General features: G+C 42.7%; 64 protein-coding genes (1 of these 64 running past the window's edge). 8 read left to right on the forward strand and 56 right to left on the reverse strand.

Annotated features, from left to right (window positions below; genetic code table 11):
- Positions 1–230 precede the first annotated feature (230 nt).
- From GGQ84_RS00005 to GGQ84_RS00235, 47 genes are all read right to left on the reverse strand, one after another.
- Positions 231–638, reverse strand: a complete 408-nt coding sequence (locus GGQ84_RS00005; protein WP_429157604.1) for a F0F1 ATP synthase subunit epsilon — start codon at positions 636–638, stop codon at positions 231–233.
- Positions 639–640: 2 nt separating this feature from the next.
- On the reverse strand, positions 641–2,074 hold the full coding sequence (gene atpD / locus GGQ84_RS00010) for a F0F1 ATP synthase subunit beta (RefSeq protein WP_429157606.1): 1,434 nt from the start codon (positions 2,072–2,074) through the stop codon (positions 641–643).
- Positions 2,075–2,091: 17 nt separating this feature from the next.
- A complete protein-coding gene (gene atpG, locus GGQ84_RS00015; RefSeq protein WP_429157608.1) occupies positions 2,092–2,946 on the reverse strand; it encodes an ATP synthase F1 subunit gamma in 855 nt (284 codons plus the stop codon).
- Positions 2,947–2,982: 36 nt separating this feature from the next.
- A complete protein-coding gene (atpA, locus tag GGQ84_RS00020; RefSeq protein ID WP_429157610.1) occupies positions 2,983–4,488 on the reverse strand; it encodes a F0F1 ATP synthase subunit alpha in 1,506 nt (501 codons plus the stop codon).
- Between the two features lies 1 nt (position 4,489).
- A complete protein-coding gene (locus GGQ84_RS00025) occupies positions 4,490–5,053 on the reverse strand; it encodes a F0F1 ATP synthase subunit delta (protein WP_429157612.1) in 564 nt (187 codons plus the stop codon).
- Positions 5,050–5,535, reverse strand: a complete 486-nt coding sequence (gene atpF, locus GGQ84_RS00030; protein WP_429157614.1) for a F0F1 ATP synthase subunit B — start codon at positions 5,533–5,535, stop codon at positions 5,050–5,052. Before atpF ends, GGQ84_RS00025 begins: the two co-directional genes overlap by 4 nt.
- Before the next feature lie 115 nt (positions 5,536–5,650).
- Positions 5,651–5,881, reverse strand: a complete 231-nt coding sequence (gene atpE, locus GGQ84_RS00035; protein WP_429157616.1) for an ATP synthase F0 subunit C — start codon at positions 5,879–5,881, stop codon at positions 5,651–5,653.
- Between the two features lie 39 nt (positions 5,882–5,920).
- Positions 5,921–6,604 carry a F0F1 ATP synthase subunit A gene (gene atpB, locus GGQ84_RS00040; protein WP_429157618.1) on the reverse strand — a complete coding sequence of 228 codons (684 nt, stop codon included), beginning with the start codon at positions 6,602–6,604 and terminating at the stop codon, positions 5,921–5,923.
- A 4-nt stretch (positions 6,605–6,608) separates the two neighbouring features.
- A complete protein-coding gene (locus GGQ84_RS00045; protein ID WP_429157619.1) occupies positions 6,609–6,974 on the reverse strand; it encodes an ATP synthase subunit I in 366 nt (121 codons plus the stop codon).
- Entirely contained in the window at positions 6,971–7,210 is a 240-nt protein-coding gene (locus GGQ84_RS00050) for an AtpZ/AtpI family protein (RefSeq protein WP_429157620.1), read from the reverse strand. The genes GGQ84_RS00045 and GGQ84_RS00050 overlap by 4 nt, the downstream gene beginning before the upstream one ends.
- A gap of 198 nt (positions 7,211–7,408) precedes the next feature.
- Positions 7,409–8,584, reverse strand: a complete 1,176-nt coding sequence (gene wecB, locus GGQ84_RS00055) for a non-hydrolyzing UDP-N-acetylglucosamine 2-epimerase (RefSeq protein WP_429157621.1) — start codon at positions 8,582–8,584, stop codon at positions 7,409–7,411.
- Positions 8,581–9,030, reverse strand: a complete 450-nt coding sequence (locus tag GGQ84_RS00060) for a deoxycytidylate deaminase (protein WP_429157623.1) — start codon at positions 9,028–9,030, stop codon at positions 8,581–8,583. The genes wecB and GGQ84_RS00060 overlap by 4 nt, the downstream gene beginning before the upstream one ends.
- A 13-nt stretch (positions 9,031–9,043) precedes the next feature.
- The gene (gene upp / locus GGQ84_RS00065) at positions 9,044–9,673 is read right to left on the reverse strand and encodes a uracil phosphoribosyltransferase (RefSeq protein ID WP_429157624.1); all 630 of its coding nucleotides are present in this window, start codon (positions 9,671–9,673) and stop codon (positions 9,044–9,046) included.
- Between the two features lie 28 nt (positions 9,674–9,701).
- Positions 9,702–10,946: a serine hydroxymethyltransferase gene (locus GGQ84_RS00070; protein WP_429157625.1), complete on the reverse strand. Its 1,245-nt coding sequence runs from the start codon at positions 10,944–10,946 to the stop codon at positions 9,702–9,704.
- 9 nt (positions 10,947–10,955) lie between these two features.
- Positions 10,956–11,510, reverse strand: coding sequence for a TIGR01440 family protein (locus GGQ84_RS00075; protein ID WP_429157627.1), 555 nt, complete (start codon positions 11,508–11,510; stop codon positions 10,956–10,958).
- Positions 11,511–11,529: 19 nt separating this feature from the next.
- Entirely contained in the window at positions 11,530–11,973 is a 444-nt protein-coding gene (rpiB, locus tag GGQ84_RS00080; protein WP_429157629.1) for a ribose 5-phosphate isomerase B, read from the reverse strand.
- Between the two features lie 56 nt (positions 11,974–12,029).
- The gene (locus GGQ84_RS00085; protein WP_429157631.1) at positions 12,030–12,455 is read right to left on the reverse strand and encodes a low molecular weight protein arginine phosphatase; all 426 of its coding nucleotides are present in this window, start codon (positions 12,453–12,455) and stop codon (positions 12,030–12,032) included.
- Between the two features lie 36 nt (positions 12,456–12,491).
- Positions 12,492–13,085 carry a manganese efflux pump MntP gene (locus GGQ84_RS00090; RefSeq protein WP_429157632.1) on the reverse strand — a complete coding sequence of 198 codons (594 nt, stop codon included), beginning with the start codon at positions 13,083–13,085 and terminating at the stop codon, positions 12,492–12,494.
- 5 nt (positions 13,086–13,090) lie between these two features.
- Positions 13,091–13,474 (reverse strand): sulfite exporter TauE/SafE family protein, encoded by a 384-nt coding sequence (locus tag GGQ84_RS00095; protein ID WP_429157634.1) that lies wholly within the window; start codon positions 13,472–13,474, stop codon positions 13,091–13,093.
- Positions 13,471–13,914, reverse strand: coding sequence for a sulfite exporter TauE/SafE family protein (locus GGQ84_RS00100; protein WP_429157636.1), 444 nt, complete (start codon positions 13,912–13,914; stop codon positions 13,471–13,473). Before GGQ84_RS00100 ends, GGQ84_RS00095 begins: the two co-directional genes overlap by 4 nt.
- A complete protein-coding gene (locus tag GGQ84_RS00105; RefSeq protein WP_429157637.1) occupies positions 13,899–14,630 on the reverse strand; it encodes a ZIP family metal transporter in 732 nt (243 codons plus the stop codon). The genes GGQ84_RS00100 and GGQ84_RS00105 overlap by 16 nt, the downstream gene beginning before the upstream one ends.
- Positions 14,631–14,713: 83 nt before the next feature.
- Positions 14,714–15,787, reverse strand: coding sequence for an L-threonylcarbamoyladenylate synthase (locus GGQ84_RS00110; RefSeq protein WP_429157639.1), 1,074 nt, complete (start codon positions 15,785–15,787; stop codon positions 14,714–14,716).
- A 10-nt stretch (positions 15,788–15,797) separates the two neighbouring features.
- The gene (locus GGQ84_RS00115; protein WP_429157641.1) at positions 15,798–16,937 is read right to left on the reverse strand and encodes a cation:proton antiporter; all 1,140 of its coding nucleotides are present in this window, start codon (positions 16,935–16,937) and stop codon (positions 15,798–15,800) included.
- Between the two features lie 68 nt (positions 16,938–17,005).
- Positions 17,006–17,875, reverse strand: a complete 870-nt coding sequence (gene prmC / locus GGQ84_RS00120; protein ID WP_429157643.1) for a peptide chain release factor N(5)-glutamine methyltransferase — start codon at positions 17,873–17,875, stop codon at positions 17,006–17,008.
- Positions 17,876–17,948: 73 nt separating this feature from the next.
- A complete protein-coding gene (gene prfA, locus GGQ84_RS00125) occupies positions 17,949–19,019 on the reverse strand; it encodes a peptide chain release factor 1 (RefSeq protein ID WP_429157645.1) in 1,071 nt (356 codons plus the stop codon).
- 72 nt (positions 19,020–19,091) lie between these two features.
- Entirely contained in the window at positions 19,092–19,289 is a 198-nt protein-coding gene (rpmE, locus tag GGQ84_RS00130) for a 50S ribosomal protein L31 (RefSeq protein ID WP_429157646.1), read from the reverse strand.
- Positions 19,290–19,373: 84 nt separating this feature from the next.
- A complete protein-coding gene (mnhG, locus tag GGQ84_RS00135; RefSeq protein ID WP_429157648.1) occupies positions 19,374–19,739 on the reverse strand; it encodes a monovalent cation/H(+) antiporter subunit G in 366 nt (121 codons plus the stop codon).
- On the reverse strand, positions 19,711–19,992 hold the full coding sequence (locus tag GGQ84_RS00140; RefSeq protein WP_429157650.1) for a Na(+)/H(+) antiporter subunit F1: 282 nt from the start codon (positions 19,990–19,992) through the stop codon (positions 19,711–19,713). Before GGQ84_RS00140 ends, mnhG begins: the two co-directional genes overlap by 29 nt.
- Positions 19,986–20,465, reverse strand: coding sequence for a Na+/H+ antiporter subunit E (locus tag GGQ84_RS00145; protein WP_429157652.1), 480 nt, complete (start codon positions 20,463–20,465; stop codon positions 19,986–19,988). Before GGQ84_RS00145 ends, GGQ84_RS00140 begins: the two co-directional genes overlap by 7 nt.
- Position 20,466: 1 nt before the next feature.
- Complete coding sequence (locus GGQ84_RS00150; protein WP_429157653.1) at positions 20,467–21,957, reverse strand: Na+/H+ antiporter subunit D; 1,491 nt, start codon at positions 21,955–21,957, stop codon at positions 20,467–20,469.
- A complete protein-coding gene (locus GGQ84_RS00155) occupies positions 21,950–22,285 on the reverse strand; it encodes a Na(+)/H(+) antiporter subunit C (protein ID WP_429157654.1) in 336 nt (111 codons plus the stop codon). The genes GGQ84_RS00150 and GGQ84_RS00155 overlap by 8 nt, the downstream gene beginning before the upstream one ends.
- Entirely contained in the window at positions 22,285–22,707 is a 423-nt protein-coding gene (locus GGQ84_RS00160; RefSeq protein WP_429157655.1) for a Na(+)/H(+) antiporter subunit B, read from the reverse strand. Before GGQ84_RS00160 ends, GGQ84_RS00155 begins: the two co-directional genes overlap by 1 nt.
- Complete coding sequence (locus GGQ84_RS00165) at positions 22,704–25,064, reverse strand: Na+/H+ antiporter subunit A (protein WP_429157657.1); 2,361 nt, start codon at positions 25,062–25,064, stop codon at positions 22,704–22,706. The genes GGQ84_RS00160 and GGQ84_RS00165 overlap by 4 nt, the downstream gene beginning before the upstream one ends.
- A 200-nt stretch (positions 25,065–25,264) precedes the next feature.
- A complete protein-coding gene (locus GGQ84_RS00170; protein ID WP_429157659.1) occupies positions 25,265–26,446 on the reverse strand; it encodes a methyl-accepting chemotaxis protein in 1,182 nt (393 codons plus the stop codon).
- A gap of 107 nt (positions 26,447–26,553) precedes the next feature.
- Positions 26,554–27,471, reverse strand: coding sequence for a peptidoglycan DD-metalloendopeptidase family protein (locus GGQ84_RS00175; protein ID WP_429157661.1), 918 nt, complete (start codon positions 27,469–27,471; stop codon positions 26,554–26,556).
- Positions 27,472–27,554: 83 nt separating this feature from the next.
- Complete coding sequence (gene rho / locus GGQ84_RS00180; protein ID WP_429157663.1) at positions 27,555–28,826, reverse strand: transcription termination factor Rho; 1,272 nt, start codon at positions 28,824–28,826, stop codon at positions 27,555–27,557.
- 237 nt (positions 28,827–29,063) lie between these two features.
- Entirely contained in the window at positions 29,064–30,044 is a 981-nt protein-coding gene (gene glpX, locus GGQ84_RS00185; RefSeq protein ID WP_429157665.1) for a class II fructose-bisphosphatase, read from the reverse strand.
- 73 nt (positions 30,045–30,117) lie between these two features.
- A complete protein-coding gene (fsa, locus tag GGQ84_RS00190) occupies positions 30,118–30,765 on the reverse strand; it encodes a fructose-6-phosphate aldolase (RefSeq protein WP_429157667.1) in 648 nt (215 codons plus the stop codon).
- Between the two features lie 195 nt (positions 30,766–30,960).
- On the reverse strand, positions 30,961–31,815 hold the full coding sequence (locus tag GGQ84_RS00195) for a class II fructose-1,6-bisphosphate aldolase (RefSeq protein ID WP_429157669.1): 855 nt from the start codon (positions 31,813–31,815) through the stop codon (positions 30,961–30,963).
- Positions 31,816–31,833: 18 nt separating this feature from the next.
- A complete protein-coding gene (locus tag GGQ84_RS00200; protein ID WP_429157671.1) occupies positions 31,834–32,493 on the reverse strand; it encodes a hypothetical protein in 660 nt (219 codons plus the stop codon).
- A 79-nt stretch (positions 32,494–32,572) separates the two neighbouring features.
- Positions 32,573–32,932, reverse strand: a complete 360-nt coding sequence (locus tag GGQ84_RS00205) for a response regulator (RefSeq protein WP_429157672.1) — start codon at positions 32,930–32,932, stop codon at positions 32,573–32,575.
- 28 nt (positions 32,933–32,960) lie between these two features.
- On the reverse strand, positions 32,961–35,024 hold the full coding sequence (locus GGQ84_RS00210; protein WP_429157673.1) for an ATP-binding protein: 2,064 nt from the start codon (positions 35,022–35,024) through the stop codon (positions 32,961–32,963).
- A 169-nt stretch (positions 35,025–35,193) separates the two neighbouring features.
- A complete protein-coding gene (gene pyrG, locus GGQ84_RS00215; RefSeq protein ID WP_429157674.1) occupies positions 35,194–36,786 on the reverse strand; it encodes a CTP synthase in 1,593 nt (530 codons plus the stop codon).
- Between the two features lie 131 nt (positions 36,787–36,917).
- Entirely contained in the window at positions 36,918–38,600 is a 1,683-nt protein-coding gene (gene argS, locus GGQ84_RS00220; RefSeq protein ID WP_429157676.1) for an arginine--tRNA ligase, read from the reverse strand.
- 23 nt (positions 38,601–38,623) lie between these two features.
- On the reverse strand, positions 38,624–39,052 hold the full coding sequence (locus GGQ84_RS00225; RefSeq protein WP_429157678.1) for a YwiB family protein: 429 nt from the start codon (positions 39,050–39,052) through the stop codon (positions 38,624–38,626).
- A 110-nt stretch (positions 39,053–39,162) separates the two neighbouring features.
- Entirely contained in the window at positions 39,163–39,315 is a 153-nt protein-coding gene (locus GGQ84_RS00230; RefSeq protein WP_429157679.1) for a DUF1540 domain-containing protein, read from the reverse strand.
- A 51-nt stretch (positions 39,316–39,366) separates the two neighbouring features.
- The gene (locus GGQ84_RS00235) at positions 39,367–40,203 is read right to left on the reverse strand and encodes a flavodoxin family protein (protein ID WP_429157681.1); all 837 of its coding nucleotides are present in this window, start codon (positions 40,201–40,203) and stop codon (positions 39,367–39,369) included.
- A 210-nt stretch (positions 40,204–40,413) separates the two neighbouring features.
- On the opposite strand from GGQ84_RS00235, the gene GGQ84_RS00240 reads away from it, so the two are divergent.
- Positions 40,414–41,184, forward strand: coding sequence for an ATP-binding protein (locus GGQ84_RS00240; protein WP_429157683.1), 771 nt, complete (start codon positions 40,414–40,416; stop codon positions 41,182–41,184).
- Between the two features lie 136 nt (positions 41,185–41,320).
- Positions 41,321–42,832, forward strand: a complete 1,512-nt coding sequence (locus tag GGQ84_RS00245) for an AbgT family transporter (protein ID WP_429157684.1) — start codon at positions 41,321–41,323, stop codon at positions 42,830–42,832.
- 58 nt (positions 42,833–42,890) lie between these two features.
- On the opposite strand, the gene GGQ84_RS00250 is transcribed toward GGQ84_RS00245, so the two are convergent.
- Positions 42,891–43,760 carry a radical SAM protein gene (locus GGQ84_RS00250; RefSeq protein ID WP_429157686.1) on the reverse strand — a complete coding sequence of 290 codons (870 nt, stop codon included), beginning with the start codon at positions 43,758–43,760 and terminating at the stop codon, positions 42,891–42,893.
- Between the two features lie 145 nt (positions 43,761–43,905).
- Between GGQ84_RS00250 and GGQ84_RS00255 the strand changes: the two genes are divergently transcribed.
- The 3 genes from GGQ84_RS00255 to GGQ84_RS00265 are packed head-to-tail and all read left to right on the forward strand — an operon-like array spanning position 43,906 to position 46,529.
- A complete protein-coding gene (locus GGQ84_RS00255) occupies positions 43,906–44,910 on the forward strand; it encodes an ABC transporter substrate-binding protein (protein ID WP_429157688.1) in 1,005 nt (334 codons plus the stop codon).
- A 25-nt stretch (positions 44,911–44,935) separates the two neighbouring features.
- A complete protein-coding gene (locus GGQ84_RS00260; RefSeq protein WP_429157690.1) occupies positions 44,936–45,712 on the forward strand; it encodes an ABC transporter ATP-binding protein in 777 nt (258 codons plus the stop codon).
- Positions 45,696–46,529: an ABC transporter permease gene (locus GGQ84_RS00265; RefSeq protein WP_429157692.1), complete on the forward strand. Its 834-nt coding sequence runs from the start codon at positions 45,696–45,698 to the stop codon at positions 46,527–46,529. Before GGQ84_RS00260 ends, GGQ84_RS00265 begins: the two co-directional genes overlap by 17 nt.
- Before the next feature lie 51 nt (positions 46,530–46,580).
- On the opposite strand, the gene GGQ84_RS00270 is transcribed toward GGQ84_RS00265, so the two are convergent.
- The 3 genes from GGQ84_RS00270 to GGQ84_RS00280 are packed head-to-tail and all read right to left on the reverse strand — an operon-like array spanning position 46,581 to position 50,153.
- Positions 46,581–47,675 carry a leucine-rich repeat domain-containing protein gene (locus GGQ84_RS00270; protein WP_429157693.1) on the reverse strand — a complete coding sequence of 365 codons (1,095 nt, stop codon included), beginning with the start codon at positions 47,673–47,675 and terminating at the stop codon, positions 46,581–46,583.
- A 26-nt stretch (positions 47,676–47,701) separates the two neighbouring features.
- Positions 47,702–49,012, reverse strand: coding sequence for a vWA domain-containing protein (locus GGQ84_RS00275; protein WP_429157695.1), 1,311 nt, complete (start codon positions 49,010–49,012; stop codon positions 47,702–47,704).
- A gap of 13 nt (positions 49,013–49,025) precedes the next feature.
- The gene (locus tag GGQ84_RS00280) at positions 49,026–50,153 is read right to left on the reverse strand and encodes an AAA family ATPase (RefSeq protein ID WP_429157697.1); all 1,128 of its coding nucleotides are present in this window, start codon (positions 50,151–50,153) and stop codon (positions 49,026–49,028) included.
- Between the two features lie 182 nt (positions 50,154–50,335).
- On the opposite strand from GGQ84_RS00280, the gene GGQ84_RS00285 reads away from it, so the two are divergent.
- Positions 50,336–50,986: a rhomboid family intramembrane serine protease gene (locus tag GGQ84_RS00285; protein ID WP_429157898.1), complete on the forward strand. Its 651-nt coding sequence runs from the start codon at positions 50,336–50,338 to the stop codon at positions 50,984–50,986.
- Positions 50,987–51,030: 44 nt separating this feature from the next.
- Here GGQ84_RS00285 and GGQ84_RS00290 read toward each other — a convergent pair whose 3' ends face one another.
- A complete protein-coding gene (locus tag GGQ84_RS00290; protein ID WP_429157699.1) occupies positions 51,031–51,759 on the reverse strand; it encodes a helix-turn-helix domain-containing protein in 729 nt (242 codons plus the stop codon).
- A gap of 154 nt (positions 51,760–51,913) precedes the next feature.
- Here GGQ84_RS00290 and GGQ84_RS00295 point away from each other — a divergent pair, with 154 nt between their 5' ends.
- Positions 51,914–52,291 (forward strand): helix-turn-helix domain-containing protein, encoded by a 378-nt coding sequence (locus tag GGQ84_RS00295; RefSeq protein WP_429157701.1) that lies wholly within the window; start codon positions 51,914–51,916, stop codon positions 52,289–52,291.
- Between the two features lie 46 nt (positions 52,292–52,337).
- Here GGQ84_RS00295 and GGQ84_RS00300 read toward each other — a convergent pair whose 3' ends face one another.
- Genes GGQ84_RS00300 through GGQ84_RS00315 form a run of 4 tightly spaced genes read right to left on the reverse strand, consistent with a single transcriptional unit; the run spans position 52,338 to position 57,250 of the window.
- Positions 52,338–53,000, reverse strand: coding sequence for a uracil-DNA glycosylase (locus GGQ84_RS00300; RefSeq protein ID WP_429157703.1), 663 nt, complete (start codon positions 52,998–53,000; stop codon positions 52,338–52,340).
- 15 nt (positions 53,001–53,015) lie between these two features.
- A complete protein-coding gene (locus tag GGQ84_RS00305) occupies positions 53,016–54,929 on the reverse strand; it encodes a methyl-accepting chemotaxis protein (RefSeq protein WP_429157705.1) in 1,914 nt (637 codons plus the stop codon).
- Complete coding sequence (locus GGQ84_RS00310) at positions 54,926–55,615, reverse strand: TetR/AcrR family transcriptional regulator (RefSeq protein ID WP_429157707.1); 690 nt, start codon at positions 55,613–55,615, stop codon at positions 54,926–54,928. The genes GGQ84_RS00305 and GGQ84_RS00310 overlap by 4 nt, the downstream gene beginning before the upstream one ends.
- Positions 55,616–57,250 carry a glutamine--tRNA ligase/YqeY domain fusion protein gene (locus GGQ84_RS00315; RefSeq protein ID WP_429157709.1) on the reverse strand — a complete coding sequence of 545 codons (1,635 nt, stop codon included), beginning with the start codon at positions 57,248–57,250 and terminating at the stop codon, positions 55,616–55,618. It lies immediately after the preceding gene.
- A 206-nt stretch (positions 57,251–57,456) separates the two neighbouring features.
- Here GGQ84_RS00315 and GGQ84_RS00320 point away from each other — a divergent pair, with 206 nt between their 5' ends.
- Positions 57,457–57,671, forward strand: the 5' end (the start) of a protein-coding gene (locus GGQ84_RS00320) for a tRNA 2-thiocytidine biosynthesis TtcA family protein (RefSeq protein ID WP_429157711.1). Its footprint extends 538 nt past the window's final position; the window shows 215 of its 753 coding nt (coding positions 1–215); its start codon is at positions 57,457–57,459; the stop codon falls past the right edge of the window.

Below are 57,671 nucleotides of genomic sequence, written 5' to 3' on the forward strand. Positions count from 1 at the left end.
CCTCGCGATGGACACCCTTGTCATTGGCTAGTGGTTCCCACTACCAAGCCCACAGCGGACTTTCACCGCCAAGTTACCGCCCGTGCCGGGCACACATACAGAAATACCCTGCCCATTTGCATGGACAGGGTATTTCCGTCTTTAGGTTAATTGCTTTGATTTAAAGCAATATAATATTTATTCTATTCTTTTCTTAAATATCCTGCATGGACATCCTGGTAATTTTTATGCTAGTCCTTTTCTGCTGCCTCAATCCGGTTAAGGGCGCGATATAGTGCCAGCTTAGCTCGCTCAAAGTCAATCTCTTCCTTCTTTGTCTCTATGCGTTGCTCCGCTCTTTTCTTGGCCTCTTGAGCCCTGATTACATCTATTTCGCTAGATAGTTCTGCAGCATCAGCTAGGACAACTAACTTGTTATCCATAACTTCCATAAATCCACCAGTCACTGCCATCAGGTTCTCTTTGTTGTCTTTTGTGTACTTGATAACACCAATTTCTAGCCCAGTGATCATAGGTGCGTGGTTATATAGGACTCCCAAATATCCTTGCGTTGCAGGAACTACCACTGATTCCACATCATCGCTGAACACGGTCCTTTCAGGAGTTACCACTTCCATTTTTAGAGCTTTTTGAGCCATAATTACCCATTCCCTTCTAGCTCTTTGCCCTTCTCTACCGCCTCTTCAATGGTCCCTACCATGTAGAAGGCCTGCTCTGGCAAGTTGTCGTGTTTCCCTTCAACAATCTCCTTAAAGCCTTTAATCGTATCCGCAATGGCCACGTATTTACCAGAGATTCCTGTAAACTGCTCTGCCACGAAGAACGGCTGGGACAAGAAACGCTGTATCTTTCTAGCTCTTGATACTACAAGCTTATCTTCATCAGATAATTCGTCCATACCTAGGATGGCGATAATGTCCTGTAGCTCTTTGTAGCGCTGTAGTACTGACTGTACATCTCGAGCTACTCGATAGTGCTCTTCACCTAAGATTTCAGGCTCTAAAATTCTAGAGGTTGAATCCAAGGGGTCCACCGCTGGGTAGATACCCAACTCTGAAATGGCTCTTGAAAGTACTGTAGTAGCATCCAAGTGGGCAAATGTTGTTGCCGGAGCCGGGTCAGTCAAGTCATCGGCAGGTACGTAAATAGCCTGCACTGATGTAATAGAACCCTCTTTAGTTGATGTAATTCGCTCCTGCAAGTTACCCATCTCAGTGGCCAAAGTAGGCTGGTAACCTACCGCTGAAGGCATACGTCCCAATAGGGCCGATACCTCAGAGCCTGCCTGAGTAAATCGGAAGATGTTATCCACGAAGAACAGTACGTCCTGTCCTTGCTTATCACGGAAGTACTCTGCCATAGTAAGTCCTGTTAGACCAACCCGCTGTCTTGCACCAGGGGGCTCGTTCATCTGACCGAAAACTAGGGCTGTTTTGTCGATAACGCCAGAGTCCTTCATCTCATGCCATAAGTCATTACCCTCACGAGTACGCTCACCTACACCGGCAAAAACCGAGTAGCCACCGTGCTCGTAAGCGATGTTTCTAATTAACTCCATAATAAGTACCGTCTTACCTACACCGGCACCTCCAAATAGACCTACCTTACCACCTTTGGCGTAAGGAGCCAACAGGTCAACTACCTTAATTCCTGTTTCCAGCATCTCAGTAGATGGTTCCTGCTGTTCAAAGGTGGGAGCCTGACGGTGAATAGGCCATTCTTCCTTAGCATTAACTTCACCCTGCTCATCAATTGGGTCTCCCAGTACGTTAAACATTCGGCCTAGGGTATCATCACCTACAGGTACAGCAATTGCCTTGCCTGTATCCTTAGCTACCATGCCCCGCTGCAATCCATCAGTTGAGCTCATGGCAACAGTACGAACCATGTTGTTCCCCAAGTGCTGGGCCACTTCTAGGGTAATGTTAAATTCTAGTTCTTTAGCCGCCTCATCTAGGTCGTCTTGAAATTCACTCTTTATTTCAACGCCGTTGTATACTTCAGGCAGCTGCCCCGGTTCAAACTCGATGTCAACTACGGGGCCGATAACCTGAACAACTTTTCCTGTATTCATGGTCTAATTTCCCTCCTTTACTGCTTCAGTGCCTCAGCGCCGCCGACGATTTCGGAAATCTCCCGGGTAATTGCCGCCTGTCTAGCTCTGTTATAGGAAAGCGTAAGCTTTTCAATCATCTCTGCTGCGTTGTCTGTTGCAGAGCCCATGGCTGTCATTCTTGCTCCGTGTTCGCTGGCCTTGGCCTCTAACAGGGCCTGATAGACAACATTTTCCACGTAACGCGGCAATAAGGTATTGAGAACCTCCTCCGCACTGGGCTCAAAGATGTAGTCTCCTGCATCTTCGCCTTCGTCCTCAGGTGGATCGATGGGCAGAAGCTTTTTGACTACTGGTTGCTGTTGTATTGCTGTCATAAATTCTGTGTAGACCAAGTAAATCTGGTCGTATTCACCAGACTCGTACATATTAGTGACTGCTCGCGTCACTTGACGAGCCAACTCTATATTTATCTCTTCGCCAATGTTGATAAATTCATGGCCTATTCTTTTTTCCTTGCGACGGAAGAAATCTCTTCCCTTGCGACCAACTGCCACTACTTCAGCAGGTATTTCGCTCTGCTCCACCTGTTTGTGAGCCAACTTAATCAGGTTACTGTTATAGCCTCCGCAAAGCCCTTTGTCTGCGGTAACTACCACATAGGCAGCCTTTTGGGGCTCTCTTACCTGAATTAAGGGATGGTCTATCTCACCAGACACAGCCACCAATCGCTTCAATACCTCTTCCAGCTTACTCTTGAAAGGCCGAGCTGCTACAACCCGCTCTTGCGCCTTTCTCAACTTGGCAGCTGAAACCATTTTCATGGCCTTAGTTATCTGCTGGGTATTTTTAACCGAGCGTATCCGCCGCTTGATATCCCGCATTCCTGCCATCTAGTTTCACCACCTCACTCTGTATAGTGGTCACGTTTACTTAAAGCTCTGTTTAAAGTCATCTAAGGCTTTTTTCAACTGCTCCTCTAGGTCTTTTTCTAGCTTACCTTTTTCCACAATATTCTTCATTAAGTCAGACTTAGAGTTGCGCATGTACTCCAAGTATTCTCTCTCAAACTTCTTAACTTGATCTACTGGTAGATCATCTAAGAAACCGTTAACTGCAGCATATATAACAACTACTTGTTCTTCTACTGCCATTGGGTCATATTGCCCCTGTTTCAAGATCTCTTGCATTCTCTCACCACGAGCCAATCTAGCCTGAGTAGCCTTGTCCAAATCTGAACCGAACTGGGCAAAGGCTGCTAGCTCTCTAAACTGAGCCAAGTCAAGTCTCAAACGACCTGCTACCTGCTTCATGGCCTTAATCTGAGCTGAACCACCAACCCGAGATACTGACAGACCCACGTTAATAGCTGGTCGTTGACCGGCGTAGAACAGGTCTGACTCCAAGAAAATCTGACCGTCAGTAATTGAAATAACGTTTGTAGGAATATATGCTGATACGTCCCCAGCCTGGGTTTCAATAATAGGTAGGGCTGTAATGGAACCTCCACCTAGGCTATCGTCTAACTTTGCTGCTCGCTCTAATAGGCGAGAGTGTAAGTAGAATACGTCCCCTGGGAATGCCTCTCGACCTGGAGGTCTTTTAAGTAGCAATGATAACTCACGGTATGCTACCGCTTGCTTTGATAAGTCATCATAGATAATAAGTACGTGCTTACCTTGATACATAAATTCTTCTGCCATAGCACAGCCCGCATAGGGTGCTAAGAACAACAAAGGTGCTGGCTCACTTGCTGACGCCGCCACTACGATAGAATAATCCATTGCCCCTGTTTCCTCAAGCTTGGACACTACCCCAGCTACTGTAGAAGCCTTCTGTCCAATGGCAACATAAATACATATGACATCTTGAGCCTTTTGGTTGATAATTGTGTCAACGGCTACTGCCGTCTTACCAGTCTGACGGTCACCGATAATCAATTCCCGCTGTCCTCTACCGATGGGAACCATTGCGTCGATAGCTTTAATCCCAGTCTGCATTGGTTCGTGTACTGATTTTCTAGCTACAACACCAGGAGCTTCCGCTTCAACTGGTCGGAATTTATCAGTCTTGATTTCTCCTTTGCCGTCAACAGGCTGGCCCAGTGCGTTAACTACACGGCCAATCATAGCGTCCCCTACGGGAACCTCCGCAATTCTGCCCGTTCTCTTAACCTGGTCCCCTTCCTTGATATCAGTATAGGGGCCTAGGATAACACAACCGATATTGTCTTCTTCTAAGTTCTGCACCATGCCGTAAACGCCGCCGGGAAATTCCAACAACTCACCGGCCATGGCCTTTTCCAAGCCATATATACGGGCGATACCGTCCCCAACCTGAATAACTGTTCCCACGTTTGTTACTTCAACGTCTGCTTCATAATTTTCTATCTGTTGTTTCAGGATTGAGCTTATTTCTTCTGGCCTGATACTCACGTTAGTTCACCCCACTTACTGTAAAGTTGATACTCTTCAAATTGCGCTGCAACATCTCTAATCGCTTAGTTACACTGCCATCAATCACTTTGTCACCTAGCTTAACTATTAGTCCACCTATAAGCTCTGGGTTAACATTCACCGTCACTTTGACTTCTTTCCCCGTGAGCTTGGAAAGTTTGCTCTCCAAGTCACTTACATGGGCTGGAGTCAACTGACTGGCAGCAGTAACTTCTGCTCGATAGAGGTTTCTGGCCTCATCAGCGTATAGTTTATACTGTCCTAAAATCTCTTTGAGATAGGTTTCGCGTTTCTTATCTATAGTTAACATGATAAAATTCAAGGTTTCCGGTAACAAAAATTGACCAAAACTCTTTTTAATGAGCTCTCGTTTTTCGCCTTCTGGTATTAACCTGTGCTCTAAAATACTCTTTAACTTGTCATTTTCTTCAATGGTAGCTACAACTTGAGTCAATTCATCTTGAACTTGATCTAGGATTTTTTTCTCCTGAGCAAGCTGAAACAGGGCATGGGCATATCTTCGGGCTACCGCCTTGTTAATCATTGGACATCCCCTACCTGATCAACGAATTGACGCACCATCTTCTCGTGGTCTTCAACCGAGATAGACTTATCTACGACTTTCCCAGCAGCCAATACTGCTAAGGTGGCAATCTCATCTCGCACTTCCCCTAAGGCCTTTTCCTTCTCTAAGCGGATTTCTCGTCTAGCCTTTTCTAGAGTTCGCTCCGCTTCCTCAGTAGCCTTGGCGGTAATTTGCTCCTTATTCTTTTCAGCAGCCTCACTAGCTTCTTTGATAATCTTCTGAGCTTCGCTTTTAGCGTTTGCTATTTGAGATTTGTAGTCTGCCAAGAGGGCTTCTGCTTCTTTTCTGTCTGTTGCCGCCTTGTTGATGGATTCTTCGATTTCATTCTCTCGCTTTTCCATCATTTCAGTCATTGGCTTATAGAGTAATTTATTTAAAACAACAATCACCACGAAGAGATTGAGTATAGTCCATAATAATGTCCAAAAATCAAAGTGCACCGAGACAACCTCCTCTCTCGCCTAAATAGTAGGTGGGCGAATGATCGGCTGTTCACCCCCATTCGCCCTAGCTTGTACTTATAATTCCAAGAATTTATGTGGATGTAACCGCAATTTACAGCTTAGTCCACATCAAAATTGAGATTACAAACGTAAACAGCGTCAATGCCTCAATAAATGCTAACGCAAGAAGTAAGGTTGTTCTGATGTCACCGGCTGCCTCTGGCTGGCGAGCAATTCCCTCCATTGCCGCAGCTGCCGCTCTACCTTGCCCTAGTGCTGATCCTATTACAGCCAGACCCATAGCTAAGCCTACAGCTAAGAATGCAATACTTGTTAGTTCCATAATTGTTTCCCTCCTTTCCAAGGTATATTGCTTTTTCTTTTAGTGTCCATGAACTGCTTGACTTAAATAAGTAACAGTTAATAAGGTAAATACAAATGCTTGAATACATCCCATTAATACTCCCAGCATCATTACTGGGGTGGGAATTAAAATTGGTATTAAGATAAACAGAATAGTTACTGCTACCTTCTCACCAAACATGTTACCGAAAAGACGTAAAGAAAGCGAGACCGGCTTGACTAGTTCCTCTATCACATTTAGTGGTGTTAATGCCGGCGGCTGCGCAAAATGCTTCAAGTGGCCTCCTAAGCCATTGGTTTTAATTCCAATAATATTTAATGTAACAATAGTACCTAATGCCAGACCAAGAGTAGTACTAAGGTCAGTGGTCGGTGGCATGGCATTTGGAATAAACCACAACAGGTTCATAGTTAATATGAACATAAAAAGTGATCCCAAAAGGGGCAAGAACTTTCTTCCTTCTTTCCCAAGAGCTGGATCAGAAAGGCTGTAAATAAAACCTATCAATAACTCCACAACAGTCTGAGCTCCCTTAGGCTTTTTCTGAATATTTCTGGTAGCAACAAATACCAGCGTGAACAACACTAACATAGCGAGCCATTGATAGAATACTGTGGTACTAATTGGGATAGGCCCTATGGTAAGTAGTTCTGGTGTCATTTTCTCCATAATTTTGGAGAGTTCATATACTTTTTCGTCCACAATTTCACCCCTTTCGGCCAATTATTATGCGTCCTATATCTGGTAAATAGCTTAGTATATACGTAAATAGTCCCGTTATCACTCCCAGAACTGTAGCCACACCCCAAATTGCTGATATGGCTAGAGCAGCAAGGGATAACACGAGCCTAAATATATATCTGCTCACAAAGATTTTTTGTGCCCTCTGTGGGTTTGCTTGTCCGACTGCTAGGGCCTGATACATTATATACATATTAATGATGCTAATTGCTGTTCCCCCAAGCACTCCACTGGAAAAATCCTTGTACCCTAATAGAGCTGCTATCACGGCTATGGTCATCCCAGTAACTGCAATTAGCTTTCCCTGGGTTAGCATTTCTCGTCTATTCATTTCACATCATCTCGATTTATCTTATCATAGAGTAGGATTTCTTTTATCAAGCTGTAAAAAGCCAGTCCTCCTCCTGCCATGATCCCCAAGATCAAAAAAACAGGAGCTGTTCCCAGGCGCTGGTCCAGGTAGTTTCCTCCTAGGTAGCCCATGAAGCTTAAGACAGCAAAGGTGATACCGAAGGAAAACCCCATGTGAATAAAACGCAATACCATCCATTGGCTTTTACCGCTCATATTATACCCACCAGACTAAAGTTAATTATTAACTATAAGTTATAATTCTTCCTTTGCTTTCAATGTCCTGCCAATCTAAAAAATCCTTCTATTCTGATTTTTTCCTCATTTACAGAATAATATAACATTTCCAGTGATATTGTCAAACAATTTTTAATATTGATTTTATTGTTTAGCTGTATTTTCTTTATTTTACATTTAATCTGCTCTAAATTCCTCTGGTTTATCCTTCCTGAACCCTAATTTTTTCTCAATGGCCTGAACTATTCTCCTGCTGGCCAAACCGTCACCGTAAGGGTTGACCGCATTGGACATTTCCCGGTATGCACTGGGGTCTTTTAGGAGCTTTAGAGCTTCCTGCTCCACCTTTTCTGCATCAGTACCCACTAGTCTCACTGTACCAGCATTAACTGCTTCAGGCCGCTCAGTAGTGTCCCTTAAGACTAGTACTGGCTTTCCTAAAGAGGGAGCTTCCTCTTGAATTCCTCCCGAGTCAGTCATAATCAGATAACTCTTCTGTAATAGGTTTACAAAGGGCTCATAGTCCAAGGGCTCTATTTGGTGCACCCGCTGAATATCCCCTAACTCCTGCTCTACTACTTCTCGAACCTTTGGGTTTTTGTGAACGGGAAATATTACTTCTGCCTCAGGTACCTGCTCTAACACTCGTCTGATACCACGGAAAATTCTGGCCATGGGCTCCCCCAGGTTCTCACGGCGGTGAGCTGTAACTAAAATAACCTTCTTATTGTCAAAGTCCACCTGCTTTAGCACTGGATCATCAAAGGTGTATTCCTTGTCCACAGTGGTCTTGAGAGCATCAATTACCGTATTTCCAGTAGTGTAGATACTCTCTGGAGAAATCCCCTCATCTAGCAGGTTTTGCCCAGAGTTAACTGTAGGAGCAAAGTGCAAGTCAGCCACTACTCCTGTGAGACGCCTGTTCATCTCCTCGGGAAAGGGAGACAACTTGTTGCCTGTTCGCAATCCCGCCTCCACATGCCCCACGGGTATCTGCAGGTAAAATGAAGCTAGGCCCGCCACAAAGGTAGTGGTAGTGTCTCCGTGAACTAGTACTAAATCCGGTTTTTCATTTTTCAGCACTCCCTCTAAGCCAGTAAGCGCTCCCGCTGTAATGGTAAACAGGGTTTGTCCCGGGCGCATAAGGTTCAAGTCGTAATCGGGCACAATCTTAAACAAATCCATAACCTGATCCAGCATTTCCCGGTGCTGAGCAGTTACAGTTACTACCGACTCAAGCACTTCCGATTGCTCTAATTCCTTTACCAGGGGTGCCATTTTAATGGCCTCAGGCCTGGTCCCAAAAATAGTCATCACTTTCGCTTTTGCTGCCACTATTCCACCTACTCTCATTCTGTTTCATTAGCTACTACTAGCTCTACCTGTGCCTCTTGAAAGATACTCATGGCTAGTTCATCGGGATAGCTACCCTTAAATACTACCTTCTGAATGCCTGCGTTTACAATCATCTTGGCACAAAGCGAACATGGCTGATGGGTGATGTAAAAGGTCCCACCCTTAATGCTTACCCCGTGTAAAGCCGCTTGAATGATAGCATTTTGCTCCGCGTGGAGTCCACGGCATAACTCATGCCGCTCTCCCGAGGGCACTTGCATTTCATCCCGCAGGCAATTCCTATCTAGACAATGCTCTAAACCGGATGGGGCACCGTTGTAGCCAGTGCTCAAAATCCGCTTATCTTTAACAATAGCGGCGCCAACTCGACGCCGCTTGCAGGTAGAGCGCTTGGCTACTACCTCAATAATATCAAAAAAGTATTTGTCCCAACTGGGTCGCATAACTTACTCCCCCTTACTTTGTTCCGTAAAGCCTGTCCCCTGCATCTCCAAGGCCTGGGACTATGTAACCCTTCTCGTTCAGCTTTTCATCTATAGCTGCCACGAAAATGTTCACATCAGGATGATCCTTCTGCACTAGCTCAATTCCCTCTGGAGCAGCTAATAAGCACATGAGCTTAATGCTTTTAGCACCCTTGTCCTTGAGGAATTGAATTGCTGCAGTGGCCGATCCCCCTGTAGCTAACATGGGGTCAACTACTATTAAGTCTCGCTCAGGAACATCGGTAGGGAGCTTGCAGTAGTACTCCACAGGCTGAAGAGTGTCCGGGTCTCGATAGAGCCCCACGTGCCCTACCTTTGCTGCTGGAATCAACTCTAAAATTCCGTTTACCATGCCCAATCCAGCTCTGAGGATAGGGATAATTCCAACTTTTTTTCCTGAAAGAACCTTTGCCTTGCATTTTTTTACAGGTGTTGTAATTTCGATTTCCTGCAAGGGAAAGTCTCGGCTCACTTCATATGCCATTAAGTTAGATACTTCTTCTACCAACTCTCTAAACTCTTTGGCTCCTGTTTTCTCGTCTCTAATATAGGTCAATTTGTGCTGTATCAACGGGTGATCTAAAACGTGTACTTTTGACATTAAATACTTCCTCCTAACAGGTCTAGCTCTAATATAAGGGGAATGCTTGGGTTAGTTTCTTCACAATTGCTCTGGCCTTCTCTAACTCTGCTTCATCTTCTGGATTTGATAGGGCCAGGTTGATGGCAACTGCAATCTCCTTCATAGCTGCCTCATCCATGCCTCTAGAGGTTGCTGCAGGAGTACCCACTCTGATACCACTAGTCACAAAGGGACTCTCCGTTTCAAAAGGAATGGTGTTTTTGTTTACAGTGATGCCGATTCGGTCTAATACTTCTTCAGCTACTTTTCCAGTAATTCCTTTAGTGCTCTTCACATCTACTAACATCAGGTGGTTGTCAGTCCCTCCTGATACTAGCTTGAAGCCTGCTTCCACTAGCCCCTCTGCCAGAGCATGAGCGTTCTTTATTATTTGTTTTTGATAATCTACAAAGCTGGGCTCTAGTGCTTCCTTAAATGCAACAGCCTTAGCCGCAATCACGTGCATAAGTGGTCCCCCCTGAATTCCAGGAAAGATAGCTTTGTCCACTTTCTTAGCCCACTCTTCAGTACACAAAATCATTCCACCTCGAGGACCGCGCAAGGTCTTGTGAGTAGTGGTTGTAACAAAGTCTGCGTGGGGAACTGGGTTTTGATGTATTCCCGCTGCCACTAATCCGGCAATGTGAGCCATATCCACCATGAATAGAGCCCCTACCTCTTTAGCTATTTCTCCAATTTTAGCAAAGTCTATAGCTCTTGGATAAGCACTGGCTCCAGCCACTATCATCTTAGGCTTGTGCTTTAGAGCCTGCTCTCTCAGTTCCTCATAGTTTATTTGTTCATTTTCTTCTTCTACTCCATAGGCCACAAAGTTAAAGTAAACCCCTGAAATGTTTACCGGGCTACCGTGGGTCAAGTGACCACCGTGGCTTAGATCCATACCTAGTACTGTGTCTCCTGGTTCTAGAGCGGCAAAATAAACTGCCGTATTAGCCTGGGCTCCTGAATGGGGCTGTACATTGGCGTGATCAGCTCCAAAGAGCTTCTTAGCTCTCTCACGAGCTAAATCTTCTGCCACGTCCACGTGCTCACACCCACCGTAATAGCGCTTGCCAGGATACCCTTCCGCGTATTTATTAGTAAGCACTGAGCCTTGTGCGGCCATTACCGCTTGAGATACAAAGTTCTCTGAGGCAATCAATTCGATGTTATTCTCCTGCCTATTCTTTTCTGCTTCTATAGCCTGAGCCAGCTCTTGGTCTACTGCTGCTACTGTTTTAATGCTTTCCATTGTTAAAACTCATCTCCCCTCAATTATGTATACAGCCCGCTGACCGCCAATTAGCTTTGGTCTAGTTCGGGCCAAAGTCAGATGGGCATTCCCTATCTGCTTAATATCTAATCTCACAGGTACTGCCACCGCTTTTAAGTGCATGCCTATGAATGTGTCTCCAATATCCATCCCCCCATGGGCGCTAATGCTTTCCACAGCCACGGGATTTGTAAATATGTCAAAGGCCTTTGAAGCTAGAGCTCCCCCCGCCTGGGGCACGGGAACCACTGTGACCGGCTCCAAGTTGTACTTGTCCACCGCCTGTTGCTCCACTACTAGGGCTCGATTCAAGTGCTCACAGCACTGAATAGCCAGGAATAGGCCTTCCCTTTTGGTTACCTCCAATACGGGCTCTAAAATCGCTTCCGCTATTTGGCTACTGCCTTTTGTGCCAATTCTCTCTCCAGCAACTTCACTGGTACTACCGCCAACCACTAGGATTTGGCCCTGCTGTAGTTTAGCTTCCTGCACTAGCCCTTCTACAGCTTGCCTCACCTGAGACGTTATGCTATTTAGATCCACAGAGAATCACCCCTTTACTTTAAAAGCTTCTCTCCATCAAACCAATCTTGTCTATGCGGCGAGTGTGTCTGCCCCCTTCAAACTCTGTATCCAACCAAAACTTCACTATTTCCTTGGCCACGCCGGGTCCTATTACCCGCTCTCCCATGGTCAATATATTGGCATTGTTGTGCTGACGAGACGCCTGGGCACTAAATGTGTCGTGACAAAGGGCTGCCCTAATTCCAGCCATCTTGTTAGCCGCAATGCCAATCCCGATGCCCGTACCGCAGATAAGAATCCCGCGGTCAAATTCACCGGACTGAACACTCTCAGCCACTTTCAAGCTGATATCTGGATAGTCCACTGAATCTTCACTATATGTACCAAAATCTTTATAGTCACGGCCTTGCTCTTCTAAAAGCTTGATAATTTCCTTTTTTAGATGGAAACCGCCGTGATCGCTGCCTATGGCAATCTTCACTTTCATCATCTCCTACCTTTATTCATGTCTTAACCAAATAGTTTTCTACAAATTTCTTAAAAGTCCTTCAATATTTTTGCGATTTCCCTTTCCAAGTAATCCCTGCACCGGCGGTACTCTTGTATACTTCCACCGATAGGGTCAGGGACACCTAATACAACCACTTCCCCGTTAAACTCAGGGTTTAGAGCTAACAGTTGCTGCTTGTGGCCCTCTGTCATAGCAACTACTAAGCTAGCTTCTTTCAAATTAGCTTCATCTAAAAGCTTGGCTCTGTGATAATCCAAATCTAGCCCCAGCTCGTCCATCACAGTAACCGCATGGGGATTGGCCTCCTGCCCAGGAAAGGCAGCAGTTCCAGCAGAGTCCACCTCTACCCGCCCCTCAAGCCCCTTTTTTTTCAACTGATTATGGGCAAGGAGTTGAGCCATACTGCTACGACAGGTGTTGCCAGTGCAAAGAAATAGTATTTTCTTTTTCATCTTTATTCACCTCTTTTTTACCTCTTGCCCTATATTTTAAAAGAAAATCATATGAATGCCAATGCCCACTAAGATAATTCCACCAACAATTATAGCCTTTTCTCCCAGCAAGTTGCCCAATTTGCGTCCAAATATTAATCCTATGGCAGTCATAATACCAGCTACAGCTCCCATAACCAACACTGTAGTCAGAACATTAGCCTGCATGGTCCCCAAACCAAAACCTACGGTCAAAGCATCAATACTCACACTAGCTGCCAGTACCATCAGGCCCCAGAAGCTGGTTATAACCATGGGTTGACCTGCCTTAGCCGTAGCTGCCAGCTGCTTACCCTGGGCGGGAATGACTTCCCCATCATCTCCTTTAAAGCCCTCTCTAATCATGTGGGCCCCAATCAGGATCAGCACTGCGGCACCGATAAAAATGGCTATATCTCCAACTGTTTGACCTAGAATGGAGCCAATAGTCAATCCAACTAAAGGCATTATAACGTGAAATATGGCAATTACCCCAGACACTAATAGAATTTTTTTGCCCGCAAGCTTGGCTCCAGCACCAATGCCCACTGCCATTGAAAAAGCATCTGTCCCCAAGGCTATAGCTACAACTAACAATGTTAATGTTGTCATCACACCTACTCCTTTTCTTTTTCCTTTGCCTTTTGTTTCACTCGAGCCCTACCAAAAAATTCGTAGATCCCCATGACGATTAAAAACCCTCCGAAAATTCGCTTTAGGTGCTCAGCTTCTATACCTGCTGCCAAATTGGCACCCACTACTGCGCCCAAGGCACTTCCCACCATTAAAAATAAAGCTAGCTTCAGCTTTACGTTGTTTTGGCGGTAATGGGTTATAACAGCAACTATGGCAGTAGGGATAAAGGCAGCCAACGATACACCCTGGGCCACATGCTGTTCCACACCCACAAAAAAAACTAATGCGGGCACCAGCAATGTTCCTCCTCCCAGAGCCATACCGCTGAGCACACCCATGGCTAGGCCAATTAAAATAATTGTCATGGCAGCATCATCCTCAATCCAGCCAATCCCATAAAGATGCCAAATATTTTTTGGAGCGCCACTGGGGGAATCCGATTCATCAGCTTTGCACCCAGATAACCCCCTACCATACCGCTGGTAGCCACCTTTGCTGCCAGTAACAAGTCTAAATTGCCATGGGATTGATAAACCAGCGAACTGACCAGTGCTGTGGGTAGTATAATAGCCAGTGATGTGCCATGGGCCTGATGCTGGGTTTCAGACAGTAAAAAGACCATGGCCGGTATCAAAATGGTGCCACCTCCAATGCCCAGAAGGCCATTAACTAACCCGGTAACAACCCCAATAACAAAGATAAGTGCCAAGCGCTTATATCCAATTTCTATTCCTAAGATATTGCAGTTTGCTTTCATAATGTCATTTTTACCAAGCAAGCTAATAATTATTAATGCAAAAACCAAATTGTTGTCATTATTATAATACCTATAGCTATTCCTAGCTTGGCATAGTTAGGGTGTCGTCGCATGGATTCAGGCACTAATTCGCTCACCACAATATAACCCATAGCTCCGCCAGCTAGCGCCAAAAGAAAGGCCATGGAGTTCTGAGATAAGGTTACTAGGGCAAAGCCTATAAGTGCTCCCAAAGGCGTAAACAGGGCCACTACTAATGTCAATCCCAAAATAGCTATCCCCTTCACCTGGGCCATTCGCATGGGAGCTGCCACAGCCATTCCCTCTGGAATATTGTGCATTCCTATGGCTAGTGCCAGTGATAAGCCCAAATTTTCCGTAGCCGCATAGCCTACAGCTATGGCAATCCCCTCAGGAAGGTCGTGGAGAGCTATCCCCACTGCAATTAGATAACCCATTTTCTTCAGGTAGGCCTGATCTCGCATACCACTAGAGCGGTTATCATGAAATCGAGAAATAATCTTATCTAACAGCCATAGTATAGCTGCTCCTGTGATAAAACCCAAAAAAGCTACGCCTATACTCCCATAGGTAATAGCAGAGGGAATCAAATCTAATACCACTACTACCAACATAATTCCCGCCGCGCCACCGAGAAAAGCAGCTAGCTTTCTTTCACTGGGCTTGCCCAAAGCCACTACTATTAAGGCTCCCAGGACCGTGGCCAATCCAGCAACCGCGCTTATAATTAGCATTTTCCCCATAATTATCACCTTCAGATTTAAAAGTCTTCATATACTTTTAAATCTATTGCCTTAGGGGTTGTAATAGAACTAACTATAACGAACTAACTTTCCACAACTCGATAGTTGGCAGCCTTGTCCAGTCTATTCATAATGGCCATCCCCAAACCTGTTCGCTCAAAGCTTTCAGCATAGATAAGTTCTGCCCCCAGTTGATCGCATTGGCGCAGACATTGATATAAACGCCGGGAAACCTGGGCTAAGTCATACCTTGACCCTAGCTCCAAAAGAAAGTAAGGCTGCTGAAGCGTTTCTCGGTATTTAGGTGCGGTTTCACTGGAGCAAAGCACCGCTGCCCTCTTTCCATCTACTTGGGCCGCCCGAACCAGCTCTCCCATCTTGGCAACTAGCTTGTCCGCCTCACTGCCGCGAAGCAGGGTTACCTGGCCTCTAGGTGAGTAATGGGCATACTTCATTCCCGGAGATCTAGGTGCAGCCTCTTTCTCCAACAGAGCCCTATCTACTTGCACCTCCGTCCCCAAAACTTGGGCAATCATTTCTACAGTAATACTACCTGGGCGCAGCACCGTGGGCACCTTACTACTCACATCTACTACTGTAGACTCTAACCCCACTTGGGCAGTACCGCCGTCTACCAAGGCATCTACTCTTCCGCCTAAATCTTGTTGAACATGAGCAGCCTCTGTAGGGCTAGGCCGACCAGATGTGTTAGCACTAGGGGCAGCCACTGGCACTTGGGCTACTTCAATTAACGCTAAAGCTACTTGGTGATCGGGCATGCGCACTGCCACAGTATCTAAGCCAGCAGTTACCTCTTTAGGTACTAACTGAGATTTAGGCAGCACTATAGTTAAGGGCCCTGGCCAAAAGGCTTCCATCAGCTTTTCCGCCATTAGGTTTACTTCTCTCACCAATCCTTCTAGCTGCTCTCTACTGCTAATATGTACAATTAAAGGGTTATCCTGAGGACGGCCCTTTGCCTGAAAAATCTTTGCCACCGCCTCTGGGTCCAGGGCATTGGCACCCAATCCGTAGACCGTTTCTGTAGGGAATGCCACAGCCCCCCCTTGACTCAATATGGTTCCCATTTCAGCTAGTTGCTCTTCTAATGATTCTGTTGCCTTAATTTTTATGTATTTTGTAGCTAGTTGGCTCATGGGTACTCCCTCACTTTATATTCTTCATAGTCATTTTTAAAAACAAAGGTGTGGCCATTGTAGTTAACAAAACCATAGCCACTATGCTGGCAAAAATATCTCCCGATATTAAACCCTTATTTAACCCCAGGGATGCTACAATTAAGGCAATTTCCCCCCGGGATACTAAGCCAGTTCCCACCGCTACAGAATTGGAAACAGGGAAACCGCCTAGCATGGCGCCAAGCCCTCCTCCCAGCACTTTAGTTATTACAGCCATTGCTGTCAGTGCTAGTACAAAGGGAATTGACCCTCCCAAATCAGATATCTGAATTCCCAGTCCAATACTGACTAAAAACACTGGGACAAAAAAGTTGTAACTGATGGCGTCTATTTTTTCGTATATAAGTCTGGTATAACCCAGTTGGTTCATTATAATTCCTGCTAAGTAGGCCCCTGTAATAGTGGCCAATCCAGAGAGATCAGAAAAGTAAGCCAGCAGTAAGCAAATACTTATACTCAAGGGCACAAACCCTTGGTGCACTCCCACCCTTTCTACTAACTGCAGTAGGGGCGGCAATATCCACTTGGCTACCAAAAAGACAGCGATAAAGAAAATAAAGATTTTTGCCACCAAAAAGACTAAGTCATCGCTATCCGCTCCTGCCACTGCGCCTAAAAGCAATGACAGCATTATGATACCCAAAATATCATCAATAACTGCAGCTCCCATGATGGTAGTTCCCTCTTTACTTTGCAGCTTACCCATTTCCCGAAGAGTTTGAACCGAAATGCTAACACTGGTGGCAGTAAGAGTTATACCCACAAAAAGTGCCGCCTTTAAACTCATGTCAAAGGATAATGCCAACCACAGCCCACCTGCTAAGGGCAATACTATACCTCCCAAAGCACTAAAGGCAGATGCTTTTCCCGTCTCTCTAAAGCGTTTTAGTTCCGTCTCTAGTCCAGCTAGAAACATGAGTAAAATAACACCTAGCTCGGCCATAGCCTTGATAGGTCCAGTTACAGTTAGTAAATTTAAAATTGAAGGCCCCAAGATCACTCCAGCCAATAGTTTTCCTAAGACCTCGGGCTGCTTCAGCTTTCTACAAATCAGTCCGGCGGATTTTACTGCCAGAATAATTAGAGCCAGTTGCCAAACTAAATCCATTTCCTTCCCCTCCAAACCAGTGGGTCTAGTGAACTTTATTTAGCTTTTGCTCTAATTATTACTTTTTCTTATTTATTACCCATAACTACCCGAGGATGACCCTGGTAGTCGTTAACTGTATGGACTTCCTCAAAGCCAGCCTCTATAAACAACTTTTCCACTGCAGCCTGCTGATCCCAGCCTATTTCTACTGCCAAAACACCACCTGGAGTAAGCAACGGCGGAGCTTCCACCACTAGTCTTCGATAAAAGTCTAGTCCATCGGCGCCACCGGCCAAAGCTAATCTGGGCTCATATTGCTTAACACCCTCCTCTACCTGGCTAAAACCTTCAGTCGAAATGTAGGGGGGGTTAGATAAAATCATGTGAAATAACTGTTGTTCACTTTCCATCAAGGGCTCTAATAAATCTCCCGCCATAAAAGTAATTCGATCACTTGCCCCATTGTCAGCTGCATTCTGCTGAGCAATTGCCAATGCTTCCTGACTGATATCCAAGGCCCAGACTTGAGCATCAGGAGCGTGAACAGCTATACTGACAGCTATGGCTCCAGAGCCCGTACACACATCGGCAACTTTCAACTGCTCTTTTCCTAATTTCCCTCTCGTAGCTTCAGCGTGCTCCAAGGCTTCTTCTACAAGAATTTCCGTATCACTTCTGGGAATGAGCACCTGGGGGGTTACTCTAAATCGCAGTCCCATAAAGCTCTGCTCTCCTAACAAATATTGCAGTGGATATCCTTTACTGCGCTCCTCAATAGCACCTTTGTACCAAGCCAGCTGAGCTTCTGTAAGCACTTGCTGATCCTTAGTATAGAGCTCTACTCGAGTAAGACTTGTTGCCCTAGCCAACAGGAGTTGAGCTTCTAGTTGGGCGCCCTCAAGGCCACCCTGGTGGAGAATTTGCCTGCCCCAATGCTGAGCATCAGACACATTCATAAGTACACCTGCTTTCCCTATTGTTTCACATATATAAATAAAAGAAACCAATGCCGCAGAGCGACATTGGCTTTTAGTTAGTTTCCTCTTTAAGCTTTTCTGCTTGATCGGTTGTAATTAGGGTTTCTACTAATTCGTCCAATTCGCCCATCAATATAGCCTCCAGCTTGTGTAAAGTAAGGCCGATGCGGTGATCAGTTACTCTACCCTGGGGATAGTTGTATGTTCTAATCCGCTCACTTCTGTCCCCTGTTCCCACCTGTAGCTTTCGGGCACTGGCCATCTCTCCATGTTGCTCTGCTTGAGCCTTATCTAACAGCTTTGCCATTAATACCTTCATAGCCTTGTCTTTATTCTTATGCTGAGACTTTTCGTCCTGACATGATACAACAATACCAGTTGGCTCGTGGGTAATCCGCACTGCTGATTGAGTTGTGTTTACTGATTGGCCCCCAGGACCACTGGAACAGAATACGTCAATTCGCAGGTCGTTTTGATCTATATCCACGTCCACTTCCTCCGCTTCAGGTAGCACAGCCACTGTGGCAGTAGAGGTGTGAATTCGCCCTCCCGACTCTGTGGTGGGTATACGCTGAACACGATGAACTCCACTCTCAAATTTAAGCTTGCTGTAAACACCGTCGCCTTCAATCATAAAGGAGATTTCCTTAAAGCCACCGATATCCGTTGGATGAGAATCCAATATCTCAACTCTCCAGCCCTGTTTCTCTCCGTAACGGCTGTACATTTTGAAAAGACTGCCTGCAAACAGTGCAGCTTCATCGCCGCCAGCACCGCCGCGAATTTCCATAATAACGTTTTTATCATCATTAGGATCTCTAGGCAACAGCAAGATCTTGAGGCGCTCTTCAAGCTCCACCTTCTTTTCCTTGCTCTCCTCTAGCTCCAGCTCTACCATTTCCTTGAATTCCTCTTCCTGATCTTCCTTCAACATTTCCTGTGCTTCTTCAATTGTTGTAAGCACATTTTTGTACTCTCGATATGCTTCCACAATTTCACCTAGGGCTGCCTGAGCTTTTATATGTTTTTGCCAAGTTGCCTGGTCTGCTATCACGTCTGGATCGCTGACTAGTTGGCTCAAATGATCATATTTTTCTTCAATATCCTTAAGCTTGTCAAGCATTTTTGTCACCTCAACTTTTGTATTCCATTTAAGAAAAAGAGCAGAGCTTATCCGCTCTGCTCAACCATTTCATTAAATACCGTATTTCTGCTTGAATCTGTCTACTCGACCACCAGCTTTAGCCTTACTCTGCTTACCTGTATAGAACGGATGGCACTTTGAGCATACTTCAACTTTAATTTCTGGTTTATTTGATCGAGTTTCGATTCTTTCACCACATGAACAGATGATGACAGAATCTGTATACTCCGGATGGATACTTTCTTTCATGCAAATCACCTCTTCCATTTAACATCAGCAATCCTAATTATAGCATAGCCTGTTTACAATTGCAAACTTTTTACCTGTAAAAGTTTAGCATTCTTGCTCTCGTTTACTATTAATTGAACACTCGCCTTTTAGGTCATCCTCCACACTTTTCTCCCATTGCTTTACTCCCGTTCGATATGCAGCTCGTGAAATCATGTGAGCCCCTACTGGTGCAGTCATAAAGATGAACAGGATTCCCAAGATGGTTTTCATGCTAGCATTTCCCTGAAAGCTAAAGAATACAAGCATGCCTAACATAATGCTTGCCACACCTAAGGTAGAACTCTTGGTAGCAGCGTGCATTCTGCCGTATACGTCAGGTAATCTTAAAACGCCGATGGTGCCTGCCAGAACGAAAAATACTCCCACCAACACGAACAGACTAACTATTATCTCTGTCAATGATAACACCTTCTTCCATAAATTTGGAAATAGCCACTGTTCCCATAAAAGCTAGAATGGCAATTACCAAAATAACATCTAGATACATTTGAGTGGCATGCTTTAGAGAAAACAGGGATATCATTGCCACAATATTGATGCCTATGGTGTCTAAGGCTATTACTCTATCAGGAAGGGAGGGACCTACAGCTACCCGGTAAAAGCAAGCCGCAATAGAAACTGCCACTGCAATCATACCAATATTTAAAATCATATCTAGCATCCCGCCACCTCCTTAATTCCCTTTTCAAAAGTGTTCTTGATACCGCTGATTACCTCATCCTTATCCTTTATATCCATTACGTGAATGTAAAGATATTTGTTGTCATCGGATACGTACATTGACAACGTTCCAGGAGTCAAGCTTATCATATTGGCCAGTAGCGTAATATGAAAGTCGTCTTCCACATCCAAAGGATAGGATATGATTCCAGGCTTAATATTCATGCCAGGACTCAGCACCACGCGAATAACGGCCCAGTTTGCCACAAGAAGTTCTTTGATAAATACCAGAAGTAACCGAACAGCCAGGTTTACCCTAGTAAAATAGCTCTCCTTTTGCTTTGTCACAATCTTAAATGCTGTAATCAAAATGGCACCTAGGATAAATCCAATGATGAAGTTCAGGGTATTAAAACCAGTCAATGACGCCCACACAAATGCAACCAACAAGTTCAGTACAAATTGATTAACCATGCTACATTACCCCTTCGCTTAAGACAGCATTAATATAGTATTCCGGATTCATCAGCTGCTCCGCCGAAGTCATTGTGTACCCTAGGATCATTTCTGCGTTAACCCCCATGTAAATTGACAAGAACACTAGTACAAGAGCTGGAGGAAGTAGCCTGCCAATTGCAACTTTCTTTTCTGGCATTCCCTCTTCTTCGCCCCAGTATACGTTCATGAAAATCTTCATCATGGAGAATAGGGTCCATATACTTACGAATACGCTGATACCCACTAATACGTATCTGCCTGATTCAAGACCTGCCAAGATTAGGGCATACTTACCGAAGAACCCACTAAGTGGCGGCACACCGGCTAGTGCCAATCCGGCAATAAAGAACATCCAAGCTACTACTGGATACTGCTTCAAGAGACCACCCATTTTCTTAAGGCTAGTAGTACCGGTAATCTCTTTGGTAATCCCACCGATTAAAAACAAGCAGGATTTAACGATAATGTTGTGTATTGTAAAGAAGATGGCAGCTGCAATGGATAGGGTGCTGAACAACCCGATACCAAAGGCCATGTAACCAACCTGGCTCACAATGTGAATAGATAAAATAGATGTTATATCGTATCTTGTGATAGCGCCCAAAACACCAATAAGCATAGTCAGGGTTCCAACTATCAGAATGACTTCATGAATAACAGCAACGTCTCCTGTAAAGATTAAGGTATATACTCTAATCATTACGTAAATACCAACTTTAGTTAAAAGTCCACCAAATAACGCCGCTACTGCGATTGGAGGTGCCGTATAGGTTCCTGGTAACCAGAAATACAGTGGCACTAGCGCAGACTTTGTAGCAAATACTACAAAGAAAACTAAAGCTATTGCGGTTATTAACCCTTGAGCCTCTACCTGAGGTACTTTAACTGCTAAATCAGCCATGTTCAGTGTTCCCGTAACTGAGTACAGTAGGGCCACACCTACAATAAAGAATGCTGATGATACCATGTTTATTACAACATATTTAACTGCTTCTCGAAGCTGTGCCTTTTCTCCCCCTAGTACTACTAAAACATAGGAGGCTAACAACATAATCTCGAAGAATACGAACAAGTTAAAAATATCTCCTGTTAAAAACGAACCGTATACACCCACCATCAACAGTTTAACGAATGGATAGTAATAGTGTCGCTCTCTGTCCTCATCAATAGTATTGAAGGAGTGGAACACTACTACAGCCGCTACAATGCTGGATGCTACAACCATTATCATGCTCAATAAGTCTGCCACTAATACAATTCCAAAGGGTGCCTTCCAGTTTCCACCAGTGTAAACTTGGATCCCCTCTGTGGCAACTATATTAAACAAGTAGAAAGACAATGCTACTCCTGCCAACGCCGCCAAGCCGCTTAACCACCGCTGAATTTTTACATTATCCTTGAAGAACATAAGGATAATAGCCGTAGCCAAGGGCAGTAAAACTGGTAGTACTGCTAAATTGTTACTCATCGTCCACGCCCCTCAACTTATCCAAGTCGTCAGTCCCTAACTCTTGGTATGTTCTATATGCTAATACCAGCACAAAGGCTGTTACTCCAAAACCAATTACAATGGCTGTCAAAATCAAGGCCTGGGGAAGTGGATCACTGTACTGTCCAGGACCTATTAGTACAGGTGCCAGTCCTTGTTTCAAGCCACCCATAGTTAACAGCATCAAAAATGCTCCGTGGTTTATTAGAGCTGTCCCCAAGATTACTCGGAGCAAGCTTCTCGTCAAAACCAAATAGGTACCTGATGCAAATAACACTCCCACTACTAATGACATTATCAGTTCCATTACACATCTTCCCCTATCGTTAAGATTACAGTCATAGTAGCTCCGACCACTGCCAAGTATACACCCAAATCAAACGGCAAAGCTGTAGTCAGCTCGATTTCCCCAAAAATGGGAAACATGTAGTAGTCGAAAAACTGTGTTAGGAATGGATATCCAAACAACATGCTTACTATTCCTGTTCCAGCAGCTAGTAGCAAACCAAAGGCAGTGACTTTTTTGAAATCAACGGGGAGTGACTTTTTGATCATTTCACCGCCAAAAGCTATATACTGAAGTACTAGCGCTGCAGCCGTCATCAACCCAGCAATAAACCCACCGCCTGGATTGTTGTGTCCTGCAAAAAACATAAAGATTGAAAAAGCTAATATCAAATGCAAGGTCATCCGAGCAACAGTCTGCAAAATTACATTGTTTTGTCTCATGATTCCCTACCTCGCTTACTTCTCAACTTAATCATGGCGTAAACTCCTAATGCTGCAATGGCAAGTACCACTATCTCACCAAATGTATCAATTCCTCGGAAGTCCACCAGGATTACGTTAACAAAATTTTTGCCGCCAGCTAGCTCGTAGCTGTTTTCGATAAAGTATTTAGAAATAGACTCAAAAGACTTATTATTGTGAGCTGATAGAGTCAGCACTGTCATCAATGTTCCCATACCCAGTGCTACTGCAGCGTTAACCAGTTTTGCTGAGCCCTTAATCGTACCTTTTAGCAAATCCTTAGGTAAGTGGAAGAAACAAAGCAAGAACAAGGCTAAGGTTACCGTCTCTACAATTAGCTGTGTCAATGCTAAGTCTGGCGCTCTAAACAATACAAACATTAGAGCCACTGCGTACCCAATAACACCTACAGATAGTACAGCGGAAAGTCTTGTTTTAGCCATAACTGTAAATACAGCTGCTATGGCAATTACTACAGCCACTAGTACCTCGGCTAACTCTACTGGAGCTAGGTTAACCATGTTAAAGTCTAGTGCTTCTCTGTAAATGGCTACACTACCAACAAGTGCTACTGTAAACCCTAAAATAACCGCCAAGTAGTCTCTCAGGTATCCTGTCAATTGCTTCTCAGTAAGCCAAGTAGACCCCTTTAAGAAGTTAGCAAGACCTCCGTCATAAACAGTATTCATGTTTGGCTGACTTGGTAGCACATCGTAAATCTTCTTGAATTGCGGAAGATTCTTATACAAGATAAGACCGAATGCTACTACACCAATACTCATAATCAGTGGCAAGTTAAATCCGTGCCAATGGTAAATATCGATCTTCATAGGTTCTAGCAAAATAGATTCGGTCACAGGCTTTAAGATGGTATTCCCCACCAATCCTGGGAACAAACCAATGATTACATTTAGGGATACAAGGAACAGCCCTGGAGCTAACAGCCCGAAGGGAGCCTCGTGAGGATGCTTCGGTGTATCCTCAGTTAGCGGTCCATTAAAGAACACGCCGTGGAAAATCATCATAGAGTAAATAAACGTACATACACTTCCCAAAAATGCTAAAATCGGGAACATAATCGCCAATGGATGCACGTAAGCAAAGGTAGCGGCTACAGTCTCAACAGAAACTTCAAAGAACATCTCCTTACTTAAGAATCCATTAAAAGGCGGTACCCCAGCCATTGATAGTGCTCCTATCCCCGCAATAACAGCAGTGTAAGGCATCACTTTGGCAAGTCCTCTTAGTTTGCTAATATCTCTAGTTCCAGTTTCGTGGTCAACAATCCCCACCATCATAAACAGACTACCCTTAAATGCCGAGTGGTTTAATAGGTGGAACATAGCAGCTAAAACTGCCGCCGATGTACTCAATCCCAATAAGGTTACTATCATACCCAACTGACTGATAGTAGAGAATGCTAAAATTGCCTTTAAGTCTTTCTGTTTAATGGCCAGGAAGGAGCCCATGGCCATTGTTATAATCCCCACAGTGGAGACTATCAAGAACCATTCCATTGTGCCGCCTAAGGCTGGCGTCATGCGAGCAATTAAGAAGATACCCGCTTTTACCATAGTTGCTGAGTGCAAGTAAGCACTTACTGGAGTAGGTGCCTCCATTGCATTTGGCAACCAGATGTGGAAAGGCATCTGAGCTGACTTGGTGAATGCTCCAAGTAAAACTAAGATTAAGATTGGTAAATAAAAAGCGTGAGCTTTAATCGTCTCAGCTTGCGCAATGATTTCTCGGATCTCAAAAGTTCCAGTAACCATGTACAGTAACACAAAGCCAGCTAACATTGCTAATCCACCGGCTACTGTTATAAGCATAGATTTTTGGGCCCCGTAACGAGACTCCTCTTTAAAAAACCAAAAACCGATTAGCAGGAAGGACGAGAAACTTGTCAATTCCCAGAAACCATAAAGTAAAATCAGGTTGTTTGATGTTACAACCCCAAGCATTGCTGCCATAAACAGCATAATGTAAAAATAAAAATTACCCAATGGCTCTTCTGGTGCTAAATAATAAATAGAATAAAGTACTACTAATGTACCAATACCTGTAATCAACATGGCAAAGAGCAAACTTAAGCCATCTAGGTATAGACTAAAATTGATCCCAAAAGTAGGAACCCATTGGTAAAATACTTCTACAACTTCACCTCTCATCAAAAGAGGCAATTGCGATGCAAAATACACAAAGAGTGTAAACGGAACCAATGCTACTAACCAGCCCACGTGGAACTTAGTGTACCGATTCAGCACCGGAACAAGTGGTGCAAACAGTAAAGGAGCTAGTACTGCTAATGTTAAACCCACTTCACAACCTCCTAACATTTTTTTGAATATTTTTTTGTGATATATATAAATTTAAAATAGTAAAACCTAATTGGCATTTAATGTAAGTTCCGAACGAAATCCAAATTAATAATAGCACAAGGAGTTTTTTAACGTCAAGATACGACACCCCTTGTATTTTATTTTGAACAATCCCTGACAGGATCTCGACGTGTTAATGCAGAGGTTGCTTTAGCAGACTATTTTAGAGTACTACTAAAGGACTTCACTAAATTATTGCTAATTTCACTAATCTCTGTTACCTCATTAGCAATTTCGCCGATTGCACTCTTTTCTTCTATGGAAGATTGAGCAATTCTTTGGATATTGTCTTTATTAGCTATTATCTCACTAGAGTGCCCTTTTAATTTGGGAACTATTTCGCTGGCTACGCCTTGAACCCCATTGACAAGCTCTTGAATTTTCCCTACAGAATTGTGGCTTTCCACAGCTAGCTTTCGCACTTCTTGAGCTACGACACCAAAACCCCTTCCGTGCTCCCCTGCTCTAGCCGCCTCAATAGTGGCATTCAAGGCCAGTAGATTAGTCTGGTCTGACATTTTCTTAATCGCCCCTACGGCCACATCAATATTCTTGGCTGCTTGAAACAGTGAATTAGAAATATCCACAATTGCCGTTACCTCAGCAGCCTCTGTCTGCATTTTTTCACTGATAGAATTAACTGTCCTGGAGGTAGTCTCTAAAGATGCATTCATCTCCTCTATTACTGCCACAATGTGCTCAATCCGGTTGTTTAAATTAATAGAAATATCGGCTACTTCTTGGGAGATGTTTTGATAGTTCACATGGTAAATCTGCTTTAAGATATCACAGGTAGAATTGCTGGTTGCTATTCTATCAGCTCCGATAATTTTCACTCCCGGATTTAACATACGCCCGTACTTAGTTTTGAGGACACCTTGCCCATTTACTATGGTGTTTGCACCTGCAATGTACTTAGCCTCTTTAAGTCGCTGTTCTATTTCGCCCTGACTCATTTCATCATAGGGGACAACCGTGAATTCCACTTGGTTAATTCCCTTCTCGTTACAGTACTCCGCCAATTTCTCTCCTTGAGCTGAGTTGTTGTTAAATACCACTACTTTCTCCCCTGTAGGAATTTGAGCAACACGAACGTAAAATGCTGCATTGGGAACAAGCTCTAATACGACTATTTTTTCTCGGGAAACTTTTTTTGCTGTTTCCTCAACTCGAGTGGGCAACGCTACAAAGATATCCGCAGCACTATCTCCCGCAAGAGATTTTACAGGAGTAGAGCTAGCCTCAACCCCTTCTGGTATTATTTCTTGAACCGCCTTCAATAATTCATTAGCTACAATCTCCGTACTCCCCACAGTAATTAGTCTTATTACTTTGCTCATCTATGAACACTTCCTCCCACTATGTAATAATATTTACATTTGTGAATAGTTTAACAGATTTTTGTCCCAATTTCGAGTACAAAAAAAAGCCCTGAAAAATTTCAGAGCTATTGTAAAAATCTAAGGGGATCTAAAGCTTTCCCATTTTTTTGTACTTCAAAGTGAATATGGGGTCCTGTAGAGCGCCCCGTGCTACCCACTTTAGCAATAACCTGTCCCGGTCTAACTACTTCGCCCTCTTTAACTAGCAACTGCGAATTGTGGGCGTAGAGTGTGCGATAGGTGGAATTGTGCTCGATTATTACTGTTTTGCCATAGGTACCACGCCAACCAGAGTACAATACCGTCCCTCCTCTAGCAGCTTTAACAGGAGTCCCTGTATCGGCTGCTATATCCAAGCCGTAGTGAAAATCACCCCAGCGTCTACCAAATGTGGATGTGATAACCCCTTGTACTGGCCACAAAAATGTAACTGAACCTTGTCTAGATGCAACTACAGCCTGGGTAGTTCTGGTAGCCGAAGGTTTTTCAGATCTTCCAGGTATCACAATATCCTGCCCAATTCTCAATCTGTTTGGATTCTCAATGGCATTGTATTGGGCCAGCTGGTCCACCCCAATACCATGATCTCGAGCAATCTCCCAAAGGGTATCCCCCTGCTTGACCACATGCACAGCTGCTATGTGGTTGCTTGCAGCTCCCACGGCAGGAATGGATAAGACTTGTCCTGCTTTAATCAAGTTAGGGTTGGCAATACCATTTGCATCCTGTATCTGTTGGACACTTATCTGATAGCGCCTAGCTATTTCATTCAGAGTATCCCCTCTTTTAACTACATAAGTAGGACTGGACTCATAAGTTATTTGCTCAATTCCCTGAGAAACTGGCAGTACTGTGTTTATGGCCCTATGTCCTGGGTCCTCAAACATCCGAGCATGAGCCGGATTGGCTACAACTAGGATTGTGATGATTAACAACAGGCACATCCCTCTGCAGTAAAGAACCCCATTTTGTTTTGTAGACACTTTTCTCACCTCTTTGTAAAAAGTGGACGAGCTTATAGCTCGCCTAATTGGTATTTTTCCCAATTAAAGGTGAGAGTATACATTTATTTACCATTGCCATCTAGTGCTGGAAATATCTTGGGCAGTGCCCGCAATAAGTCTTGGTTTGTCTTAGTCTTTTTGAGACCGTCAATTAACATTTCAGCGACCTCTGTAGGCATATTCCTAACAGTTTCTTTGCGGAAGTGCCACATCAACTCAAGCTCCTCTTTGCTCAGAAGTAGTTCTTCTTTTCTAGTTCCCGAACGCTTCACGTCTACTGCTGGGAAGATACGGCGTTCAGCAAGTTTTCTATCTAAAATTAATTCCATATTTCCTGTTCCCTTAAATTCTTCAAAGATAACCTCGTCCATTCTAGATCCAGTTTCTACTAGGGCTGTAGCTAGAATGGTTAAACTTCCACCTTCTTCAATGTTTCTGGCAGCGCCAAAAAAGCGCTTAGGTTTATGTAGGGCACTGGGATCTACACCACCGGAAAGGGTACGTCCACTAGGAGGAACTACTAAATTAGATGCTCGCGCCAGTCTGGTTATACTGTCTAGTAGTATGACCACATCTTTTTGGTGTTCTACGAGCCGCTTCGCTCGCTCTAACACCATCTCTGCCACTTTTACGTGATTTTCAGGAGGCTCGTCAAAGGTGGAGCTCACAACCTCGCCCTTGACAGAGCGCTGCATATCAGTTACTTCCTCGGGACGCTCGTCTATCAATAGTACTATCAGTTCCACATCTGGGTAGTTTGCAGAAATGCTATTAGCCAAATTCTTTAACAGTACTGTTTTTCCCGCTTTAGGGGGAGCCACAATAAGTCCTCTCTGCCCCTTCCCCAAGGGAGCTATTAAGTCTATAATCCTAGGAGCTAAATTGTTTGGCTGGTTTTCTAGGTTAATTCGCTCCTGGGGATAGATAGGGGTTAAGCCATCAAAGTGCAATCTCTCTGGGGAATGCTCTGGATCTTCTCCATTTATAGTTTCCACCCGCAGGAGGGCAAAAAAGCGCTCATTATCCTTGGGCGGCCGCACTAATCCCGCTACCAGATCCCCTGTTCTCATGTCAAATCTTCGGATTTGAGAAGGAGAGACGTAAATGTCATCCTGGCTGGGTAGATAGGCAAATGGTCGCAAAAATCCGTAGCCGTCAGGCAGTATTTCCAGTACCCCTTGAGCAAACAGCTGGCCATCCTTTTCCGTTTGCGCCTTTAATATTTCGAACACTAGTTCTTTTTTGCGCAACTTAGAATACCCTGTTAAATTAACTTCTCGAGCAATCTTATAGAGCTCGACCATGGTCTTGTTTTCTAAATCATTAATATTCAATTACTTCACCTCAGTATCTTTATGTTAGTACTTGTACTCACTAATATTAATTAAATTAAAAAAATTTGAATTATAAGGAAGGAAAGCAGGAGTTTTAAAGCGGGTTATCTCCAATTATATCCAGTCAGGCTTGTGTTTAAACAAAAAAGACCTTCATAATAAGATTTTTTATTAAGAAGGTCACTCACTATACTTCATTATAACTTAGCCAAAATAGGCAGTCAATCCAAATTTAGCTTATTTTTGAGAAAAAAGCTGATTGAGGTAAGGCTTTTTGTCAAAGGTGTGAATTGCCTCGATAAATCTAATAGTTCCAGTTTTAGCTCTCATTACAACTGTATGGGTCGTAGCAGAACCCTTGCCTCTGTACTGCACTCCTCGCAACATATCGCCATCGGTAATACCTGTAGCTGCAAAGAACACATCGCCTCCCTTAACCAGGTCATCCATAAGCAAGACTTTATTGACATCTGTAATCCCCAACTTCTTACATCTCTCTATGTCTTCATCATCTTCCGGCTTTAGCTTTGCTTGCATTTCGCCACCTAAGCATTTTAATGCTGCTGCTGCTAATACACCTTCAGGCGCACCACCAATACCCATAACCATGTCTACTCCTGTACCAGGAAGAGCTGCTGCTACCGCCGGCGAAACATCACCATCTGTAATTAACTTAATCCGCGCTCCCACACTGCGGCAAGCTTGAATTATTTCCTCATGTCGAGGTCTATCTAAAATTACTACTGTCAAATCATTAATACTCTTTTTATTTGCTTCAGCAGTGATTCTCAGGTTATCCACTACTGGTGCTGTTATATCTATTTTGCCTGCAGCCTTAGGACCCACCGCTATTTTCTCCATATACATATCAGGTGCATGAAGCAGGCAGCCCCTTTCCCCTGCAGCTATTACAGCTATGGCTCCATTCATACCCTTAGCAACAATATTTGTTCCTTCCAGAGGATCTACAGCCACATCCACTTCTGGTGCTTGACCTGTACCCAGCTTTTCGCCAATGTAAAGCATGGGGGCTTCATCCATTTCTCCCTCTCCGATAACTACGGTCCCATCGATATGAAGTGTGTCAAATACTGTTCTCATTGCAGTTGTAGCCGCATCATCAGCAGCTATCTTGTCGCCTCGCCCCATCCATCGGGCGCTAGCAAGTGCTGCAGCTTCTGTTACTCGGGCAAATTCTAAAGCCAATTCTCGTTCCATCTTATTAAAAAACTCCCCTCTTCATTTGTATTCCCTTATATTATTCCAGATTAGAGCGTTTTTTTCAAGTAGTCTATACTCCCTTAGTTTTTTCCCAATCTTTCAAAAATGCTTCTATCCCCGCATCAGTTAGCGGATGCTTGGTCATCTGCATCAAGACTTTATAAGGCACAGTGGCAATTTGGGCACCGGCTAGAGCTGCCCCGGTAGCATGTTGAGTATGCCTGATACTGGCAGCTATTATTTCAGTTTCCAACAAGTGTCGATTAAAGATTTCCGCTATTTCCGCCACTAACTCTGTCCCTGAATGTCCAATATCGTCTAGCCTACCTAAAAAAGGACTTACATAGGTTGCACCGGCTCTAGCTGCCAGTAATGCCTGACTGGATGAAAAGATTAAAGTTAAGTTGGTTTTGATCCCTCGGTTGCTCAGCTCTTTAGTGGCCGCTAATCCAGCAGGAGTCATGGGCACTTTAATCACGATGTTAGGGTGGATCTTGCTCAATTTCTCAGCCTCTAATAGCATTCCCTCTGTTTCTGTACTAATAACTTCGGCACTAATAGGACCATCCACTATTTCAGTGATTTCAGCTACAACCTGCTCAAACTTGCGCCCCTCTTTGGCTATCAATGATGGGTTAGTGGTGACACCACTAATTACGCCCCAACCGTGGGCAGACTTAATTTCTTCAATATTGGCGCTGTCTATAAATAGCTTCATTGGAGACCTCCTTATATTTATACACTTTTTAATACACTTATTATTTTGTTATTCAGAACCTGTTCTTATTATACTAAAGAAAACTTGGCTTGCGGCAAATCTTTGCGCTGACGCAAGCCTTAGTTGCACTTATGCCGATGGAAAGTGGAGCTTTCCTATGGTGTAAAAAAAAGAGCAGCATAAAAATGCTACTCTCTAAGCCTTACCGCTGCTCTTAAATAATCTTATTTTTTCTCTGATTACTGCTTCCATTTGCTCTTTAGCCACTTTTAGAATCTTTCTAGGGTCTATTTCATCTGGCATTTTTTCGATAGCTTCCCTTGCCCCTCCCGTAAAGGCTTCCCGAATATTAGTATCTATATTTATTTTACTCACACCCAACTCAATCGCCCTTGTTATTGCCTCATCAGGAACACCGGATGATCCGTGAAGAACGATTGGTGTATCAATTACTTTTGTAATCTTTTCTAGGCGCTCAAAGTCAAGTTTTGGCTCGCCCTTGTACTGTCCATGAGCAGTACCAATAGCTATAGCAAGAGCATCTACTCCAGTTTTTTCTACAAAGTACTTGGCCTCTTCAGGGTCAGTCATGCTGGCGTCCCGCTCATCTACAGTAACATCGTCCTCAGTACCACCTATTTTACCTAATTCTGCTTCTACAGATACACCTACAGCCCTACCCACTTCCAGCACTCTATTAGTAACAGCTATGTTTTCCTCTAGTGGATATTTTGACCCATCAATCATCACAGAGCTGAATCCATATCTGATACATTTCATAACCTGGGCAAAGTCCGTTCCGTGGTCCAAGTGCAGGGCAACGGGCACAGAGGCATTCTTAGCAGCAATGTTTGCCATTCCCACAATATACTCTAACCCGGCATATTTAATTGCCCCTTGGCTAGCTTGCATAATGACAGGAGCTTTCTCCGCTTCAGCAGCATCAATAATGGCTTGAACAATCTCCATATTGTTGCAGTTGAAAGCCCCAACCGCGTACCCTCCCTTTTGTGCGTCTTTTAATAAGTCAGTAATTGGAACTAATCCCATAACACAGAAACCCCCTAATTAATTTTTACTTCTTTTTAGCTTTCCCTTTTTAACTAAATTAATGAATCCCTTGCTAGTTAGTTTTATTTCGCTGGCTTCCTTCACTTCTTTAATATGATTTTCATTTTCCGCTAGAATTACCCCCCTGCAATCGCAATCATCACAGCGCAATTCCAATCTGTCCGCAAATACATCTATGTCTACTTGAAAACTTCCACACTGACAGTACAGTTTATCTTCTTCAGCATATTCATAGAGTATGTCTAGCACTTCGTACATTACTTCAGGACAATCAAAGTATTCGCCAAATCCCATCTCTTCAGCCATTTCTCGCAGTGATTTATCTTGCTCCTTTATTTCCTGTTTAACCTGCTGACTAGGTCCTATAAAAACCACATCTACATCGGTCTCATCACAGCTCAAGGTCAGCACTTGATCCGACCATATAAAGCGACGATGCTTATACGTCATGTGGTTAGCTTCACACATTAAGCAATTAATTTGGATCCAAAAAGTTTTCCTATCCTTTGTACCTATGCTAATTAAACTCGTATCGCATTCACACTTTAGTCTAACAACCTTTTTACTGGCAAAGGAAAACAGGGACAAGCAGTGAAAGTCCATTGTCCCACAGCTAGGACAGCGCACAGCCACTACAGTACTTGTATTGACAACCATTTAACTTACCCCCTTTCACTAATCTTTATTCGCCAGCTCCAAAAAAAATCCTTCAGTTTGAGACAGAAAAAAAGGAAGGCTATTTCCCTTCCAAAATCATCTTCGCAAGTTTTTTTATACTTTCCAGTTCAAAGGGCTTTTCAATATTGTATTGCACGCCCAATTTTTTTGCCTTTTGCACCAGCTCATTTTCTCCGTAAGCTGTCATCAGCACTGTGTTTTTGGCCTCTGATCTATTTAGTCTCTCAATAGTCTCTATCCCACTTATCCCTGGCATTCTCATGTCCATAAATATAAGACTAGGATCGCTTTCTCCGACTAGCTCAATAGCCTCATAGCCGTCTTTTGCCAATTGCACTTGATAACCTTCTGCAGTAAACAGCTCATAGAGCAAGTAACGCACTCCAGGTTGATCATCTACGATTAGAATATTTCCCATGCCTTTCTCACCCTTTCGTTGTTAACTTTTAGCAGTGCTGCCACGATGGAGGCGGTTCCAAAATGCTATTAAACTGAAAGTTTATGGGGAGTTTAATAGATATAGTTGTCCCTTCTCCCTTTACACTTTCCACTTCGATAATTCCACCGTGGTCCCTTATGATTTTATAACTTATAGCCAGACCTAAGCCAGTTCTCTCAGGTCTGCTAGTAAAAAAGGGATTAAAGATTTGCCTCTTGTCTTCTTCATTAATTCCAAAGCCCGTATCGGCAAAGTCAATTTTCACAACGTCAGATTCCTCCATAGTAACGGTTATCCAAAAGGCTCCACAGGCTGGAGTGAACTCCAGTCCATTTTTTATAATATGGCAAAAAGCCTGTTCTAATTCTTCACGAGACCCTAGTACTGGCGGTATGCCCCCTGCAATATTTGTAGTAATTTTACCATAATGTACAAAGTCGTGATTTTTTACACAATTTAAAGCACTTACGATTACTTGCTCTAAGTCAATCCACTCTAGGTTACTCATTGACTCATTTTTTAGACTCTCCATTTGTTTAACAATTCGATTTAGTTGTTCTACTTCCTTTAATATCATTCCAGTAAACTGGGACTCAGTTTGACCTTCTACTCGGTCCTGCAGCAGCTGCGCAAACCCTCTTATGCTGGCAAGGGGGTTTCTAATCTCATGAGCGACCCCGGAAGCCAGTTGACCAGCTATGGATAGGCGCTCAGCTTCTCGCAACTTGTCTTCTAATTTTAGTTGTTCAGTCACGTCGTCGAAGACAGCTACAAAGCCCAAGGGTTTGTCCTGGGAGTTGCGCAACATGTTAATGTTCAATGTCAAAACTACATCCTCACCATTTTTTAGCCTTACCTTAACTTCGGTGCTAAACTTCCTAAGCGATCCCTTAACTATCAGTTGCTCAATCACTTCTTCTAGCTTATTTTTGTTTATAATCTCTAGAACATCCTCAAGTTCTAGGACGCTTTTATTCTTCAAATCGCTCTCCTCTAAGCCCAATATTTCTTCAGCCCACTTGTTGACAACAGTAATCCTCCCTTGCAAGTCAGTACAAATTATACCCGAGGTAAAACTGTCTATAATGCGCTTAGATTTAGCCTTAAAGTATTGGTATTTGAGATTAACATCTTGAAGCATTCCTACTAGGGTAGCTCCAAGGTAGAAAAGCTGCATATGTTGGCCCTCAAAGCTATTAGGGCTATTAGAGCAAATAAAGACTACTCCTCCTCTGTCCCTGCTGAGCAAAGGCGCTATCATCAAACTCCTAGCACTAATATTCTCTACCCCAGCCAAGCAGGCCAATTTCTGCTTTTCCCAATCCTTAATTATGATTGGTTCATCCCCTAATTCACTATGGCAGTCCTCTACGTTAAAGTGGAGCATTAAATGAAACAGTTGCTCTTCTGTCAAGCCAAAATAGCCTTCTAGTTTATACTGGCTACTTTCTTTATCGAATAAAAAAATCATCCCGCTATCAGCCTGGGTAAAAGTCTCTTGAGCTAACTGTTTGAACACCTCTCCTATTTGGATATCTTCATCGTTAGCAACAATATTTTTTAAATGAAAAGGTTCATAGTAGGAAATATTATTTTCTTGTACAATTTCTGCGAATTTTGTAGACGAAACCTGCACTAACAAAGCCTCAATCCGCTCTCCAAAAAGAACTGCCTGTTCCAAGTCCTCTGGAGTAAAAGGTCCTTCCCCCAATAAATTGTCTAAATTGAGGACTCCAACTACTTCTCCTCGAACGTTAAGAGGAATGGATATTATACTTTCAATGATATTAGCACCTATATTTTTAAACAGGGGGTCTTCCTGAACTGATGGAATTAATAACCTTTTCTGGTTCTCCACAACCCAATCAGCTACTTCTTGCCTCTTCTGTAGGTGAACATCATCTGCTACTGGATACTTATATCCCTGGGCAAATTTCATGCGAAGTTTTCCCGTATCTGGGTTTATGAGCATTACATTGCCCCGTCTGACTCCTAATGTATATAAAGTTGCTTGTAACAGTGACTTAATAGCTCCTTCTAAATCTACGTGCGCTCTAACTCTGTTCGCCACTTATTCCAGCTCCTTATTATAAATTAATTCTCATAAAGGATATGATTTGACAGCCTTACTAATATTTCCTGCATATGCACGCAAATTATGTAAAGAAAAAAGGGCAGTTCTTCTGACAATATCGTGAAAATTGTCAGAAGAACTGCCCCCTCGACACCTTGACAGCGCTTTATTTCAGGGTCGCTCCAATAAAGTCTTTAAACAATGGGTGAGGCCTGTTTGGTCTTGATTTGAGCTCAGGATGGAACTGGGTTCCCACAAACCAAGGATGACCTTGCACCTCGATAATCTCTACAAGATTTCCATCAGGAGATGTACCGCTTATTGTCAATCCCTTAGAAGCCAACTGATCTCTGTAATCATTGTTAAACTCATAGCGGTGTCGATGCCGCTCATCCACTTCATCCTGTTCATAAGCCGCAGCCGCTTTAGTACCCGGAACTAACTTACAGGGATATTTGCCCAATCTCATAGTTCCGCCTAAATCCTCAACATCACGCTGTTCAGGAAGCAGGTCAATTACCGGGTGAGCTCCGCTAGGTTCAAATTCCGAACTACCGGCACCTTCTAGCCCCGCTACATTGCGAGCAAACTCAGCAACTGCCATCTGCATTCCCAGACAAATTCCCAAGAAGGGAACTTTGTTTTCTCGCGCATACTTACTTGCAATTATCTTTCCTTCGATCCCTCGATCCCCAAAACCGCCAGGTACTAAAATACCGTCAACATCTTGTAATAGCTCACTGGCATTTCCTTCATTTATTTCGCAGGAATTTATCCATTTTATAGTCACATCTGTACCGTGAACTATTCCCGCATGCCTTAAAGATTCCGCTACACTGAGATAGGCATCGGGAAGCTCTACATATTTGCCTACCAAGGCTATAGTAGTATTTTTATCAAGGTTTCTAATCTTGTCCACCAACTGCTCCCACTCAGTCATATCTACAGGGCCACATTCTAACTGTAAGCGCCTAACTACGATATCATCTAAGCCCTGACTCTCTAATGTCAAAGGAACCTCGTAAATGCTCTTAGCGTCTACAGCTTGAATTACTGCTTCCTTATCTATGTCGCAGAAAAGGGCCAGTTTCTCTTCCATCTCAGTAGGGATAGGCTCTTCTGATCGGCATATAATTACATCCGGCTGAATCCCTATACTTCTCAGCTCTTTAACACTGTGCTGCGTAGGCTTAGTCTTGACTTCACCAGCTGCTTTCAAATAGGGAACTAAAGTTACATGAATGTACATTACGTTTTCTCTGCCCACATCACTTTTCATTTGTCTAATGGCTTCTAAGAAAGGCAGAGATTCTATGTCACCCACAGTCCCTCCTATTTCTGTAATCACCACATCTGTGTCCGATTCTCTAGCTACTCTTTTAATTGAGTCTTTTATTTCATTAGTAATGTGAGGGATTACCTGCACTGTGCCACCTAAGTAATCGCCGCGACGCTCTTTATTTAGAACAGACCAATAGATTTTACCAGTGGTTACACTACTACTGCCACTTAAGCTTATATCCACAAAGCGCTCGTAATGGCCCAAATCTAAATCAGTTTCCGTTCCATCGTCAGTTACATATACTTCCCCGTGCTGATATGGGCTCATTGTCCCGGGGTCCACATTAATATAGGGATCAAACTTCTGAATCGCTACCTTTAATCCCCTGTTTTTTAAGAGTCGTCCCAGAGATGCTGCTGCAATTCCCTTGCCCAGAGACGAGACCACACCACCAGTAACGAATATAAACTTGGTCATTGTATTACCTCCTGTTTGCCTTTACCAATTACATTTTACCTGAACACTACCTAAATTATTCTATCTTTTTTTACAAAAAACTGCAAGCTAAAAAAAATTAGAAAAAATCCCACCAAAGTGGGATCATTTTCTTACATTCGCTCTGGAGCAGATACACCTAATAAATCCAGTACATTTCTCAATGTAATTCTAGTGCCATTCACTAGAGCTAAACGAGCCATAGTCAAATCCTTTTCCTCTGAAAGAACTCTACAACTGTTGTAAAAGCTGTGGAAAGCACTAGCTAACTCATGGGCATATCTAGTCAACCTGTGAGGCTCTAGACTCTCCGCCGCTCCCGCAACCTCTTCCGGGAAATTGGCTAGGGTCTGCAATAATTCTAACTCTGCTTCTTCTGTTAACAGTCCCAATTGGCATTTAGTGGCCGGAAGTAGATTTTCCACGCTATCTTGACTTTGTCGCAAAATGCTGCAGATTCTTGCATGAGCATATTGTACATAGTATACCGGATTATCCGAGGACTGGGATTTTGCTAAATCTAGATCAAAGTCCAAGTGGCTATCTGCACTGCGCATATTGAAAAAGTACCTAGCCGCATCTCTGCCCACTTCTTCTACTAGTTCGTTTAGGGTTACATATTGTCCCGTTCGCTTAGACATGCGAACGATTTCCCCACCTTTAAATAACCTAACTAGCTGCATTAGAATTACCTGTAGATTGTCTGGGTTGTATCCACTTGCTTCTACTGCTCCCTTCATCCGAGACACGTGTCCGTGATGATCTGCACCCCAGATGTTAATGACCCTGTCAAAACCTCGGTCGAACTTGTCCTTATGATAGGCAATATCCGCTGCAAAGTAAGTGGGAGTTCCATTGGATCTAACCACTACTTCATCTTTTTCCTCGCCAAAAGCGCTTGCCTTAAACCACAGGGCTCCCTCTTTTTCGTAGATATAATCCTTTTCCCTCAATTCCTCTATGACTTGAATAACTTTACCGGAATCGTGTAGGGATTGTTCACTAAACCAGACGTCATACTCTACACCAAAGCCCAGCAGCGCCTCTTTGATTAAGCCTAACTTCTCTTCCAAAGCAAACTTTACCAGCATTTCCTGGCGCAGCCCTTCTTCAGCATCCACGTACTTATCGCCCACTTGGTCAATTAGGTTTTTCATTGTTACAGCAATATCCTCGCCGTGATAACCATCTTCAGGAACAGTGGCTTCCTGTCCTAGTTGCTGTAAATACCTTGCTTCCAAGGACTTGGCAAAATTGTGAATTTGGTTACCCGCATCGTTGATGTAATACTCTTTGGAAACCTGGTACCCTGCGGCCCCCAAAATCCGAGAAATGGAGTCTCCCAGAGCAGCTCCTCTGGCATTACCCATGTGCAACAAACCTGTAGGGTTGGCGCTTACAAACTCTACTTGTACCTTCTCACCTGCTCCCAACTCCGAGCTGCCGTATTTTTCATCCATTTGTTCAACTACTGGAAGGACTTGCTCTAACCATCGGTTGTCCAATCGAAAGTTAATAAATCCCGGTCCTGCCACTTCCATTTTGTTTATGTAAGTATTTTCTGTATCCAAGTTATCAATTATGTCCTGAGCTATTTCCCTAGGCGATTTTTTTGCCTGCTTTACCAATAACATGGCTATATTGGTAGCGAAATCTCCGTGTTCCTTTTCCCGAGGAACCTCTAAAATAAAGTGAGGCATTTCATCAAAACTCAATCGGCCAGCCTCCCTGGCTTTAAAGGCGCTCTTTTTAATTTGCTCAATAATGTCATTTTTTAGTTTTTCTACTATTCTCACATTCCTTGCCTCCAATCAAACTATTATTTCAGCAGACTGACCACCACCGATAGCTGATTATAACTAATGGTTTCCTGTTCTACTTTCAATTCATATTCTAGGTTAATACTTCCACCTTTGTCTGTCAAGTCAGCCTCAACTTTTGATGGTAGCACTCCCAAGGGAAAGTTGCCCTGGGGGGTCTTATACAAACTGTGCTCTAGTTTGTCCTTCTGAAATCTCTGCTTGATTCCACCAGGTCCAATCCGCTTTAATTCTACTCGACCTTCATCCACCTTGAGCTTAGTGGTAGCACCGTCCATCCCAGTATTGTCCCCTTCTTTATAAACCAAGTAATAGCAACTATCCTTTTTATAAAGCTCCCCGGTAGTACTGTAACTGATTACATCCTCTCCACCTTCTTCGGATGCTCTTTGCCTACCCTCTATCTCTACAATCACTTGACACTTCAAATTTGGAACCTCCCAACAATAAAACCCTCATTTAATAATAATATATTAATTTTTATTATTCCCACTGTCAATAAAAGACTGTCCAAAAAAAAAACAGCTTAGCCCACTGGCTAGCTGTCTTGTCTAAAGGTAGCACAAAGTGTGTGCTCAGAATTAATAGGGTCTCTTTCTCCGTCCTCAGTATGAACTTCTATCATATCTGCACCACAAACATTGTTGCCGTTGAACTTACAAGTTTCCACAGTACATCTAATCTTAGTCACATCATCACCTCCTAGCCAGTAATAGGTTTCCCTGACTGGAAGTTCTTTATTCTATTTGAATAATTTAGCTTTAATTTGGGGTAGCTTGGCAATGTAACGATCCTTACTGCCGATAATCCAATCATTAATATGGTGTGTTAGATTGCCTCTGCTAAAGCGATTGTTTTCACACTCCTCTTTAGAAAACTCAAGCTGCCACTGCTCTCCTGAGGCACTTGTAACCTTTGCCCCTGCATCGCAGATTGCACACCTGAGCTCTCCCTCAGCTCCTAGCTTAAATGTCTCACAGTAGCAAACTGGACACTGGTTTTTTTCAGGCTCCCGCGGCTCCCCCTCACCTTTCCACACAGCCACCATTTTTCTGCCTAGTTCTGTGGCCCTTTCGCTCATCCCCTCCTCCAAAAGGGGTTCTCCAGGACCAGGACCATAAGCTGTAAGGGTATCCACTAGACGGTAGCCAAAGGCCACTGGCACTATATTTAAGTACTCTCCTAAGCTATTCCACTGGGGTAACCCAGCAGTATTAATAGTAGCAGCTACGCCTCTTTTATCAAAAATCTGCTCCATCTTACGTCCCAGCATTAAAAAGCGGTCTAAAAATAGTTTGGTTGATGCAGCAGGACCTAATACATAGGTAGGAGCTGCTATAATAATTCCATCAGCCTCTATTATCTTTTGAAACAATTCAGCAGCATCGTCGTCTAAGTGGCAGTCAGTGTCGTTAAAAATACAGCTCATACAGCCCGTACAAGATTTGATCTCATAATCACCTAGCCGCAGTTTCTCCACTTGAGCACCTTGCTCTGTGGCTCCCTTTAGAGCAAGCCGTAGTAAGAGCTCAGAATTTCCCCGTTTGCGACTGGATCCAACTATCCCCAATACTTTCATTGAAACACCTCCAAATTATCTTTTTTGGATTATATTAGATATTTTTTAAATAAATTCCTCCTTGGTTTATGTTATAATGGCTTGGAAGTTTGATATATTTCACCTCACTTTTATGGCATAGGTCACAGTTGTATCCTCAATTTTAGATTACAATATGGACATAGCTTAACAAAAAGAGCTGATTAAAAATTAATTATAGAGGTGAGAAAAATGGAAATGAGAAAAATTGTTCACATTGATGAAGATAAGTGCGACGGTTGCGGTTTATGTGTTCCATCCTGTCACGAAGGGGCTATTCAAATCGTAGACGGAAAAGCCCAAATAATTGCCGACAAGCTTTGTGACGGACTGGGAGATTGTTTAGGGGAATGCCCTAAAGATGCGCTAAAGATTATCGAGAGAGAAGCTCCTGCCTTCGACGAGGACGCCGTTAAGGAGCACTTAAAAACTTTTGATCCAAATAAAGCGGTTCAAGGTGAAAAGAAAGCACCTATAGCACCTGTCCGCGGACACGGTGGCGGTTGCCCCGGAAGCAGAGCCATTTCTCTAAAGCAGGATACACCTGATAGTACTCAAGGTACTGCAGTCGATGCAGGAGATGTAAATATTTCTATCAAGCCCCAATTGGGTCAGTGGCCTGTTCAATTAAAGCTATTGCCTCCTGGCGCTCCTTACTTTGCCAATGCAGATCTATTAATTGCAGCTGATTGCGTTCCCTTCGCCTACCCTAACTTCCACTTGGATATGCTTAAGGGGAAAGCAGTAGGTATTGGATGCCCTAAGTTGGATGGTACTAGCGAATACGTGGATAAGATAGCTAACATTATTAAACAAAATAACCTTAAGAGCATTACCGTGGCCATTATGGAAGTGCCTTGTTGTCAAGGACTGAAAATGGCAGTAGAAGAAGCAGCCCGTCAAGCGGGAAGCTCAATCCAAGTTAAAACTCAAGTTGTAGGAGTAGATGGTAAAAAGAAATAGGTAAGATTGACAACTAATCTGGGGATTTTAGCATCCCCAGATTTTTCTTTTGAGAAATATGAGATAAAACTAGCTTTTATTGTTTATAGTTATTATAATTGTATCTATGTAATTATAATTAAGGAGTGTATAAGCTATGAAAAAGAGATCTTTTGTCTTAAGGGCTTTAGATGGCATTGAGGCGGTTGGCAACAAATTGCCTCATCCAGTAACGCTTTTTGCTATTTTATCTGGACTTATATTAGTTGTTTCTGCTATAGCAGGCATGGCCAACATGCACGTTATCCACCCAGGCACAGGTGAAACAATTCATGCTGTTAACCTGTTAAACCGAGAAGGTATTCAGATGATCTTCACCAAAGCCGTTGATAATTTTGTTAACTTCGCCCCCCTCGGTACTGTTCTAGTAGCTATGCTAGGTGTGGGAGTTGCTGAAAGAAGCGGACTAATCTCAGCTGCATTGAGAAAGCTGGTAATTAGTGTTCCTGCTAGCCTAATCACCATGACTTTAGTATTTGCAGGGGTTATGTCCAGCATGGCAGCAGATGCGGGTTACGTAGTCTTAACTCCATTAGGAGCTGTTATTTTTGCTGGTTTAGGCAGAAATCCATTGGCCGGGCTAGCCGCTGCCTTTGCTGGGGTTTCCGGGGGTTACAGTGCTAACCTAATGCTAACTTCACTGGATCCATTACTGGCTGGATTTACTGAATCCGCTGCCCAGCTGTATGATCCAAGTTATGAAGTGCTGGCAACTGCAAACCTTTACTTTATGATAGCTTCTGTTTTAGTTGTAACTATTGTAGGTACTCTTGTTACTGATAAAATTGTAGAACCCAAGTTGGGCAAGTGGGATGCCAACGGAACTGATGTTGATACTAAGCTAGAAACACTAACAGCAAATGAGCTGCGAGGATTGAAGAGCGCCGGAGTAGCCCTATTTTTAACGGTGGCTGCCATAGTTGTAATGGTAGTTCCCGAATGGGGAGTTCTGCGAGATCCTGATGACTTTTTCGCTTCCCCTCTATTTGGTAGCTTGGTACCTCTAATTGCTTTAATGTTCTTTATTCCTGGACTTGCTTATGGTATCAGTGCCAAAACCATCACTAGCGACAAAGATGTGGCTGAACAGATGAGTGATACCATGGGTACCCTAGGAGGATATATTGTCTTGGCTTTCGTAGCCGCTCAGTTTGTAATGTACTTTACCTGGTCAAACCTAGGGCTTGTGCTTTCAGTTAATGGAGCTCAGTTCTTGCATTCTATTAACTTTGAAGGGTTGCCTCTAATAATCACCTTTATCTTTGTAGCTGCCCTGTTGAACTTATTTATCGGCAGTGCTTCAGCTAAGTGGGGTATTATGGGACCTGTTTTCGTTCCACTTTTAATGCAAATGGGTTTCTCTCCAGAGTTAACTCAGTTGGCTTACAGAATAGGTGATTCTGTAACTAACATTATTACACCGTTAATGCCTTACTTTGCAATTATAGTGGCATTCGCTCAAAAATACGATAAGAAGGCGGGTATCGGCACCTTAGTATCCATGATGCTTCCTTATTCAATCGCCTTTACAATCGTCTGGCTCTTAATGCTTGTAGGCTGGTTCTACACTGGATTTCCTATTGGACCAAATGCGCCACTCTACTACTAAGAAGTATTATGAGGTACAAAAAGCTGTTGAATTATTGGTTAGGGCTGTGGCCATTAGGTTATAGCCCTCTCAGCCACTCAGGTTTGTAAATGCCCTCTCCCGTTAGGACTCTATCTATCTGATCCATAAGCTTTTGTTTATCATGGGGAAGTGTTCCCCTTAGGTCTAAGTAGTTAGATGCGTGATTACTTCTAAAGACACAGTTGGATACTTCTAGATGCTCTAGTAGCATTTTAGTCTCTCTAGCTACCTCATGGGGCTCTAGGAGTTCTATCTCACCTCTCTGGATCTGCTGATATAGTTCCCCTTCAGGATCTACCATGAGCGTCAATAACCCTAAGTAGTCGGGATCCATTCTGCTCAATACAGCTCCTGTCTCTCTAGCGTGCTCCTGCCACATGGCTTTTCCCCCCAGACCTGATATTACAGTAACTGACGACTTAATCTGAGCCTCCCGCAGCTTCTGGCATGCCTGAACCATCTCTTCCGTAGAAATTTTCTTTTTTACAAGCTTTAAAATTTTCTCGCTTCCAGACTCTAATCCCAAATAGGCCATGTTCAGCCCGAGCTCCTGTAGTTGACTCAACTGCTCAGGGCTTTTGTGCATTACATTTTTAGCTGTGGCGTAAACACTTACTCTTTCACATTTTGGAAAGAGTTCAGCTATTTTCTTTAAAACCGTTTCCAAATAATCCTGGGGAAGTGCCAGTGCATCCCCATCGGCTAAAAATATTCTCCCAACTCCAGGGTAGGACTTTTGTGCCATCTCTAGGTCTTCAATAACCTCGGTCAATGGCCTAATGGTAAACTCCTTTTCCTTGTACATTGTGCAAAAAGTACAGGTGTTGTTAGAGCAACCAAAAGTTGCTTGGATAATCAAGCTCCTGGCTTCGCTTGGCGGACGAAAAATTTTACCATAATATCGCAAATTCAATCCCCCTCCTTTTTTCCCATAATAATCTAATTTCCAATAGAGTTCAAGTTACTAGGCAAAAGTCCTTGTTTGCTGTCACAAATTATAGTCTCTCTAAATAAGATATATGGAATTACAATCATGAGGAGGGATAGTTTTAATGAAAAAGATTATTACTGCTTTAATTCTGGTAATCGCGCTGAGTCTTGTGGCTACGAGCCTAGCAGGATGTGGCAGCGATGATGACTTGACTAGGGTGCGTCTAAACGAAGTTACTCGCTCTGTTTTTTATGCACCTCTGTATGTAGCTATTAACCAAGGTTTTTTTGAAGATGAAGGTATTAATCTAGAGTTAACTACTGGTCAGGGTGCAGACAATGTAATGACTGCACTACTATCCGGTCATGCCGATATTGGCTTTATGGGACCTGAAGCAACAATTTATGTTTACAACGAAGGTCAAGCCAATTATGCAGTTAACTTCGCCCAACTGACTAAACGAGATGGTTCATTTTTGGTTGCTCGGGAGCCGGACCCGAATTTTCAATGGGAAGACCTGCGAGGTAAGGAGGTCATCGGCGGTCGCCGAGGGGGAATGCCTCTAATGACTTTGGAGTATGTGCTTAAAAATGAGGGCTTAGAGCCGGGAGTAGACCTGGATGTGCTTACCCATATTCAATTTGGCTTAATGGCCGGCGCTTTCACCGGGGGAACCGGAGATTATGTAACTCTCTTTGAGCCAGTGGCCAGTTCCTTAGAACTTGAGGGAAGCGGTCATGTGGTAGCCAGTGTAGGAGAAGCTAGTGGTGAAATCCCCTATACTGTTTTTTCTGCCCGCAAGAGCTTTTTAGAGGCAAATGAAGAATTGGTACAGCGCTTTACTGATGCCATCTATCGAGGACAGCAGTGGGTTGCCCATCAGCCCCCTGAAAAGATTGCAGAGGCTATCAAGCCCTCTTTCCCCGATGCTGATTTAGAGGTGCTGACTAAGGTGGCTGAACGCTATCAGGAAATCGATGCCTGGGCTGACACTCCTTTATTCACTGAAGAGTCCTTTAATCGCCTTCAAGAAGTGATGACTACGGCCAATGAACTGGACAGAAAAGCACCCTATAGTCAGCTGGTTACAAATGAATTTGCTCAGCAGGCTGTAGATGGCCAATAACTGATTACCGAAAGGAGCGAATTAAATGAACCCAAAGCCGCTAGTTGAAGTTAAGGATATTTCCATGAGATATCACAGCCCTCAAGGCGAAGTTAATGCTCTAAAAAACATTTCCTTGGATATATATAAGGGTGAATTTATTAGCATAGTTGGTCCTAGCGGCTGCGGTAAGTCTACGTTGCTCAATATTATGGCCGGGCTCATAACACCCTCTCAAGGAAATGTGCTCATAGAGGGGGCCAAAATTTCTGGCCCCACAACCGCAGTGGGCTACATGCCCCAGAGCGACCAACTGTTTCCATGGAGAACCATTTGGCAAAATGCCATGCTGGGCTTGGAAATACAGGGGAAAAAGACTTTAGAGGCTCAAGAATATGTGGCTCAATTATTAAAAAACTACGGACTTTATGAATTTAAAAATTCCTATCCCAGTCAACTTTCAGGTGGTATGCGTCAACGAGCTGCTTTAATTAGAACTTTAGCCATCAACCCATCTATTTTGCTATTAGATGAAGCCTTTTCCGCATTAGATTATCAAACTCGGCTAGTGGTAACTGATGAGGTGAAGCAGATTATTACTGAGAATAAAAAGACTACTGTCTTGGTAACCCACGATATATCTGAGGCCATCAGTATGTCTGACCGAATAATATTACTCACCAATAGGCCGGGAAGTGTTAAAAATATTTATACAATTGAACTAACTTGTAGCACTAAGACACCCTTAAAGTGTAGAGAGGCTCCTGAGTTCAGCAAGCACTTCAACACCATATGGAAGGAGTTGGATGTTAATGTCAAATAACAATACAACCGCATCTCCTTCAAAAGAGCACCAGGAGTACTTGCGAAAGCGAAAGGTTTATAGACGCAATATTTTTCTAACCCAAATTTCCTTGCTGGTGTTTCTGTTTGCTTTTTGGGAGCTGGCAGCTACTATGCGCTGGATAGACCCGTTTATCACTAGTCAGCCTAGTAGAATGTTAAACACCTTTATCAACCTTCACAACGAAGGCTCTCTCTACTATCATATCGGGATTACAGTGGGCGAAACTGTAGTGGGCTTTTTGCTAGGTACCCTTTTAGGGACACTTATAGCCATTACCTTGTGGTGGTCTGACTTTCTATCCAAGGTATTAGACCCTTATCTGGTAGTTCTAAACAGTTTGCCTAAAATTGCCTTAGGTCCCATTTTGATAGTGTGGATTGGCAATGGGCCTGCTGCTATTATCGCCATGGCTCTTTTGATTTCAGTTGTGGTAACTATTATCGGAGTCTATTCTGGTTTCTCGCAAGTGGATGAGAATAAGATAAAGCTTCTAAAAACCTTTGGCGCCACCAAGCTTCAGGTTCTACAAAAGGTAATCCTCCCCGCCAGTGTACCCACAATCGTTTCTGCACTTAAAATCAACGTAGGGCTATCCTGGGTAGGAGTAATTGTAGGAGAGTTTTTAGTCTCAAGAGCAGGATTGGGATACTTAATCGTATATGGTGGCCAGGTTTTTCGCTTAGATCTAGTAATGACCAGTGTGCTCATTTTATCCGTTGCTGCCGCACTGATGTATCAAGCAGTAGCCCTATTGGAAAAATTGTTGCTAGATAAACAACACAAGACTTCTTAGATAGTTGCCGAGGGGAGGTTTGACAATAATGTCAAACCTCCCCTCGGCACTTTATAGTGCAAGCTGGTACTCCATTGCTTTCAGCTTAGCTCTTTTAGATCCACTTTGGTAGATAAGATTCATTTTGTTTAATGGCATGTTTTTGCTTTCCATAAAGGCTTCAATGAACTCATCCGGCAAATCAATCTTATTGAATTGCTCTACCATTACCTGTTCAATCTCCCTTTCTAAGCGCTTTGCCAGCTCAGGCATTTCATCCACTACTATTGGGGATTTTTTTATGCGCTTTAGGAACGTTATTTTTACCTGCTCCAGTGTTTCCCTAGCTTGGCTACTACCCCACTTTTCTATAAAAGCCACCTTGTCCCAACTAGAAAAAGGTGTCCGTTCTATAAATTCCACTACATATTGGGAGGCGGTTTGGGGACAGGCCAAAATTCGCCCAAGTTCTCGCTCCAATTCACTTTCAGTAAGAGAATTCTGTACCAACTCTGCTGCCACAGGTGTTTCAGCCAAAAGTTTTAGCGCCTCCTCTTTTGCAGGGTTATGAATGTACGCCACAACAGCTTGCTGTTTGTGCTGCTCTAAGCCTTTATATAGCGGAATTTGACTTACAATTGCCTCAATCAGAGCTGGCTGACACTCAAAGAGGGATGGAAGTATTTCTTCCGATTTTATTTTATTTTTGCTCAAATTTACTTCAATTAAATGTGGCAATTTCTTTAATACCCCTATTTGAGATATCCTATTGTTCTTCAAGTTGATCTTTTTGAGTCTAGCTAGCTCTACTAGAGGGGATATATCTTCAATATTATTGGCCTCCAGTTGGAGCTTTTCAAGCTTAGTTAGGCTCCCCAGTAGTCCCATATTCTTAATATCATTATTAGACAGGTCTAGATGCTTTAAATCCTTTAAGTGGGTAAGAGGAGTTAGATCTCCTATCCGGTTCCACTTAAGATCCAGTTTAGTCAGTCCAACAGCCCACTCTAACCCAGTTAAGTCTGCAATATGATTAAAGGAAGCATCTAACTCCTCCAAGACTTCTAATGCACTGGCGGTTATATTTTCTGGTCGCTTCCCCACCCTCTCCCCTACTACTCTTCTCAAGTTAGGGTCTGGAAAGTACACTACTTTATCACTTTTCATTTTCCTCACCTCACACCCTAGTTCCTTTAATTTAAGCTAGTCACCATTCCCCAGGGATTATCCAAGGATAGGTTACTCTCCTGCCCAGCAATTACCCATAGGGTTCTCTGATTAACCGGCGGTGCATCAAGCCTCTTTTCTCCGTAACCATCGGTAAAGTAAATTAACATGTGATCCATTAATTTTTCTTGGCGAATGTACTGAAAAACTGGAGAAAAGGCAGTACCACCTCTCCCTTTAATATTCAAGTCCACATCCCTAGTAGTCTTAGCACGGTAAACCTTTTGCACCTTGGCATCGCAGTGGATTACCGTCACCTCATGCCTGTATTTTTCCACTATGCCAAAAATTTCAGCAAAGCACTTTTCCAATTGCTCAGGGCTCATGCTGGCACTAGTATCCACAGCCACTAGCAATTTGACTACCTGTTGAGGCAGTTTTCCACGAAGATCATACCTTTCGGGCTGCCTTCGATCCTTTCTAGTAATAGTCTTTTTTCTTCCCGCTGGCAATGTGCCCACGGTTCGCTTTAGAATGTCCTGCCAGTTGAGGGCAGGCCTCTGGGTAAGTCGATTTATTTGCTCTTCTAGTCCCGCTGGAATTTGACCGCGGTTTGCATTTTTGGCTATGTTTTTTGCCAGTTCTCTCATGTTCTCTAGGTTAGTAGTTGCCTTGGATTTATCCCAAATATCGTGACATTTATCTTGATGGTGTACTATTTCTTCATTTTCTGTACCTTGGCCTGGATCGGTAGTAGTTTTGCATGAAGACGACTGGTTACTAGCTTTTGTTCGCTCCATCTTGCTTATGGCTTCTTGAATAATCTGGCAGTATGTCTCAAAGGGTGCTTCCGGGGGCAGTTCAACTTCATATCTCTCTTGAATATTTTTTAGTTTTGGATGCCATGAGGGCAAGTCCGAAATGTACTGGTTCACTGCCACATCCATAGCTGTATTCAACACAAAGGGAGAGTATTTACCTTTCAGATTTTTAGATCGTTGCAGATGCATCATCATGATATGGTATATCTGATGCTTCACTTCCGCTTTCATTTGGTTTAGGTTTAACCGCAGAAATATTTTTGGATTGAGCACCAGATTAAAGTGAGTTAAGTCCGCTGTAACACCGGCAGCTGCCTGCATCTCTAAATCAATGTTCCTTTTCATCTGTACTGCACAGCTACCGAAAAAATTATCATCTCTGTGCATGAGGGCAAAAATAACCATCTCCACTAGCTTGAAGAAGTCAGATTGAAACTTGGGGCTAATATCCTGTTGCTTTTTTATCCCCTTCACGTCCTGCAATAGCCTATTTCGAAGTTCATCAAAGGTTGTCATTTAACTCCCCTCCTTACCCAATAGCTTGCTGTAGTTGGAAGAAACCGTCAACAAAGCTCTCCTCTTCTATAAACAAGGGGTATAGTGTTTGGGCATACTCAGCCTTTATCTCCTGCATAATTGCCATGCGCAAATCACTGGGAAAGTGTTCTAGCAACTGGGTGAAAATAGCTACATCCCGCTTTTTATCAGTGCTCTCACTTTCTATATATCTCAGCGAATTTCTGGCAACTAGAAAGAGCCTAGAATGGTTGTCGTTTTTTATCTTTTCTATTATCTGATCTTGCAGACCTTCAGGTTTAAATATCTCCTGGGGTTGCACTAGGGGATTTGACTTTGTATTGATAAAGTTCAAAAAGTCCTGAGCCACTGCCGAACCCACATTTCCCTTTACTGCATTGTAGAGAATTTTTTCCGGGTAATTGCCAGAGCTGCAATAGGTACTATAAGTACGGGACACTCGTTCCCAACTTCTCGGGGTAGCTGCAATAGCTTCTTGCCCATTGATAGTGTGTAAGAATTCTGGGAAGGTTGCAATAAAGTCCAACACATCAGAGTGAATTTCATGCTCTAGCCCCCAGGCTAACCACGCTTTTACATTTGCTTCTAGCTCCAGCCAAACAAATCTATCCTCTTGGGCAGGGTCCATTTCTACAACCTGATAGAAAGAATGGGAGAAAGATTCGTATTTGTTTGACGGGTTCATGGCCGCTAGCATTAATACATTGGACGGCACATTATATCCGTTAATTTCTCTATTTAAGATTAAATTCATCAATTCCTGTTGAACTGCGTGTTCACAGCGATTTAATTCATCTAGAAATAGCAAAATCTTTTTCTCAGGATCTCGCTCCAAGACTTGGTCTACCTCTAGTAGCTTAGTGTGAACAGCGTAGGTGGTGCGTCGGCGGGTGATTTTTTCTCCCCTCAGCTCCACTGTATAATCTTCTACAGTAGGCAAGCCTCCAATCTCTCCCTCTTTTAAAATATTTGCATCTATAACGATTAAATGAGCATCTAACTGACGAGATATTTCTCTGGCCAAAGCAGTCTTACCGATACCAGTTTCCCCTACAACTAGTGGTACCGCTCCAGTGGACAAAACCAGTTTACAAGTCATTACCGCATCTCTAAAATCCATGACTATTCCTCCTCGCTATGTATTAATAGTAATAATTACTATTACGTACTATTATACACTATCTTTCGCCATCCCGCTACCCCACAAGTTTATAAATCCTCATTAAAGTTTTACTGTCATTTCATTCTTGGCTATAATATAGTAGAATATAGTATATCAAATATTTGAGGTGATTTAAATTGATGTTTGTGCGCTCTGAAAGTTTCCAGCAATATTTGCGCTTTTATCCAGTAGTCTCTACTATCATTGCCATCAACGTAGCTGTATTTTTATTGCGGTATACACCCTTGGCTGGCTTTGTGTATAACATGGGTATTGGGTCTAATGTGCATATAGCCTCTGGCGAATACTGGCGGTTGGTCACCCCTATTTTTTTACATGGTGGCTTTGCTCACTTTTTGTTTAATAGTTTTTCCCTATTTATTTTTGGACCTTCACTGGAAGTAATCTTGGGCAGTCGAAGATTTTTAGGCTTGTATTTATTTGCAGGAATTTTTGCAAATCTACTTATTTTCTTGGTGGGTGGAATGGGATATGGATTATACCTAGGAGCTTCTGGAGCTGTTTATGGATTGCTAGGCGCTTACCTCTATATGATTCTCCACCGCCCCAATATGATAGATCATCAATCCGCTCAGGTTATAAAAATCATGCTCATCATTGGGGCCATTTACTCTTTGTTACCTGGCATAAGCTTGTTTGCTCACTTATTTGGCTTCGGCGGAGGGTTCTTAGCGGCATATACCATGCTGAGGCCTAACAAACCACCAACCAGACCTAAAAAAAGTAATCGAGAGGGTATTAAAGTAATCAATTTCCGCGATAGGAGATAGCTAAAGAGCTGACAGCAATTGCTGTCAGCTCTTTAGTTCTTCTTTTATTTCTTACTACTTAGTACTATTTGATTATATCTGTTCAATGCATCATTTAATTTTTCACTGGCCGCTACAACCTCAGCACTATCAAAACAATAACCTTGATTACTATACATATACATTTGATCTACGATAATTCTAAATACTTCGATAAAGTTTACTAATATCTTGAGATTCATCTTTTTCTGAACATCAAACTGATGGTACAAGTCCTTTATCATATTATAACTTGCTACAATTAAACTACCATCCTCTAATTCGAAGCTTTCACTCTCAACGTCTGCAACTCCTAAACTTAGAATATATTCCTGTCCATCATGCTTAACCGCTTTTTTCAAAGCTCTTATCAAATGCTCCAACTCTACCTTTTGCCCAAAAATTTTAAAAGCATAAGCTTCTTTTGTATTTATATTAATTTGACTTTTGAACGTAAAAAAGCAAGGGTTTAGCTCTTTTGAAAGCGAGTCCCACCAATGATCCTGCCACGCTACAGCATTCATGTTTTTATCATAAACTCCTACTACCACACATTGAGCATTTTCCTCTAAACGAGTAACTCTAATAATTTCCTCCATATACTTTTTCCCAGACCTTTCGCCCCGCAAAATCATACTCAAATATGCCTCAGATGTACCTATTATCTCAGCTAGTTTTTTTTGGGTCATATTTAACTCTATTAATTTACTATTTACAATTTCACCAAATGAACTAAACTCTTTTTTCTTTATCATTGCAAACACCCCATTTGATTAGGTTATAAGTTTTTTTTATGATAAAATATTAATCGTGAATAGCCTTACTACTTTATGTTATCTCTGATTTAAGAGTATGTCAATGCTATTTATGTATTTTCTCTTTTATAAGAGAGCGAGAAGGGGGAGCACAATGTCTACTGTTGGTAAAAGAATTCGAACTGCTAGAAAACAAAATAATATGACTTTAAATGACGTAAAAAAAGCTACAGGACTTTCTACAGGAAACTTAAGCGAGTTGGAAAACGATAAATTCTTACCTTCAGCCAATGCCTTAATATCTTTTCATAATCTGTTTGGAGTGTCTATAGATTGGCTTCTAACTGGTAGCGAGCAGCAAAATCGAAACAACGCTGATACATTCATAGAAAGTGTTGCAGAAACAAGCACATGTACTAACTATATAAGTACAGATGAAGAGGAATTACTAAATCTCTACAGAGTATTATCTACTGAGCAAAAACGCGATTTACTTGGATACGTTAGAATTTTAGGTTCTAAAAAAGATTAATTCTTAATCAAAAAAATCGCCTCTTTAAAGAAGCGATTTCAAAATTCTATAATTTCCACTCTATTTCTTTTTTCCCCAACTCCTGTAAAATATCGTTAACCCGAGAAAAGGGCTTACTTCCAAAGAAGCCCCTGTGAGCCGAAAAGGGACTTGGGTGGGGAGACGCAATGATGAAGTGCCTCTTTGTATCTATAAGGCTTCTTTTTGCCTGGGCGTTTTTACCCCACAGGATATATACCACTGGTTCTTCCCGCTGGCTTAGGAGAGATATAACTCTATCGGTAAATATCTCCCACCCCTTGTCTTGATGGGAATTGGGACTCCCTTGTCTTACAGTGAGCACTGCATTCAATAACAGCACTCCCTGTTCAGCCCACTTACCCAGATATCCACTAGTGGGAATGGGTACCCCAAGATCTTGATGCAGTTCTTTAAATATATTTTGTAACGAAGGAGGAGGTTTCACCCCTGATTGCACCGAAAAACTCATTCCATGAGCTTGCCCAGGTCCATGATATGGATCCTGGCCAATAATTACTGCCTTAGTATCCGCATAGGAAGTAGCGTGGAGGGCGTTAAATATATCATCCATATGAGGATAAATCATTTTAGTTTTATATTCATCAAATAAGAACTTACGCAAATTGCGGTAATAGTCCTTTGCAAGCTCATCTTGAAGTAAGGACGCCCAGTCGTTCTTGAAAATCATACTTTCACCTACTGTTTATTGAGTCTTAAAGTAACTAATCTTTGTTTTTAATTCCTCTGCTAAGGCCTTTAACTTTTCTGCCATAAACGCATTATTTTCTATAGATTTAGTCTGCTCATCCATGGTAGCTGCCACTTCCTCAGTAGAAGCAGAGTTTTCCTCTATTACTGCGGTTATATTGTTAATAGATGCTGACACCTTATTCTCTTCCTGGTTGACTACTTGAATATCCTCTGTTATTACTTTAATTTGCTGTAATATCCTATCTATGGAGCCAGAGTTTGCCTCGAATGCACCTTCTAGTTGATCTACAGATGCATTTGCCGCCGATAAAACCTCTCCAGCCTTGCCCATATTGCTGTTTACGTTTTCTATCTCTGCTCTTATCTCTGCCACTATTTGAGCAATTTCCTGAGTAGAGGTAGTAGTTTGTTCCGCCAACTTCCTTATTTCCTCCGCCACTACCGCAAAGCCCCTTCCTGCTTCCCCTGCCCTGGCTGCTTCAATAGCTGCGTTTAAGGCAAGCAAGTTAGTCTGCTCCGATACCGCTTCAATGGTTTCAGTAATATTATTTATAGCTTGTGATTTGTCCGCTAGCTGTCTTACGTTTTGTTCTACCTGAGCTGATGCTTTATTGTTCTCCGTAAAACTATTTTGAAGTTGGTTCATCTTCCCAAGAGCATTTTTGCTTAACTGTGCTGTCTCCCCGGCAATCTGCTCCATGCTCATACCGCTCTCACTCATTGCGCTAATCTTTTCGCTCAACTGGGAGATGCTTTCAGAAATTAGGTTTGCCTCTTGGGCCTGTTCACTGGCTCCTTTTGCTAATTCATCTACTGTTTTGTTTATTTCCTCAATAGACGTAGATGACCTCTCTGCATCCTCTTGAAGCATAGATGCATAATCATTTACTTCCACCGATTGATCTTTGGTACTATCTAAGATAGTTCTGATATTACCTACGGTTTTATCTAGGTACTGATTTAACTGGCCAATCTCATCTTTAGAATCGCTTGTGAATTGCACTGTCAAATCTCCCTGCTCCAACAGTTCTACCTTTTCCACTAGCTTGAGCAACGGCTTTTTTAGAATAATGCGCACTAGAAAAACCATCACTAATGATACTGCTAGGAGAACTATTAAAGTAAATGTGAAGACACTGGTGCGCATGGCATCAACCGATTGGTTTACTTGCGCAATAGATGATGTCATCACTAGTGTATTTCCATCCAACTGACGGTAGAAACCAAGCTGTTCTTCCCCTTCCAGCTCATAGTTTAAAATACCTCTACTGCCTTCTAACGTTTGAGCTATACCCATATCCTCTATCTGCAATCCCACTTTATCCAGATTAGAATGAGCTGTAATTACGCCCATATCATCTACCATAAAAGCCATCCCTTGGCTCCCACTAAATCCTATATTTTCAACTATATTTTGATAGTCTATTTCAATTTGGTTTGTTCTAAAAGCTACAATTACTTCTCCGGAGTGCTCTTCTCTGGGTACTGTATAAAGCTGAGAGCTGCTATTTACGCTATTGGCATTTTGTCCCACCAAAGCACTATCAGTACCATAGATAATTGTACCCTGTCCATCAGTAACATAAAAATCATCAACTCTCATATCCTTAGCCAACTGTGAAGCTTCCTGCTCCCCCATTCCTTCCCCTTCTAAGCTCAAAATGCGAGCTAAGGCAAGGGCAATTCCATTATTCTTGCCTTCCATGTTCTGTCGATTTTGCTCAACCACATCAGCTATAGTTTCCATTCCCGACGCTACTAAGTTTTCTAGGTTGTTTTCAAGCTGTTCTTCAGTTAGCTTAGCAATTAGATTTTTGGCGCTTATATAGCCAAAAGCTCCAATGCTACTGAATGCAATTACAAAGGATAGAATAACCGTGATTAATACTTTAGGTGTTAGCTTCATTTACACCACTCCTCAAATAGCTTATTTAATAACTTAGTGCTAACCTGCAAATCCTCTTCAATCATATGTCTTTGCAAAATAACCTCCAGACTTCCCCATAGGCTAATCATTAAAATCTCCGGATCATACCTATTATCTAGCTCTCCTGTGGCCTGTGCCCAAATAAAAATATCTAAATACCTTTTATAAATTTTGTTGCCTATGTGCAGCAACAACTCTTTGTTTATTCTGTCATCTATGCTAGCAGCACAAAGCTTTCTAGCTCGATAGATCTTTATTCTATCCGACATAATATTTAAGATGTTTTTTTGAAGTAACTTCAAGTTATCTTTATATGTATTGCTAGATCTAATTCCTAAAAAGATGGCTTCCATATAAGCTTCATTTATTTGAGCAACTACCTCTCTATTCAATTCCTCTAAACTGTCAAAGTATATATAGATAGTGCCTACAGCTATCTGGGCTTTTCCTGCAATTTCTGAGGCTTTAATCAAATGCAATGGTTTTTCTGCTAGCAACTCTATAGTAGCCAGAACTATCGTTTCTTTTTTGCCAATAGTCAATGTGTTCACCTCAAACCTTTGTGAGTTCGTGAATGAATGTTCATTCATATTGTATTTCACCAAATTATTCCTGTCAATACAAAAGATGCCCACCGGCTTTACTAGCCAGTGGGCTTTATCCATTTAAAGTTTGAAAGAACTTTTTAGAGATACTATTTTATTAAAAACCAACTTCTCGTCAGTTGTGTACTTAGGGTCAACATTAAAATAACCGTGCCTAAAAAACTGGAATTTGTCTTGAATTTTAGCATCCTTCATATTGGGCTCCACAAATCCTTGCAACACTTCTAGGGAGTTAGGATTAATCTGATTTTCCTCCCCTTCTTCATCAATCAAAGCTTCGTAAATTCTAAATTCAGCGGGCAAAGCGCTCTTGGCATCTACCCAGTGAAGAGTTCCCTTGACTTTTCTTCCTGTAAAGTCAGTACCACTCTTTGTTTCTGGATCGTAGGTACAGTGTAGCTCTACCACATTTCCCCCTTCATCTTTGATAACCTCATTACATTTTATAAAGTAAGCATGCTTAAGTCTCACTTCGTTACCAGGAAACAGTCTAAAGTACTTCTTAGGTGGATTTTCCATGAAGTCTTCTTGCTCTACATATATTTCTCTAGAGAATGGTATTTGTCTAGTTCCCATATCCGGATTCTCTGGATTGTTCTCCGCATCTAGCATTTCGCTCTCCCCTTCAGGGTAATTGGTGATAACTACCTTTAAGGGGTTTATTACAGCCATAGTTCTAGGAGCTTTTAGCTTTAGATCTTCTCTAATAAAGTGCTCCATCATTCGCACATCTACCACACTGTTGCTCTTAGATACCCCAATTTCTCTGACAAAGTTCTTTATTGCCTCGGGAGTATAGCCTCGCCTTCTAATACCGGATATAGTGGGCATTCTAGGGTCATCCCAACCATCCACGTACCCGTCATCTACTAGTTGCTTTAGCTTTCTCTTGCTCATCAAAGTATTAGTCATATTTAGCCTGGCAAATTCGATTTGCTTAGGTTTCTCTTCTGTTTCACAATGTTCAATAATCCAATCGTATAGCGGCCTGTGATCTTCAAATTCCAGCGTACAGATAGAATGAGTTACACCCTCAAAGGCGTCTTCTAGAGGATGGGCAAAGTCGTACATGGGATAGATACACCACTTGTCCCCAGTATTGTGATGGCTTGCGTGAGCGATTCTGTATAACACTGGGTCTCTCATATTCAAGTTTGGCGATGCCATATCTATTTTAGCCCGCAATACCTTCTCTCCATCAGCAAATTCTCCGGTGCGCATGCGTTGAAATAACTCCAGGTTTTCTTCTACAGTTCGGTTCCTATAGGGGCTTTCTGTTCCCGGCTCTGTTAATGTCCCCCTAGTTTCCCTGATTTGTTCTGCCGTAAGATCACACACATAGGCTTTATCCTTCTTAATCAACATTACCGCCTTTTGATACATTTCTTCAAAAAAATCAGAGGCAAAATAAAGACCGTCCCAGTCAAACCCCAGCCATTTTACGTCCTCTTTAATGGATTTGACAAATTCCTCATCTTCTTTCAATGGATTAGTATCGTCAAAGCGAAGGTTTGTCTTGCCCCCGTACTCATCAGCAAGTTCAAAGTTCAACACTATAGATTTTGCATGCCCTATATGTAGATACCCATTTGGTTCCGGAGGAAATCTGGTTACGATTTTATCATAATTGCCCGATTTTAAATCTTCTATTACAATGTTTTTAATAAAGTTTGATGATTTGTTATTACTCTCCATTGTCTCCCAGCCTTTCACGTATATTGTTAATAACAAGTTATTGTATATATATCACAAACAAAACCTATTTTCAATAGACTTTCATAGTATTTACCACTTTACGCTTATTATAAAGGTTTTCTTTGTAGTTTTCTTGCATCTTAAACTTATTTTATTTAAAATTAGACAATAGGTATTTATTATATCAGGAAAGGAAGTTTACACCGATGAACTTAGACCTAACCAAGGCAGATAAACAATGGTTTATGACTCCTGTAAAAAAACACGTTTCCCTATATAAAATGATAGAGCCTGGAGATCGCATTGCAGTTGGCTTGTCCGGAGGCAAAGACAGTTCTGTTCTGTTTTACATTTTAACTCAGCTTCAGCGCCAGCTACCCTTTGACTTTGAGCTCGTTCCCCTTACCCTTACCATGGGCTT

Origin of the sequence: Desulfitispora alkaliphila, assembly GCF_050433185.1 — a bacterium.
Lineage (GTDB): Bacteria > Bacillota > Desulfitisporia > Desulfitisporales > Desulfitisporaceae > Desulfitispora > Desulfitispora alkaliphila.

Bases quoted from the DNA above. Each gene is read 5' to 3' on its own strand.
- GGQ84_RS00005 (WP_429157604.1), bottom strand. From the start codon at position 638: ATGGCTCAAAAAGCTCTAAAAATGGAAGTGGTAACTCCTGAAAGGACC.
- atpD (WP_429157606.1), bottom strand. From the start codon at position 2,074: ATGAATACAGGAAAAGTTGTTCAGGTTATCGGCCCCGTAGTTGACATC.
- atpG (WP_429157608.1), bottom strand. From the start codon at position 2,946: ATGGCAGGAATGCGGGATATCAAGCGGCGGATACGCTCGGTTAAAAAT.
- GGQ84_RS00025 (WP_429157612.1), bottom strand. From the start codon at position 5,053: ATGATTAACAAGGCGGTAGCCCGAAGATATGCCCATGCCCTGTTTCAG.
- atpE (WP_429157616.1), bottom strand. From the start codon at position 5,881: ATGGAACTAACAAGTATTGCATTCTTAGCTGTAGGCTTAGCTATGGGT.
- GGQ84_RS00045 (WP_429157619.1), bottom strand. From the start codon at position 6,974: ATGAATAGACGAGAAATGCTAACCCAGGGAAAGCTAATTGCAGTTACT.
- GGQ84_RS00050 (WP_429157620.1), bottom strand. From the start codon at position 7,210: ATGAGCGGTAAAAGCCAATGGATGGTATTGCGTTTTATTCACATGGGG.
- wecB (WP_429157621.1), bottom strand. From the start codon at position 8,584: ATGAGAGTAGGTGGAATAGTGGCAGCAAAAGCGAAAGTGATGACTATT.
- GGQ84_RS00060 (WP_429157623.1), bottom strand. From the start codon at position 9,030: ATGCGACCCAGTTGGGACAAATACTTTTTTGATATTATTGAGGTAGTA.
- upp (WP_429157624.1), bottom strand. From the start codon at position 9,673: ATGTCAAAAGTACACGTTTTAGATCACCCGTTGATACAGCACAAATTG.
- GGQ84_RS00070 (WP_429157625.1), bottom strand. From the start codon at position 10,946: ATGGAAAGCATTAAAACAGTAGCAGCAGTAGACCAAGAGCTGGCTCAG.
- GGQ84_RS00085 (WP_429157631.1), bottom strand. From the start codon at position 12,455: ATGAAAAAGAAAATACTATTTCTTTGCACTGGCAACACCTGTCGTAGC.
- GGQ84_RS00090 (WP_429157632.1), bottom strand. From the start codon at position 13,085: ATGACAACATTAACATTGTTAGTTGTAGCTATAGCCTTGGGGACAGAT.
- GGQ84_RS00095 (WP_429157634.1), bottom strand. From the start codon at position 13,474: ATGACAATTATTTTAATTGGCCTAGCCATGGGTGTGCTCAGCGGTATG.
- GGQ84_RS00105 (WP_429157637.1), bottom strand. From the start codon at position 14,630: ATGGGGAAAATGCTAATTATAAGCGCGGTTGCTGGATTGGCCACGGTC.
- GGQ84_RS00110 (WP_429157639.1), bottom strand. From the start codon at position 15,787: ATGAGCCAACTAGCTACAAAATACATAAAAATTAAGGCAACAGAATCA.
- GGQ84_RS00115 (WP_429157641.1), bottom strand. From the start codon at position 16,937: ATGGATTTAGTTTGGCAACTGGCTCTAATTATTCTGGCAGTAAAATCC.
- prmC (WP_429157643.1), bottom strand. From the start codon at position 17,875: ATGAATGTGTCTGATGCTCAGCATTGGGGCAGGCAAATTCTCCACCAG.
- prfA (WP_429157645.1), bottom strand. From the start codon at position 19,019: ATGCTTGACAAGCTTAAGGATATTGAAGAAAAATATGATCATTTGAGC.
- rpmE (WP_429157646.1), bottom strand. From the start codon at position 19,289: ATGAAAGAAAGTATCCATCCGGAGTATACAGATTCTGTCATCATCTGT.
- GGQ84_RS00140 (WP_429157650.1), bottom strand. From the start codon at position 19,992: ATGCTAGATATGATTTTAAATATTGGTATGATTGCAGTGGCAGTTTCT.
- GGQ84_RS00145 (WP_429157652.1), bottom strand. From the start codon at position 20,465: ATGGTTAATCAATTTGTACTGAACTTGTTGGTTGCATTTGTGTGGGCG.
- GGQ84_RS00150 (WP_429157653.1), bottom strand. From the start codon at position 21,957: ATGAGTAACAATTTAGCAGTACTACCAGTTTTACTGCCCTTGGCTACG.
- GGQ84_RS00155 (WP_429157654.1), bottom strand. From the start codon at position 22,285: ATGGAACTGATAATGTCATTAGTAGTGGGAGTGTTATTTGCATCAGGT.
- GGQ84_RS00160 (WP_429157655.1), bottom strand. From the start codon at position 22,707: ATGAGACAAAACAATGTAATTTTGCAGACTGTTGCTCGGATGACCTTG.
- GGQ84_RS00165 (WP_429157657.1), bottom strand. From the start codon at position 25,064: ATGTTAGGAGGTTGTGAAGTGGGTTTAACATTAGCAGTACTAGCTCCT.
- GGQ84_RS00170 (WP_429157659.1), bottom strand. From the start codon at position 26,446: ATGAGCAAAGTAATAAGACTAATTACTGTGGGGAGTACGGAGATTGTA.
- glpX (WP_429157665.1), bottom strand. From the start codon at position 30,044: ATGGAACGAGAATTGGCTTTAGAATTTGCCCGAGTAACAGAAGCTGCA.
- fsa (WP_429157667.1), bottom strand. From the start codon at position 30,765: ATGAAGCTATTTATAGACAGCGCCAATATTGAAGAAATTAAGTCTGCC.
- GGQ84_RS00195 (WP_429157669.1), bottom strand. From the start codon at position 31,815: ATGGGATTAGTTCCAATTACTGACTTATTAAAAGACGCACAAAAGGGA.
- GGQ84_RS00200 (WP_429157671.1), bottom strand. From the start codon at position 32,493: ATGGTTGTCAATACAAGTACTGTAGTGGCTGTGCGCTGTCCTAGCTGT.
- GGQ84_RS00205 (WP_429157672.1), bottom strand. From the start codon at position 32,932: ATGGGAAATATTCTAATCGTAGATGATCAACCTGGAGTGCGTTACTTG.
- pyrG (WP_429157674.1), bottom strand. From the start codon at position 36,786: ATGACCAAGTTTATATTCGTTACTGGTGGTGTGGTCTCGTCTCTGGGC.
- GGQ84_RS00235 (WP_429157681.1), bottom strand. From the start codon at position 40,203: ATGAAAGTATTGGGGATAGTTGGATCCAGTCGCAAACGGGGAAATTCT.
- GGQ84_RS00240 (WP_429157683.1), top strand. From the start codon at position 40,414: ATGGAAATGAGAAAAATTGTTCACATTGATGAAGATAAGTGCGACGGT.
- GGQ84_RS00245 (WP_429157684.1), top strand. From the start codon at position 41,321: ATGAAAAAGAGATCTTTTGTCTTAAGGGCTTTAGATGGCATTGAGGCG.
- GGQ84_RS00255 (WP_429157688.1), top strand. From the start codon at position 43,906: ATGAAAAAGATTATTACTGCTTTAATTCTGGTAATCGCGCTGAGTCTT.
- GGQ84_RS00260 (WP_429157690.1), top strand. From the start codon at position 44,936: ATGAACCCAAAGCCGCTAGTTGAAGTTAAGGATATTTCCATGAGATAT.
- GGQ84_RS00265 (WP_429157692.1), top strand. From the start codon at position 45,696: ATGTTAATGTCAAATAACAATACAACCGCATCTCCTTCAAAAGAGCAC.
- GGQ84_RS00270 (WP_429157693.1), bottom strand. From the start codon at position 47,675: ATGAAAAGTGATAAAGTAGTGTACTTTCCAGACCCTAACTTGAGAAGA.
- GGQ84_RS00275 (WP_429157695.1), bottom strand. From the start codon at position 49,012: ATGACAACCTTTGATGAACTTCGAAATAGGCTATTGCAGGACGTGAAG.
- GGQ84_RS00280 (WP_429157697.1), bottom strand. From the start codon at position 50,153: ATGGATTTTAGAGATGCGGTAATGACTTGTAAACTGGTTTTGTCCACT.
- GGQ84_RS00285 (WP_429157898.1), top strand. From the start codon at position 50,336: ATGTTTGTGCGCTCTGAAAGTTTCCAGCAATATTTGCGCTTTTATCCA.
- GGQ84_RS00290 (WP_429157699.1), bottom strand. From the start codon at position 51,759: ATGATAAAGAAAAAAGAGTTTAGTTCATTTGGTGAAATTGTAAATAGT.
- GGQ84_RS00295 (WP_429157701.1), top strand. From the start codon at position 51,914: ATGTCTACTGTTGGTAAAAGAATTCGAACTGCTAGAAAACAAAATAAT.
- GGQ84_RS00300 (WP_429157703.1), bottom strand. From the start codon at position 53,000: ATGATTTTCAAGAACGACTGGGCGTCCTTACTTCAAGATGAGCTTGCA.
- GGQ84_RS00305 (WP_429157705.1), bottom strand. From the start codon at position 54,929: ATGAAGCTAACACCTAAAGTATTAATCACGGTTATTCTATCCTTTGTA.
- GGQ84_RS00310 (WP_429157707.1), bottom strand. From the start codon at position 55,615: ATGGATAAAGCCCACTGGCTAGTAAAGCCGGTGGGCATCTTTTGTATT.
- GGQ84_RS00315 (WP_429157709.1), bottom strand. From the start codon at position 57,250: ATGGAGAGTAATAACAAATCATCAAACTTTATTAAAAACATTGTAATA.